Here is a 47,350-nt window from a genome sequence, read left to right on the forward strand (position 1 = left end):
ACTTTTAGTTTTATTTATTAGTTTGTCTAATCTATTATAAATTATAAAATAATAGACTGGCTCAATCGATCACTTGTTTAGATTTCAAAGATTGACTAATAGTTTAACAATTGTAAGTTAAAAGAACTTTCTGCTCTGCGTTTTGCAAAACAGAAAGTGAAGTATATAGAAGTGATGCTTAAATGCAGATAAAAATCAGGCTAATTTTTAAAAACCCATAAAGAAATTTTGAAGTCCAACTTTTCCATTAAATATAATATCTTTTTTGTTTGGATCATATTTAAATTCGCTTATTACTTTTTTGTCCTCTTCTTTAAAATATCCAGCAGATACCAAAGTAGGCTCAACAAAAGCTACTTCTGGCACTAATGTATCAAAAAAATTCGCCAGACTTTCATCGACACTTATTTTTCCACTAAGAGATAATTTATCAAAAATTTCTGACTGATTTGTTCCCTTTTTAAAGCCATTTACTGCTGCATCCAAATTTAGCTTTAAAGTCTTATCTCCTTTTTTAAAGCTTAATGTATCTATTTTTATACTTGGATTCTTTTCTAAGATTTGATCTATTGTCTCATCAAAATTTAATCCAGCTAAAACATTATAATTTTCTTCATTATTTAAATTATTAAGCTTGTCCAATACATTATTTAACGCAGGTACATTGATATTTGCGATTTTGCTATCAAAGACAAAATCTGTATATTTTACTTTATCAACTGCTACGATACCTATTTTTATAACATCGTCTGATCTTCCAAGATCATTTGAGATTTCAAATTTTGAGTCATACTTAAAGTCATCTATCAAAATATTACTTACATCATTAGATGCGAAAGACACCCTTTTAAATTTAACTTTTGCTAAATAAGGTACAAGCTGGCTTTCTAAAATTTTTGAAATCTTAACTGGCTCTTTATAACTTGAGTCAATATAAAACCCTTCGATATTTAGATCAACTTTGTTGTACTCACTAAAATCTTTCAAAACAATTTTCTCTGCTTCAACCTTTAAGCTGTTTATACTATCTTTTGAATCAAGCGTCATACCAATCTTTATATCTTTTGTATTAACGGCGGTTTTTTGCTTATCATTAAATTCAATATTGCTAAATTTAATATCCACATCTTTATCGCCAGTTAGGCTGACTTTTGTTTTAGTTGTTGCAATGACATTTGAACCCATGAATGTTGCGATAATGTTTTTAATCATATCGTTTTGGATAGAAATTTTTGAGTCTATTTCAAAGCCATCTATAAAAGCAAGCACTGTATGAGAAATTTCATTTTCTACTTTAAAAACCAAATCCTCATTTGCATTTTTACCAAATATATTTTCCAAAAGATCTTTTGAAACACTAAAATCAAATGATCCTTTTGAGCCAAAAAAACCTTTTTTGTAATTGTTATTAGAAATTTTAAAGCCCTTAATATTGTTTAGATCATTCACTATCCTTTGATAGTTTTTCTCTACCTCATTTGAAGCAAAATAAACCGCTCCAATGGCTACCACGATAACTACGATTAAAGCAGATATCACCTTTTTCATGCTTTTCTCCTTTTTGTAATATGTTGTAAAAAAAACCAAATTCCAAGCAACAAACAAACCATAGCAAGAGGCATAATATATCCATGCTCGCCAAGATAGTCGCTTGCACCTACAAAATAATCACCCGCTTTAAAGCTGGCAAATCCGATAATGGCCGCCCAAAGCACTGACGAGATCAAATTTATAATGCTAAATTTATAAAATGAATATTTCGTAAGTCCAAGCGCGATAGGAACCAAAGTTTTGACGCCGTAGATAAATTTTTTGATAAATATTATCTTATCGCCGTGTTTTTTGGCCAAAATTCCTGCATAAGCAAGCTTTCTTTTATGATTTTTGATATAAGGCATAAGTGAGTTTTTATTAAATCTTGCGACATAAAAAATTAGCGTGTCACCGATTGTATTTGCTACAGCAGCGACAATTATACTAAGAGTGATATCCATCTTACCGGCAAAACTTAAAATTCCAGCGGCGATTAATGCAACCATGCCGCCACCAAGGCTATAAAAAAACAATACAATATAGCCGTATGTTGAAACTGAGTTTATGATATCTTGCATTAATCTCCTAAAAGTTTAGATGCAGAGGCTATTAGCTGTTCATAGGCATAGCCACTTTGCTTTAAAATTTCTTCTCTTGCACTAATGACAGCTCCGCCAAAACTAGCTCCCGCAAAAAACCCATCATTTGCAGCATATGCGTATATATCACTTGAAAATTTAAAATCGCTTACTTTACTGTAATTGCGTCCAATGTCACCAAAAGCTACTGATAGCTTTGTATCAAGCGTGATCTTGGCATCTTTAATATCATGGATAATGCTATCTTTAAATATAAAAAGCACAAGCGAACTATCTTCATAACCAAGCTGTATACCGATGCTACCGCCACTTATGCTAACTGGTAAAATTTCACTTGGCGAGTTAATGTTACCAACAACCATGATGCCATCTCCACCCATACCACCAACTACAAAACCGACCTTTTTAACACTTGGAAAGATGATCGTTGCTTTTGACTGCTCGATTAGCTCTTTTATAGGAGCGTTTCTAGCACCTCTCATCGTTGTTATAAACGAGTTTGCCGAGTCCAGCACGAGCTCCTCACTGGCAAAGCCAATTGAGAAAAATAATAAAATTGAAAAAAGAAATTTCATATTTTGCCGTTATTTTGCAAAATCAATAGCACGAGTCTCTCTGATGACACTTACTTTTATCTCACCAGGATACTGCACCTTGCTCTCGATCTCTTGAGCTATCTCTTTTGCTACAAGCACGGCCTCGTCGTCGTTTATGAGTTTAGCGTTTGCTATGACGCGAATTTCGCGGCCTGCATTTATCGCATAAGCTTGTTTGATACCATCTTTACTTTTTGCGATGTTTTCGATCTCTTCGACACGCTTTAAGAAGCTCTCAAGCACCTCACGCCTTGCACCTGGACGAGCTGCACTTAGTGCGTCAGCTGCGCAAACAGCCGCACTTTCTATACTTGTTGCCTCTTCGTGGCCGTGGTGAGCGTAGATAGCGTTGATGACTACTGGATGCTCTTTGTAGCGTTTACAAATTTCTGCTCCAAGATCAACGTGGCTGCCCTCATACTCGTGAGTTAGCGCTTTACCGATATCGTGAAGTATGCCAGCTCTTTTTGCAAGTTTCTCATCTCCGCCACACTCAGCTGCAATGATGCCAGCAAGGTGAGCTACTTCAAGGCTATGAGCCAAGGCATTTTGACCGTAGCTCGCTCTAAATTTAAGCTTGCCTATTAGTTTTACGATCTCTGGATGAATTTTATTTAGACCAAGATCCATGACGATATTTTCGCCCTCTTCTTGTATGCTTTGCTCAAATTCTTCAGTCACTTTTTTGTGAAGATCCTCTATCCTTGCTGGCTGGATTCTGCCATCCTCCACTAAAAGCTCAATGACTCTTGTTGCGATTGCACGTCTGTAAAGATTAAAGCTACTTAATATAATTGCATGAGGCGTATCATCGATGATGATATCAACACCAAGCACCATTTCAAGAGTCTTGATGTTACGTCCCTCTTTGCCGATGATCCTACCTTTTAGCTCATCGTTTTTGATATTTACGACATTTATCAGACGCTCAGCCGCAAATTCTCCAGCAAATCTTGACGTAGCCTGCGCCAGGATGTAATTAACCCTCTTTTTAGCTTCTCTTTTTGCTTCTTCTTCGTATTTTCTAACGATGTGAGCAATATCCGCACGAGACTTCTCCTCAACCTTTTTAAGTACGACCTCTTTTGCCTCTTCTTCTGTTAAGCCAGCAGCGTGCTCAAGTACTCTTATCGCCTCTTCTACCTTATTTTGATAAGTAGCCTTTAAATTTAAGCCCTCTTCGTAAGTGATTTTTGCATCTTGCTTATCTTTTTCAAAAAGCTCTTTACTTTCGTTTAAGAGCTCTTGCTCATTTAGCAAAATTTTCTCTTTTTTGGTTAGTTCATCAAATTTACTCGCATACTCTTTTTGAAGCTTTGTCGTCTTGTCATCGTATCTTTTTTTGGCCTCAAATTCAGCTTCTTGTACTGAAATTTTAGAATTTTTAAGCGTTAGCTCGGCTTCGTACTCGATAGCTTTTGCCTTTGCTTTTGCTTGTTCTAAGAAGATGTTGTAGTTTGCATCATTTATCTTTTTAGCGTATAGATACCCTGCTCCAACGCCCGCCACACCGGCTCCTAAGCCTATTAAAACCTCTATCATTTATTCCTCTTTTTATATAATTTTTATTTGGGGTTATATAAAAGTCTGCTACCGCGTCTTGTGCATTTGAAAGCACATCTTTGGTATAAAAGTCTTTTATCTCAAGAAAAACTATCCGTTTTGGCTTAATAGGCAAAGAGTCAAAAAATCTATCATAAAATCCTTTTCCATGCCCTATCCTAGCCATAGCTCCATCAACCCCAATCGCTGGAACTACTGCCATATCAAGTCTAACATTATCCATTTTTTTGCCAGATGGCTGTCTGACGTTAAATTTATAAGTTATAAATGGCAGTCGCAATCTTACCATCTTTAAGCTAAGACCTACCATAAAAGGGGCAAAAATTTCACATTTACGTGATAAATTTCGCCTTATTTTAAGCACATCTACTTCGTAGTTAAGTGGCAAATAAAACAATACTTTCTTAGAATTTGTAAAATTTATCAAATTTAAAAGCGTTTTTGTAGCTTTATAGTGCGAGCATTTGGCCTTAAATTTAGTAAATTTCATCAAATTTGCTCTTGCATTTTTTCTAAATTCATTTTTTTCTAAATTAACGCTCATTTTATGCTCTTTCTTGTATAATCCTGAAATCTTATTCAAAAGGAAATTCATGACATTAAAACAAGGAATTATAACATCACTTTGCCTTTTTGCCTTTTTTGGATGTGGCGACAATAAAGGCCAAAAAGACGAACAAAACTCAAGCAAGCAAGTCCAAAGTAAAAATTTAGACGAAAATAGTAACAAAAGCGAAAATTTAAACAAAGACTCTGTCGCGCCAAAAGCTAGCGAGAGCAGCCAAAACAACGAGATAAAAGACATAACCCTAAAGCTACTAAATGGCAGCACGATGCAAATAACAAAAAGAAGTGATGGTTTTGACGTAAAAGACGGCAAAAAAGCAACGCTTTACGTATTTTTCGCTACATGGTGCCCACCTTGCAAAGCTGAGATACCGCATTTAAACAACCTAAGTGAAAAATTTAAAAATGAACTGAACATTGTTGGCGTACTACTTGAAGACAAGAGCGAAGATGAAGTGAAAGAATTTGCACAAAAATACAAGGTCAAATACGATATAGCTGTTGGCGATGGAAATTTCTTATTCGAAAAGGCGATTGGTGGCATCAAAGGGCTTCCAGCATCTGCACTTTTTAAAGCAAATGGAGACTACGCTCAAGGTTACATCGGTCTTGTGCCTGAAGAAATGCTTGAAAATGATATAAATAGGGCTACAAAATAATGCTTGAATTTTTAAAAAAAGGCTTTGAAAAGACCTTTGGAGCGATCAGCTCAGCTAAAAAATCAAAAAAAATAAATAAAGATAGTTTAGAAGAAATTTTACTAGAAGCTGATGTTGCATACGAGATCGTGGAAGAAATTTTATACTACTTGCCACCACAAGATGAAGTGAGTAGAGCAGATCTAAGACGAGTTATGAGTAGTTATTTTATCTACGAAAACGAGCGTGTGATTGAGCCTGATAAGCCATTTGTCGATCTCATCCTTGGCGTAAACGGTGCTGGCAAGACAACAACGATCGCAAAGCTTGCAAATTTATATAAAAACAATGGTAAAAGCGTCATTTTGGGCGCTTGTGATACATTTAGAGCTGGTGCGATCGAGCAGCTTCGTCAGTGGTCACTTAGGCTAAATGTGCCAATAGTCGCCACCCAGCAAGGTCACGACCCTTCAGCTGTTGCTTACGACACGATCAGCTCGGCTCTTGCAAAAGGTATCGACCGAGTCATCCTTGACACAGCCGGCAGACTTCAAAACCAGACAAATTTAGCAAACGAGTTAGAAAAGATCGTTCGCATTAGCAAAAAGGCTTACGAAAAAGCGCCCCACCGAAAAATTTTGATTCTTGATGGCACGCAAGGTAACGCTGGAGTTGCGCAAGCGAAAGCGTTTAACGATATCGTCTCGCTTGATGGTGTCATCATCACAAAACTTGATGGCACTGCAAAGGGTGGAGCGCTATTTGGCGTGGCAAGAGAGCTTGAGCTACCTATATTTTATATAGGCGTTGGCGAAAGCATGGATGATATCATCAAATTTAACCCAGATGAGTTTTTAGACGAGCTGATGGACGCTATTTTTGAGTAGAGTGAAATTTCTTAGTAAAATTTGCTTTTTCGTTGCTCTTTTGGCGATTGATATTCTTGCATTTACTCCAAAAAGTCCCACGATCATCGAAAATTCGTGGGACAAAGCAAACCATTTTTTAGCCTTTTTCGTCCTTTACATCCTACTCTACCTTGGCTATGAGTTTAAAATTTTTAAAAATTTAGCCCTACTTTTAGCCTTTGGTGTGCAAATAGAGCTCGTTCAAGCATTTTTACCAAACAGGAGCTTTAGCCTACTTGACATCGTGGCTGACATGATCGGAGCGGCTTTTGGACTAACGATAGTTGAAATTTTAAAAAGGATATATTATGGCAAAAGCAAAGCCAGTTTTTGAGTGTCAAGCGTGTGGTAATCAACAGGCAAAGTGGCTAGGTAAATGCCCGCAATGTGGGGCTTGGGATAGCTTTGTCGAGCTTAGCCAGCAAGAGATAAAGATAAGTAAAGAGATAGCAAAAAGCACTAGCGCATCTAGCAAAGCCATAAGCATAGACGAAGTTGAAATTCAAAATTTTACGAGATTTAGCACCAAAGATAGTGAGCTAGACCTCGTTCTTGGTGGTGGCGTTGTCGAAGGCTCACTCGTTTTAATAGGTGGCAGCCCGGGCATCGGTAAATCAACATTGCTTCTAAAAATTGGCTCAAATTTAGCAAAAGACGGCAAAAAAACGCTCTATGTAAGCGGCGAAGAGAGCCAAAGCCAGATAAAAATGAGAGCTGACAGACTAAATGCGGTGGATAAAAATTTATACCTATTAACTGAAATTTGCCTAGAAGATATCCTGCTAGAGGTGCAAAAGAGCGACTACAAGGTGCTAGTCATTGACTCCATACAAACGCTTTATAGCCAAAATATAACCTCCGCGCCAGGCTCGATCACGCAGGTTCGTGAGATCACGTTTGAGCTAATGAGGCTTGCAAAGAGCCAAAACATCTGCGTTTTCATCATCGGTCACATAACCAAAGAGGGCTCGATCGCAGGGCCTAGAGTGCTTGAGCACATGGTCGACGTGGTGCTTTATTTCGAGGGCGATGCTAGTAGAGAGCTGAGAATTTTGCGTGGGTTTAAAAACCGCTTTGGCTCGACGAGCGAGGTTGGTATATTTGAGATGAGCCAGCACGGACTAGTGAGCGCAAATGAGGTCTCGAGTAAATTTTTCACACGTGGCGGAGCGATGAGTGGTAGTGCAATAACTATCATAATGGAGGGCTCAAGGGCGCTTAGCATAGAAATTCAGGCACTTGTTTGCGAAAGTGCCTATCCAAAACGAAGCTCGACTGGCTTTGAGAGAAACCGCCTAGATATGCTGCTGGCCCTACTTGAGCGAAAGCTAGAAATTCCACTTGGACACTACGACGTCTTCATAAATGTTTCAGGTGGCGTTAAGATAAGCGAAACTGCGGCCGATCTAGCCGTCATCGCAGCGATAATCAGCAGCTTCAAAAACCGCCCTATCAGCAAGGATAGCGTCTTCATCGGCGAGCTAAGCCTAAACGGCGAGATAAGAGAAATTTTCAACCTCGATCAACGACTAAAGGAGGCAAAAACGCAGAAATTTAAAAACGCCATCATCCCAAACAAACCGCTTGACACGCAAGGTCTAAAGTGCTTTTACGCCAAAGATATCACGCAAGTGCTTGAGTGGATGTAAATTTATCTTGCCAGCGATTTAACATCAATACTTTGCTGGCTAGGCCATGTTTTTTGGAATTTATCTTTTGTATAAGTCTGAGAGCATCTATGCTTTTTTCTTTGAAATTTAAATTATAAGAATTCCATTCTTTGCTTATAAAATACCTATGCCCTCTTATCCACTTTAAGCTTTGCCACTTTTTCTAAAATTTCAAACATACTCTTACCACTATCAAATTCACTCTTTATAAATTTATAAAGCTCTTTAAATCTCTCATCAGCTTCAAACTTATAGGTTTGAGATTTTTTAGTAACTTGTATAGGTGTAAATTTTTTCTCTTTGGCGTTGTCTTCTTTTTCAAGATTATTTATATTCTGAACACCTTTTTCGTTTAACTCTTTTAATATATTAACAGCATTTTTAGCATCTTCGCCAGATAGAGTTAGATCAAATCGCTCTTTTAATACATATTTAGCCCACTCCTCTTTAAACTCATCAACGCTCATATCGCTATCAAGCAGATCAATAGTCCTTGAGTTTTTAGTAAATAGCAAATCTTGATTGCCACGATATTCATTTAAAAACTCATTTACAGTGTATGGGGTCTCTCTTAAAAGTTTCGGCTTAGTGTTATCTGGTTTTGCTTGCTGACCTTGTATATACTCTACAAATAAACCCTTGCTTTCATTTATGAAATTTTTAAGATCTGATAGCTGCTCGCTTGTAAAGTTAGGATCATAGCCTCTAAGCTTTCCTATGATAGTGACTTTTGCTTCATCGCCCTTTGTAAAGCCAGATAGTGGATATATATGTCTATCATAAGCCTCAGCTTGAGCTTTTCTATCAAGCCTTGCGTATTTAGGAAAGCTCATACCATATCCCATATCGTTACTAAGTATCTCGTTTATATCGTTAAATTTAAATCCCATCTCTCTTGCCATGTTCTCTCTTGAGAGATAGTTAGTAGTTGAGAGGTTATTAGAAATTTGCATTTTACTATCCTTAGTTTCTTTAGCTCCATTAAATCTTAATCTAAGATATCGTCTTTTCTTTAAAAAATTTTATAAAAATACGTTTTTTAAATTTATCAGAAGTAGTTAAAAGATATTAAAAAGCTTTGTAAAAATATATAAATTTTAGACAATCATCACTGCAGCTACGGCAAATCCGCCGTCGTGAGTTATGCTAAGGCTTGCTTCTTTGATATTAAAATTTGTATAAATTTTTGGGCTAAATTTTATCTTTGGTGCGTTTTTTGCGTCTTTGCTGAGCATAATGTCTAAAAAGCCACACTCTTTGCTGATACCCACACCAAGAGCTTTGCTAGCTGCTTCTTTGGCCGCCCAAAATCCAGCCAAAGTCGCATCGTTTTTTGCTAGCGTGATCTCGTCATCACTAAGAAATTTTTTTAAAAAAAGCTCGCCGTAACGAGCTTTAAGTCTAGAAATTCTATCTATCTTAACGATATCGATGCCTATCATTGCACCACAAAATCAGTAAAAAATATATTTTTGATGTAGCCATCATTTAGCACTTCATTTAGCTTGCCGACGATCTCGTCTTTTAGCCTATCCTTGCCCTTTGCAGTGCTTACTTCTTCGTAAGTTTTTGATGAAAGTGTTCTAATGATAATATCTCTTAAAAGTGCTTTTTTCTTATCAAGCTCAGGAGTTAGCAACTCATCGCTTTGCTCCATATCGATCTTTGTTTTAAGAAATCTTGAGCCATTTTCGCTAAGTAAATTTACAATGAACTGATCAAGCGGATATATCGGCCCCATATTTGAATAGTCGTTGCTACCATGCTTTGCCTTATTTTGAGCTGGCATGGACTGCGTTTGAGTCTGAGCTGGTGTTTGCGCCATATTTGCCTCTTTTGGCTCGTCAGAACTAAGCATCAAAAACGCGACTAGCCCTCCAATAACTAGCAGCAAAACAAATATCGCAATGATAATTATCATTAATGCACCATTGCCACCTTTTTTTGCCTTTTTTTCTTCAACTTCTTCAGCCATCTTTCCTCCTTTAAGTTTTGGCTATAATTATACAAAAAATTCGCAAAAATGAGAAAAAATGATACATAAAACAAATGCGGCTAGGGCTTTAGATAAGCTAAAAATTAATTATGAAATTTTAGAGTATGAGGTCGACTTAAACGATCTTTCAGCCATTCACGTAGCAGCTAGCACCAAGCAAGATATAAAGCAAATTTATAAAACTATTGTTTGTGAGTGTGAGCCTAAAAATTTCGTTGTTGCATGCTTGCAGGGCGATTTGGAGCTTGATCTAAAAGCACTTTCCCATGCGTGCGGAGCTAAACGCTGCGAACTTATAAATTTAAAAGATCTAGAAAAAATAACTGGCTATATTAGAGGTGGCTGCTCGCCACTTGCTATGAAGAAGCATTTTGCGACTTTTATAGACGAGCGCGCTATGGAGCGAGAATATGTCCTTGTAAGTGCTGGAGTGAGAGGCAAACAGATAAAAATAGCTCCAAATGATCTTTTAAAGGCTTGCGAAGCAAGTTTTGCCAATATCGCTAGGCTAGCTCTTTAAAAACTCTATAAATTTAAACTTCTCGCCTAAAAACTCAGGCGAAAGTAGAAATTTTGCTTGTTTAGCTGCATTTTCATAGGCTTGCTTGCTACCTTTTTCAAGCACTAAAGATAAAATTTCATCCACACCAAGATCGCAAACTAAAGCTTCGTTTTGTTTTTTAAATTTAAGCATCTTAAAGCCAGCCTCACTAAAAGCCTCTTTTACTTGCTTAAAGCAAAGGCTATATGTTAGATCCGATCTTTTAAAATATGGCTCAAGATCTGAAATTTCAAATAAAGAAAATACTTGATGGTCTTTAAAAATCCTTAGGCTAAACTCATTTTTTGGCTCAAATTCGCCATAGTCAAAGCTTAAAAATCTGACCTTTTTTGCCGTACTTGCAAGTTGAAGCGCAAATTTAGCGTAGCTAGTTGATATCTCGCCCTTTTTTATGCCAAATTTCTTTGCAAGAGCTAGCAAATTTTGATCTGCCTTTTGCCAGTGAAATTTTAGGTCTTCCTCCACAAAAAGCATATTTTGCCCATCTATCACCTCACAGCTAAATGCGTCAAGTAGCTCATTTGAGATAACGAAAATTTCTTCAAACGAGCACTCGTCTAAATTTTCATAATGTTTTATTTTGACATCATCGCCAAAGCGTTTTGCAAAAGTTTCAAGCTGTTTTTTACGTAAAATTTCATGAGGTTCGATGATTATAAACTCCAAATTTGGCAAAATTTCTGGCTTAAGCGTAAAAATTCCTTGCGCAAAATCAGCTAGCATATCGCCAGAGTTCGCACCGATCTCCACGACCTTGCAAGAGCTAGAAATTTCGCCATTTTTAAGCAGCTTTAAAAAGTAGTTCGCAAGGCAAGCGCCAAAGAGATAGCCAACGCTTACATTTGTGTAAAAATCGCCTTTTTTGCCGATATCTACGCCAAATTTATAGTAGTTTTCATTGACCCAGATATCAAAAAACTCGCTAAATTTCATAGATCAGGCAGCTTCCAGCCTCTATAAAACGCAAACATCCTAACTGTAATGCCAGCAGCAAGCAAGAGCATAGTAAAAAATATATTGGTTAGGCCTAGATGATATAGCACAAAATAAGCAAGCCCCACACCAAGGCTTATCGTGCCGTAAAGTCCAGTGCGTAAAAACCATGGAATTTCGTTTAGCAAAATATCTCTTAAGATACCTCCACCAACGCCGTTAAAAAAGGCGATCATCATCACACCAAAGATATTGTAGTTGTACTCAATGGCAACCATTGCCCCCACGATGGAAAAACAGATAACATCGATCGCATCGGCGAAGATAAATACAAATTTTCGCTCCAAACCTTCTCTTTTTATGTGTAAATTTGCCACTCTTGAAACAACCAACATAAAAATAACAACGCTTACTGGCATGTAGTGTGTAAATGAATAAACTGCCCTGCCAACGAGCATATCACGCATGATACCGCCACCAAGTGCGGTCAAAAATGCAGATAAAAAGACTCCAAGCCAGTCGCACTCCTTTTTTACTGCAAATAAAAACCCACTAAGTGCAGCTGATGCGATACCGACGTATTCGACAAAAAGTATTAAACTCATATTTTTCCCTTAAAAGGTCGCATTTTATAATGAACTCTCATAAAAAATCATTAATAATATTTTTACCATTAGTTTATTTTAGGCTATAATAACGAAAAATTTAAGGAAGGAATTTTAATGAAAAAACTATTAATCATATTTCTTGCTGGTTTATTTTTCACGCCATGCTTAAATGCTGATGTGATCCAAAATCAAAAGCTAAAAAATGCAATAAATATTTTAAATGCTTTTGGTACAAGAAATTTAAAGCCAAACACTAAATTTGAAGGCATAAAAGCGATCGCCATAATCCCTGATGTGACAAAAGCAGGCGCTGTTGTAACTGGCTCAACAGGCAAAGGCGTATTTATCGCTAAAAACGATGATGGTGAATGGTCAAGCCCATTTTTTGTAAATTACACATCTGGAAGCATAGGCTTGCAGCTTGGTTACAGCTCAGCTGACATGATCATCTTATTTAAAAATTCAGAAGCTTATGCAAATTTATTTAATGCAAAAGATACGATCAGCCTAAAAGCAGAAGCAACTGGTGGCGTTGGTAATGAAGTAGCGATCACAAGTGATTTGCCTGAAATTTCAGCATTTGCTGAGGAGCGTGGCAAGACAAGTGGTGCTTTTGTAGGCGTTAGCCTAGATGTGGCAAGGCTTAAAATAAATATACAAGATACAAATGATTACTATGAGCGAATGTATGATTTTGAAAATATCTACAACAATAGCCCAAAAGCTAGTAAATACACACTAAAATTTAAAGAAATAATCTCAAAATACTTCTTATAACTCAAATTTCTTGGCTCATTAATTGGGTCAAGAGCTCTTTTTATTTTTACTTTTATGATTAATTTTATAGAAGTTATGGCTTAGCTTTTTGCTAAACCATAAATAGTGAAACAAAGCGTTTTTTAGGGATTGGAGAAAATTGAGTCATATACTCAAACGCTTCTTCGTAATCGCCATCCGTATATTGTGCAACTTGTTCAATAAGCTCGTAAAGCTCCTCATCGTCCATAGAATCAAAACTGCCTCTATTTTCTAAAACCTCTAACAAAACGGCGTCTAATTCAAGCTCGTCGTAAGTCATTTTATTCCTTAATTTTGATTTAAAAAATGCGACACTATACCAAAACAATCTTATAAAATACTTTACTTGAAATTCGTAAGAAATTTTATGCTTTTTTTATAAGTAAAGTTGTAAAATCCTTATATTCATTATCATTTTAGTTAGGTTTTTGTGGATAATTTTGAACTATTTTATAAGCATTTTAAAGAGTTTTTGGAAGCCTTTGGGCAAAAAAGCTCAGAGTTAAAAGAACAAATTTTGCATGTACTTTTCATTAGCAACTCTCATCTAAGTGCTCAAGAAATTTCTTCAGAAATTTATAAAATCCACAAGAATGAAATTTCAATGACATCAATTTACTCGTTTTTAAATTTTCTCGAAATGCATCATCTTGCAAACTGCTTTGAAGAAAATGGAGTAAAGAAATTTGAGTTAAATTTAAAATCCTCGCACGATCATTTGATATGTGAAATTTGTGAGAAGATAGTTGATTTTGAAGATGAGATGATAGAGCAAAGGCAAGAGCAAATTTGCAAAGAAAAAAATTTTAGTGAGCAGTCGCATACGATGATACTTTATGGTATTTGTAGTGATTGCCAAGAGAAAAATGGAAATTAAATTTTATCATTTCATTTTACTTTTTGATAATGAAAAACAAAAAAATTTCAGGTTTATTTAAGCTATGAAATAGATAATACGCAATTAAAAAAAGGATGAAAATGGATATAAAAACACAAACTTTAGCACAAGTTGCAAGCTATTTTTCAATGATAGCTCACACAAACGGTAGACTAAGAGTAAGAGTTAGTCCAAAGATAAAAGAGCTAAGTAGTAGCGTAAATTTAGCTAGCCTAGATGATGTAATAGCTCAGATAAATGGTATAAAAAATGTAAAATTTAACAAGCTAATCGGCTCTGTAACGATCGAATACGATCATGAAATTTTTCCAAAAAACCTTTGGGAAGATCTTTTAAAAGGGCAAAATTTGGAAGAGATTTCAACTAGAGTAAATGAAGTTGCAAAAGAAGTGAAATATGCTTAATGAACTTTTAAATGCATCATACACAAGCGAAAAGAACGCACTTAGCTTATATGAAAATTTAGCTTTATTTGGCGATGTTTTTAACGAGATCGCAAATATCAGAAAAAATGCAATCATCTTGATAGAAAAATTTGCGAGCACACATGATTATGAGCTTGCTTGCGAAAATGAAGCTATATTTTTGCCGGCAAAAAATAAAGAAGATGCGCTGATACAAGCTTTAAACTATGAGTTAGAGCTAAATAAAATGTATGAAAAATTTTGTGAAAGCTTAGATGACGAGGAGCTAAAAGATCTATTTTTTAGACTTTGGGCTACTTCAAATAACGAATACGTCGCCTCTTTAAAACAACGCTTAAAAGAAATTTATAGTGGCTGTGAAATAAAAAATGAGCTAAATTTAAATGAAATTTCACAAAATTTTGAGCAAAATGGCATAACAAATATTTTAGAAAACTATCAAAATGACTTTAATGAGATAACTAAAAGCTTGCAAAATATCGCAAGTGGCAAGGCTGATAAAAGCGAGTTAGCAAAGATAACTAATAATCCAAATTTCTCGTTTTTTAGCGGACTTGCGCTTGGGGCATTAGGCATTTCAGTAGTTAGCAAAAATTTTAATAAGGATGAAGAAAATGAATAATTTACAAAATCAAACAAAGAAAGGATTTAAAATGGCATTACCATTTTTAGCAGGTTTAGCAGTAGGCGGTTTAGCAATAGCTGCTTGGAATAAAAGAGATAAGATCAAAGAGTACGCCCAAGATGGCTTTGATAAAGGCAAAGAGGCCGCAAAAGATCTTTACAAAAAAGGTAAAAGTGTTGCAAAAGATGCAAAAGACTTTATAGTAAAAGAAGAGAAAAAAGCAAAACGTGGTGCTAAAAAAGTAGAAAAAGAGGCTGAAAAAGTGGTAAAGAAAACAAGAAAACCACGTGCTAAAAAGCCAGCCGCTCCAAAAGCTATCACACCAAACGATATAGCTTAAGGATAGAGAATGCAAGAAAATAGTCTTTTTACACTTTCAAGCACAAGGCTTCCATTTGATCACTTCATCAGCGGTGCTTTAATCGCTGGCATGGGTGCAGCTGCACTTGGCTTTAGCGACTATCTAAATAATAGAGCGACTAAAAAAGATGTCGCTAAAAAAATAGCGAAATACGCTGTAACAGGTGGTTTTGTAGGTGCTGTTGGTATTCATGCTTCAAATTTAATAGCACAAAAAAAATATCTAAATGCAGCAGCTTTTACAGCAGCTGGCATCGGCGGTCTTTTGATAGCAGAAAAACTAATAAAATTGGAGAGCAAATAATGAATAACCCTTACATCAATGAAGAAAATGTAGCAAGTGAGACTGCAGCTAACAATGCAGCAGCTACTCAGCCAAGCGCAATCGATAATGCAATAAACAATGCAGCTCAAAATTTGCCATTTGTACCTGAAAATTTTAATGCTGCTGGCTTTGTAAAAGGTCTAGTTTTAGGTGGTATCGCAGCTTATGTACTGACTAATCCAAAAGCACAAGAGTGCGTATTTAAAGCGATTATCAAAGGTGGCGAGCTTATAAATGCTGGCATAGAAGAACTAAAAGAGCGTTTTGAAGATGTCAAAGCAGAACTTGACTCACAAAAATAAGATCACTCTAGCTCACAAGAGTAAAAATAGAGCGAGGTTTATTTGCGAGAGCCTAAACGCTAGAAGCGATGTCAGTGCTATCGAGGCTGCGATCTCAGAGCGAACTGATGCACTAAGTGTTCGTGTAAATAAATACGCAAAAAGCATTATTGTTGAATACGATAAAAACTACGATAAAATTTTAAACTTTATAAAGAGCTATGAATTTCCAACAAAGGCAAAAGATCCAAATTTACCAAGCAAGGCAAATATCTATAAGGCTGCTGCCGCACTTGGCATAACGCCTTTTATGAGCAATAAAACTCTAAAATCAGCCGTGACTCTTTATGCCACAGCACCAAATTTAATAGAAGGTGCAAAAGAGCTAAGGCATGAGGGCATCACTTCAAAAGTGCTTGAGGCAACTGCCATTGGCACTAGCCTAGCAATGGGCGATCATTTAGCAGCAAATAGCACAAATTTGATGATAAATATCGGTGAATATATGGAAGAAAGTGCTAGCCACAGAAGTGATGATCTCATCAAAGAGCTAGCAAAACCAAATATCGAAGAAGTCTGGGTCGAGAGAAATTTAAATGGTGAAAAGACGCTTGAAAAAGTAAAAACCGAAAATTTAAAAAAGGGTGACATCGTAGTAGTCGGAGCTGGTGAGACGATAGGTGTTGATGGTTATATCGTTGAAGGTAACGCCGATGTAAATCAAGTCTCAATGACCGGAGAGGCTGAGCCTATACCAAAAGCTAGAGGCGATCGTGTTATAAGTGGCACCGTGGTCGATGAAGGTAGGATAAAAATTTGGGCTGAAAATGTAGGTAGCGACACAGCGACAGCTAGGATCAAAGAGTACATACAAACTTCGCTCAATGAAAAATCAGCCATTGGTGTAAAAGCGTTAAAACTAGCTGATAAACTTGTACCTGTTACGCTCTCGCTTGCTGGACTTTCATACATTATAAATAAAAATATGAATAGTGTTGCTAGCGTACTTCAAGCGGACTACTCTTGCGCATTAAAGCTTGCCACACCAGTTGCTTTTAAATCAAGTATCTCAAAAGCTGGTAGAAATGGCATTCTTGTAAAAGGCGCAAAAGCGATTGAAGCTCTAAGCTCAGTTGATACTTTTGTATTTGACAAGACCGGCACTCTTACACACGGACGCCTAAGTGTAGTTGAAATTTACTCGTTTAAAGAAGGCTTTTCTCAAAATGATATATTAAATTTAACTGCAAGTGCCGAGGAACACTACTTTCATCCAGTAGCTGAAGCAATAGTTGAAGCTGCAAATAAGCGTGGTTTCCACCATATTCATCACGATGAAGTTGAATTTATCGTAGCTCATGGCGTAAAAACTGCGATGCACGGCAAAGAGGTAGTTATCGGCAGCAGGCACTTTTTAGAAGATGATGAGATGATAAGTTTTAAAGCTCATGAAGCTTTAATAAGCAAAGCATTAAATAGCGGACTAACCTTACTCTATGTAGGATATGATAAAGAGCTAGTCGGCGTCATCGCTATGAAAGATGATATGAGAGAAAACGCAAAAGACATGGTTAAAAAGCTAAGAAGCCTTGGCGTAAAAGAGGTCGTCATGCTAAGCGGCGACATCAAAAGCAAGGCTGAAGAGGTAGCACGTGAGCTTGGACTTGATAGGGTCTATGCGGAGTGCTTACCAACAGATAAAGCAGCTATCATCGAAGAGCTAAAGAGTGAGGGCAAAAAAGTAGCCTTTGTGGGAGATGGCATAAATGATGCTCCAAGCCTAACTAAAGCAAATGTGGGTATAAGTATGCACAAAGGTGCTGATATAGCCAAAGCGACGGCTGATATAAGCCTTTTAAAAGACGACATCATGAGTGTAGCTCTCGTAAAAGAGCTTGCAAATAAAACAATGGATTTAATTAGCTCAAATTTCCGCGCAACCGTTGGCGTAAACACAGCTATACTAAGTGCTGCGACACTTGGCATGTTAAATCCAATAGCAACTGCCATGCTTCATAATGGCACAACGATTTGGCTTTTATTAAACTCAATGAAGGGCATAAAATTCAAATCAAAATAAATTTGAAAGGGTAGATGGTGCTTGATAGTTTCTTAAATTTTTTAAACGGCAAAATGGACGTAGCCAACGACTTTTTATATGGATATTTTTTAGTCATTATTCTTGTGGCTACGGGAATTTATTTTAGTTATTTGACTCGTTTTGTGCAGTTTAGGATGTTTTTTGAAGCTTGCAGAGTCTTAGTAGAAAAAAAGGACAAGTACAATAAGCACCATTTAACGCCGTTTCAAGCACTTATGATCTCGACTGCTTCGCGCGTTGGTATAGGCAATATCGCTGGAATTTCAGCTGCTATCGTCGCGGGCGGTCCGGGTGCTCTTTTTTGGATGTGCTTGATGGCCTTTTTGGGATCAGCTTCAGCTTTTATAGAGAGTACGTTAGCGCAAATTTATAAGACAAAAGATGTTTTTGGGTTTAAAGGCGGTCCAGCTTATTACATCAAAAATGGCCTTGGCATAAAGTGGTTGGCTTCACTTTTTGCAGTGATCCTCATCATCACCTACGCATACGGCTTTAACGGCCTTCAAAGCTATACCATGACATCAGCCTTTGAAATTTACTACGACAAAGCTGGTAGCAATGTGAGTTTTGTACAAAGCGGTCTGCCTGTTGGCATTGGTCTTATTCTTACGGCGTTTGCGGCGGTAATGTTTTTTAGCAAAAGCCACATCATCGGTAAGGTAAGCTCATACATCGTGCCTTTCATGGCACTTGCCTACATCTCGCTAGCACTTATTGCTATCGTTTTAAATTTCAAAGAAATTCCTGATGTTGTTAAGATGATTTTAGAAAATGCCTTTGATTTTAAAGCGATATTTGGTGGATTTGCCGGCAGCGTGATCGTAATAGGCATCAAAAGAGGCCTTTTCTCAAACGAAGCTGGCATGGGTTCAGCTCCAAACGCAGCAGCTGCAGCACATACTAGCCACCCAGTAAAACAAGGCCTAGTTCAAGCAATGGCAGTCTTTATAGATATGACTATATGTATCGCTTCTGGTATGATCGTGCTATTTTCACAGGCCTATCTTACGAAGCAAACTGGCTCAAGTGGTGAGGTGCTAACCGCCCTTCCTCTCGTTCAAGCTGCAATGAAAGAGTATTTTGGTGAATTTGGAGTTCATTTTACCACTCTTGCAGTCGTACTTTTTGCCATCACTTCGCTTATTGGCAACTACTACTACGCTCAGGCAAATATGAAATTTTTAACCAAAAACCACAAGCTTACGTTGCTATTTAAGATAACGGCTGTCGTTATGATATTTATTGGTGCTCAAATGAATTTAAAGCTCGCTTGGAATATCGCTGATATCACAATGGCCGCAATGGCAACTATTAACATCATCGCTATATTCTTACTTTCAAAAGTAGTGATAATAGCAGTCAAAGACTACGAAGCTCAAAGAGGTGCTGGACAAAATCCAGAATTTGACCCAGAAAGTCTTGGCATAAAAAATACAAGTTGCTGGAATAAAAACTAAATGGAGAAGAATTTGAAAAACGAAACAAAAATAAGTGGCAAACTACTTGATATAAACACTCATAGACAAGTATCAAAAGTCGGTATGGGCATCACTTTAGCCTCAGTTTGCTTAAGCGCCCTTTTTATGAAAAGAAATAAAAGCATTAAGAAATTTCACGTTGCTTCAGGCATTGCATTTACCTGCTTTGCTCTTTATCATGCTGGGCTTTATGATAATGGAATCTTCAAAAAAATGATAATAAAAGCAAAAAATGAGGTAAAAAAGGCATAAAATGACACTTAGCGACGCAGAAATTCTAAGCTATATAAATGAAGATGTACCTTACTTTGATCTTACTACGTCGCTTCAAAATATCGATAAAAATGCCTCACTTGAAATTTATTCACGTGATGAAATTTGTGTTAGCTGCGTTGATGTGGCCGCAAGTGTTGCAAGGCTACTTGGGTGTGAGAGTGAAATTTTTGTGCAAAATTCTCAAATTTGCAAGGCTGGCGATGTAATTATAAAAATTTATGGTGATTATGAAAGCGCACACAAGGTCTGGAAACTAGCTCAAGTCGCACTAGAATATGCCAGTGCCATCGCAACTTATACAAATAAAATGGTAAATGCCACAAAGTACGTCAATGAAAAATGTGAAGTGTTGGCAACTAGAAAGAGTTTTCCGTTTGCTAAGAAATTTTGCGTAAAAGCCGTACTTGAAGGCGGTGGTGGCATCCATAGGCTTGGGCTTAGCGATAGTATTTTATTTTTTAAAAACCACATGAAAGCCTACGGTAGCTTTGATAAATTTTTATCGCATTTGCCAGAGTTTAAAGCAAAAATGGCTGAGCGAAAAGTATGCATTGAAGCTGAAAATTTAGACGAAGTAAGCAAGCTTTTAAAAGCAAATTGCGACGTCGTGCAGTGCGATAAATTTAGTCCGGAGCTTATCAAAAATGTACTCTCTTTAAGAGATGAGATTTCGCCAAACACCATTATCCTAGCAGCTGGTGGTATAAATTTATCAAATGCAAAAGATTACGCAAATGCTGATGCGATAGTAACGTCAGCGATGTATTCAAAAGGCGTTGCTGATATCAGCACCAGACTTGAGATTTTGTAAATTTTTACAACGACCGATACAGCAAAACATCTATCAAAGTTAAAATTTGCAGAAAATGTATTTTGGCTCTAGAATTTGGACGATATGCAACAAAAAATTAGCATTTTTTTTATTTTAAATTTATCTCATAGATACAAGCAAAACATAAACTAAGAAAGTTAAATTTTCTAATTTGTTTTCTCTAAAAAATAAGGACACTTATATCTCGCTTTACACCATGTGCATAAAACTCAATCAAATTTTAAAATTTATAAGCAAGCAAATCACGATTTTAAATTCAGTAACAAACGATAACGAGTGAGTAGGATTTATAATTTGCCTAGAAATTTTCAAATTCCACGCAAATTTAAGTCAAGCCTACCTTCTAACGACATGCAAAAACTGCATATGTTTGCGGTATTGCTCGATTACGTCGTTTATCAGCGTGGCCTCGCTCCAACCAAGCACGTCGTAGTCTTGACCGCCCTCTTTTAGATATACCTCGGCTCTGTAATAAAGATCGTCGCCCTCAAGCTCTCTAGTGTAGTCCGGGCTCTGGCTTTTGGTGAGATATACGCCGTATCTAAAGTCCATCTCGTCGCCAAGTCCGACGTTTAAATTTACGAAATTTTCAGCTTTTGTTACATTTGCTTCAAGGCCGTTTTTGGCAAATTCCTCTTTTAGCTCGTTAAAGGCTTTTAGCACGACTTCGTTTAGAAATTTACTGCCGTCTTTTTTGCTAGGTAGCGTGATGATCGCGCTTAGTCGCTCTTGCCAAGGCTTTGAAAGATCGCTAAGAGGCATATTATTAAAGTTATTTGTCTCTTTTTTGGTCACATCGACGCGCAAGGCTTTAAATAGCCCAAAAATCGCACCCAAAAGCACCACCGAAAATGGCAGTGCCGTGGTGATCGTGAGAGCTTGAAGCGAGCCAAGACCGCCGGCTAGCATCAAAAATGCCGCCACGACGCCCACCGTAACGCCCCAAAAGACCTTTTGCCAAACTGGTGTATCGTCCTTGCCGTTTGAGCAAAGCATGTTCATAACGATCGCCGCAGAGTCGGCAGAAGTGATGAAAAATATGACAATCATAAAGACTGCGATCGTGCTTAGCACGCCTGAGAAGCTAAATTTCTCCAAAAACATAAAAAGTGCTGAGGCTGAGTCAGAATTTACCGTGGTCGCTAGCTCGCTAAAGCCACTTTGCACAAGCGCGATCGCTGAGTTGCCAAAAAAGCTCATCCAAGCAAAGGTAAAGCCAGTTGGCACGAGAAGCACGCCGATCACAAATTCTCTTATCGTCCTACCTTTTGAAATTTTAGCGATAAATAGCCCCACAAACGGCGACCAAGATAGCCACCAAGCCCAGTATAGCAGCGTCCAGCCACCAAGCCAGCTCTCGTTTTGCCTCTCGTAGGCGTAGAGGTTAAAGGTATTTGAAATGAGCGTAGAGACGTAGTCGCCGCTATTTTGCACAAACGACTTTAAAAGCTGCGTCGTATCGCCCAAAAATAGTATCAAAAACATAAAACATATAGCTAGCACGATGTTTGCGTTTGATAAGATCTTGATGCCCTTATCCACGCCACTTGCCGCTGAGATGGTTGCAGCTAGGCAAAGCACTATTAAAAGCGTGATATGCATGGTCGGCAGCCCAAAAACGTGTGTAAGTCCCGCATTTACCTGAAGTACGCCGTATCCCAGCGATGTCGCCACGCCAAATAGCGTCGCCACGACGGCAAATGTGTCGATGGCGCTACCTATCTTACCGTAAATTTTATCTCCGATTATCGGATAAAATGCCGATCTAAGCGTGAGCGGCAAGCCGTGTCTATATGAGAAAAAAGCAAGAATTAGCGCCACGATAGCATAAACTGACCAAGCGCCCATGCCCCAGTGAAAGAATGTGATATTCATCGCAAGCTTTTGCGCTGCGATAGTTTGCGCGTCGCCAACTGGTGGGTTTAGATAGTGCATGAGCGGCTCGGCCACACCAAAAAACACAAGTCCTATGCCCATACCAGCGGCAAAAAGCATAGAAAACCACGAGATATTTTTGTGCTCTGGCTTTACGTGATCGGCTCCAAGCTTGATCTCACCAAGCTTGCTAAAACCAAGGATGATGACGCTAAGAAGTATGACGGCGACAACTAGGATGTAAAACCAGCCAAATTTCGCTGCGATGTAGTTTTGCATACCTTTAAAAAACTCATTTGAGAAATTTGGAAATATCGCTGCAAATGCTGTTATTAAAACTATGACGACAAGCGAAGGGATAAATACCGAACTATTAAATTTTGACCTTTGAAATTTGAACATTTTTCTCCTTTTTGTAAATTTCAGCTTCCTTTCAAACTAACAAAAAAGAGTAAATAGGTCAAATTTTCTCTTTAAATTTTTTATGAAATTTTAAGCTTTAGCCACCAAAAATAGCCACTTTGAAATTTATCTCAAGTCGCTTTTATCTCTCTTTGGTTTTGCAAGAGTTGTTAGCACTATGACGAAAAAAGCGATGCCAAATGTGACATACAAGATGATCTTTGGCGAGTCAAACTCTACCCTCGACCTTGCGACCTCTTCGCCGCTTGCCTCCATTAGCTCGCCGCGCTTTATCATCTCGCTGATATCTTTTGTGCTAAGCTCTTTAGACGGCCTTGTTAAAATTTCTATGACGCTAAGATCTGCCACCTCATAAACGCTATGTCTAATGCCATAAAATGGCTTTATACTGCTAAAAAAATAGACCTTATCGCCGTTTGCATAGACTGCGCCATACTCGCCATCTTTTACCAACTCTATCTTGCGCCATGATGAGCTTGGGGCAAATTTATATAAAGAGACAGTTTGTGCCACTAAGTGTCTGCCGTGCTTTGAGCGCTGCCACTCTTCGCCTTGCTGTAAAAAATACGCTGAGCTCTCATCTACAAAAACGTCAGCATAGAGCCTTTTTAGCTCGCCTTTTAGCTGGTAGTCTGAAATTTTAGCTTGTTCGTTTTTACTGCCATCCCAAAAGTAAATTCCATCTTTACCGGCAAAAATAGGCCAAAACGAATGCACGTTATCCACACTATAAATGGCGCTATAAGGCATATTTTGGGCGCTAAATTTACGCTCATTTGCAAACGCCGCCCCACTTTTTGGTTCAAAAAGATATTCTATGTCATGCTTTGGGTCATAGCATATCTGGCGCGTCCCATCTGAGTAGCTTGCATCAAGCCTATAAAAGCCCATAAACAAGCTTTTGCTGTCTGTGTAATATCCGCTAGCAGCGCCATTTTCTGTCGTGATGTATCTTAGCTCGCTAGGCTGCGCGTCAAGCTTTTCGCCCTTGTAGTAAAGCGTGCCGCCATCTCTTGCAAAGCCAGCGTCAAAGATAGGCTCTAAATTTGTGCTTTCAACCCTTTTTGTCCTATAAAAATATGAGCTATCATCGTAGCTTTTTATAAAGACGTGAGCAAGGTTTTTCATAATGGCACTAAATTCGCTAAATCCCGCCTCTTTCTCGCTTCTAGTGCCACAATAATAGCTTATCTTGCCATCACTTATATAGCCATTGCCAAGTACTTTGGCACTTTTTGGATCAAGACCAGGCAAAATTTCTCTAGCGCAATAGACACTATTTTTATCAGCCGCTACGTTTGAATAATCATACGCGTGTTTTAGCTTTAAGACCCTAAAACTAGCTTCATCAACGCCTTTTAGCTCATACTTGCCACTGCCTGAAATTTGAACGTAAATTTTACCCTCAGGCGAGCGGTAAAACTCACTATTATCAATGTTTGCAAAGCTTCTTTGATACTCGCCCTCATGCCATAGATAAAGCATCGCCAAAACAAAAAATAGCGCCAAGATGACTAAAAAATAAATAAACCTAATAGTAATTTTTCTCATAATCTATAGTCATCCACCCTTTTTTTAAGCTCGTTTTTTTGCTTTTTGTTTTTAAAAATAGCGCCAACCACCGAGACTATAAATGCGATGGCTAAAAATATCCAGTAAGCATATTTTTGCGAGTAATCATCAAAGTCGCTTATCGCATCGATCACCACCTCGCCCTCAGCTGGCACCATAGCGCCTTGATCTACCATTTTTACTATCTCATCTAGTTTTAAATTCTTAACATTTGAGCCATAAGGACGAGTGAGAATTTCAACCACACCAAGGTCGTTTATATCATAAACGCTGCTGTTAAAATGCCAGCCGTAGCCGACGTTATCAAAATAATAGGTCTTATCGCCGTTTGCATAGACCGCTCCGTAGCTATCGTTTCTTACAAAGCCGATCTTTCGCCACTGCTCTTTTGTATCAAGCATTACGATGCAAGTGTGGCGTGAGCTTAGGCTGTGGTTATTTTTTGTGTTATGCCAAATTTCATAGGTTTTTAAAAAATATGTCTTGCCATCACTTATTACTACGTCGCCATATAGCGGCGTTATCTCGCCTTTAAATGGATCATCTCCGTCCCTTACAAACTCGCCCTCATCTATACTGTTATACCACTGCCACTTTCGCTCCCAGTGATAGATACCGCCTTTACCGCGAAAAAGAGCGTGATAGGAGTGCTCATCTTTTAGGTTAAAAAGTGGCTCGTATGGGGCAAATTTGGGGTCAAATTCATGGTCATTTGCATAGACCATGCCAGAATTTGGCTCATAAAGATAGTGAATGCGCCATATCTCGCCAATATCACGCATTTGCGGGCTAAATTTGATCCCAAGTTTTGTGCTGTCATAATAGACATTTTCCCCATCAGTCGTAAAATGCACGCTCTTTCTGCCAGATACCTGCTCGATATAACGCATCTTGCTGGCATTTGCGCCATCTAGCTCTTTGCCCTCATGATAGACCTTCACACCATCACTTGCGTAGCCAAAGCCCAAGATCGCTGCTAAATTTGCGTTATCAACCTCTCTAAATTTATAGATATGAGTTTGCGCTTTTGGGGTGTTAAACATTTTGTGTGAGAAGATATCCCAAAACTCTTTAAGTGCAGATATTTCAAGGTTTGTCTCGCTTACGCTATCGCAAAAGTATGTGATCTTGCCATCGCCAAAGTAGCCATTGCCAAGCGCTCTAACGCCATTTGGATCAAGCCCGCTCATCACGAGATTGCCACAATATACCGCCTCATCGCTAGCGCCAACGTTTCTGTTGTCGTATTTTCCGGTGTCAATGTATCTAAATTTGCTGGCCCTTACGCCTATTAGCTCAAATTTACCGCCGCTTGGCACCATGGCATAGACCTTGTCATCTTTGACGTAAAAAAAGCTATTATTTAACTCTTTACTATCGCCAATGTCGTCATCTAAAATAGTAGCTAACCCAAAGATAAAAAAATAGACAGCAAAAAATATCACAACTATGGCAAGTAATGTGGTGATTAGCGGATGTTTTTTTAGCATTTTAGCTCCATTTCAAACAAATTTAGCGACCTCATCATGGCGCAAAAACCTTTCATAAATTTAAATTTTAAAGTACCTATCCAAATATAAAATATCTAAAAATTAAAAACCTAAAATATGCGGATTTACCCATCCAAAATAGAAAACAAGCGGCTGCTAACATAACAAAAAGCCTATAAATGCTAAATTCCAATGTGATCCCATAATAGATAACTCCCAAAGCAAGAAAACAAAGATACAAGGCAACAAGCAAATAAAATAAATTTTCGATCCTTGCAGAAAGCCCTGACTCTTAGCTGTTTTTTGCGACGAGCCAAATGCTCTCTATCTTATTTAAAAATCCAACCCTCTTATATTTTATCTCGACTAGAACGCCTACTTCATATTTTTCTATCTCTGGTGAAAACACCCCGCTAAATCTCTCTTTACCTATCAAAAGGCTCATGCTTGTGGCTAAATTTTGACTAGCAACTCTTCTATTTAGCGCGCTTATCCTGCCGATCTTTTTCAAGCTACTCCAGCCCCTCGGCGATCTCAAGTACTTCAAAATAGTCATTTTCAAGCTCTTCGAGCTCGGCTTTTGCTGCTTCTAGCTCGTTATAAAGCGTGGTAAGACCTAGTTCTTGATAAATTTTAGGGTCGCTTAGAGCCTCGTTTAGCTCGGTTATTCTTATTTCAAGTGCTGAAATTTTATCTGGATATGTGTTTAAAATTTGTGTTTGTTTGTAGCTTAGCTTTGCGCCTGTTTTGCTCTTTTGCTTGGCTTCATTTTGACTATTTGAGAGCTCTTTTTCAAACTTATCAAGCTCTTTTAGCTCATCTTCAAGCTCCAAATATACGCTGTACTCTTCGTGCAGAACGTTTATCCTCTCGCCTTCAAACGCCCAAAGCTTACTCGCCATCTTATCAACAAAGTATCTATCATGGCTAACGAGCAGGATCGCTCCCTCAAAGCTTTGCAAGTAGTCCTCTAAAATATTAATAGTTGCGATATCAAGGTCGTTTGTCGGCTCGTCAAGTACCAGCACGTCGTAGGTTTTTGTAAAAAGAAGTGCAAGTGCCACGCGGTTTTTCTCGCCGCCACTTAAAACGCCTATCTTTTTATCTAAAAATTCTTTTGAAAAAAGGAAATTTTTAAGATAGCCATAAACATGTATATTTCGCCCACGAACCAGCACGTGATCACCACCATTTGGACAAAATGTCTCAATAAGACTCTTGTCATCATCAAGGACATTTCTAGCTTGGTCAAAGTAGCCGATACTCACCTCGCCTCTTTTTATTTCGCCACTACTTGGCTTTTCAAGTCCTAACAAAATTTTAAGTAGCGTACTTTTGCCGCTGCCATTTCGTCCGACTATGGCGATCCTCTCGCCCTGCAAGACCCTTGCGTCAAATTTTTCAAAAAGCACCTTACCATCTATGCTTTTGCTTAAATTTTTAAACTCAAAGAGCATTTTTTTGCGGTTTTGGCTCTGCGTTTGGTTGAAATTTTTACTCGCACGCTCAAGTTCTAGCCTCACGCGCCTTATCACACCTGGATTTTTCTTAGCCTCCTCGCGCATAGCGAGCACCCGCTCTTTTCTACCCTCGTTTCGCTTTAGCCTAGCTTTCACGCCTCTTCTTAGCCACTCCTCTTCAGCCTTTAGCTGTTTTAGTAGCGTCTCATGCGACTTTGCAAGGCTTGCTAAAATTTCCTCTTTTTTGGTTAGATAGTTTGCATATCCACCCTCGAAATTTTTTAAGCTTGCATCCTCAACCTCAACACACCTGGTTGCCAGTGCATCGATAAAATACCTATCGTGGCTTATAAAAACTATGCTTTGATTTGAGCTCTTTAGTATATCTTCAAGAAATTTGACCATGTAAACATCAAGGTGGTTTGTCGGCTCGTCAAGTAGCAGCACATCTGGCTTTTTAAGGATGAGCGCACCCAGTGCCACGCGTCTGATCTCGCCGCCACTAAGCGAGCAAATGGGCCTATTTTCATACTCTTTTAGCTTAAATTCTTGCAAAATTCGCTCGATCTTATGCTCGATATTCCAGCCATCCTTTGCCTCTATAAATTTTAAAAGTCTCTCTTGCTCTTTTAAAATTTCTTTGTTCTCTGGGTCATTTGCTAGTAAAACACCGCTCTTTTCATATTCGCTTATCGCATCAAATATCTCTTTTAGCTCGTTATTTAGCGCCTGCCTTACGGTAAAAGTTGCGTTAAAATTTGGAGTTTGAGCTAGCATCTCGACGCTTATTAGGCTTTGCACTATGCGTCTGCCACTATCAGCTGCCACCTCGCCAGAGATGATCTTCATAAGCGTGCTTTTACCGCTGCCATTTTTGCCAATGATCGCTATCTTTTCATTTTCATTTACACTAAAATTTACAGCGTTTAAAATCTCATTTGCGCCAAATTTTTTACTTACGTCTATCAGGTCGATTAATGCCATTTTTCTCTCATTTTTTAAATTTCTTGCGATTATATCAAAAGGGAGCTAAAACCTAATTTTGGCTATAATCGCCAAAATTTTAAAATAATTAAGGAAAATTTAATGAACTTATCTATGAGAAAACTCGTAGTTCCGATATTTTTGGATATGTTTTTACACTTCATTACGCTCATCATCAACACCTACATGGTGACAAAAGTGAGTGTGCATCTAGTTGGTGCCATGGGTGCTGGCAATCAAGTGATGGATCTTTTTATGACCATTTTTAACTTTCTAAGCATTGGCTGTTCGGTAGTAGTAGCCCAAGCGCTGGGAGCTAAAAAGAACGATCTTGCTTCAAACGTCATACACGCAAGTATCACGTCAAATACGCTCTTTGGTATCTTCTCGGCTATCGTCATCTACGTCTTTGGCTACAACATCTTAAATTTACTAAACGTGCCAAAAGAGCTTATAAATGATAGCTTCTCATATCTTCACATCCTTGGCTTTGCCCTACTTTTTGATGGTATCGGCATGGTGCTAGCTGCGGTGCTTCGCGTATATAATCTAGCAACTGCTGTTATGCTAACTTCGGTTTTAATGAACGTAATTACGATTTTAGGCAATGCTATCTCCCTTTTTGGCTGGTTTAATCTGCCAAATTTAGGCCTACAAGGAGTCGCTATCTCGACACTTGTTGGCAGACTAGTAGGCATTTTTGTGCTAGCTTATATGCTAAGTCAAAAGGCAAAAGTTAAAATTTACTTTAAAAAGCTACTTGTCGTGCCATTTGAAATTTTAAAGAAAATCCTCTCAATCGGCCTTCCAAGCGCAGGCGAAAATTTACTCTGGATGGCGCAATACATGGTCGCTTTTGGCTTTGTGGCAAGCATGGGCGAGGCTAGCCTTAGCGTGCAGACCATTTACTTTCAGATCACGCTTCTTATCTTGCTTTGTGGAGCAAGCATTAGCGTGGCAAACGAGGTCATTGTAGGACATTTAGTTGGAGCAAGTGAGTTTAACGAGGCCTATACAAGGACATTTAAGGCGCTAAGACTCGGCGTTTTTATAACGCTCGTAGTCGTACTTATAGCTTATGCGCTAAAGCATCAAATCATGGACGCACTAAATTTAAACGAAAATTTACGTGCGATCATGCTACCGCTTTTTACACTTTCGATATTTCTTGAAGCGGGTAGAACCTTTAACATAGTCATCGTAAATGCCCTTCGTGCAAGCGGTGATGCAAAATTTCCACTAGCAACCGGGCTTATCTTTATGTGGGGGCTTTCGCTGCCACTTGGATATTTTTTAGGCATCTATCTTGGCTGGGGAATTATCGGCGTTTGGATAGGGTTTTGTGCTGATGAATGGCTAAGAGGCCTTGCAAATACGTGGCGTTGGAGAAGCAAAAAATGGCAAGAAAAACGCCTAGTTTAAAGCAAAAGAGCATAAATTTAGACTTTTATGGGCTAAGCGTTTTAATAAATTTTAAAACAAATGTAAAATCCATGCGTTTAAGAGTTGGCAAGGACGCTAAGATCACGCTATCTATGCCATTTTACAGCACACAAAAGATGGCTCTTAGCTTTCTTGAGATGCATAAAATTTGGCTTGAAAATACTTACAAAAAAGCTCTTGTAAATTTGCCAAAAGATGATGAGATGAAATTTCTTGGACAAGTTTATAAGATAAAATTTGATGAAAATTTTAAAGAGCCATTTTTTGATGGCGAGTTTGTCTTTACGCCAAATTTAAAAAGCCTTGAGTGTTTTAAAAAAGTAAGAGCAAAAGAGCTATTTTTAGAGCTTGTAAGCCATTTTCAGCCTTTTATAAATAAGCCAATCAAGCGCATCGTCATACGAAATAGCAAAACTCGCTGGGGCAGCTGCAATCATAAAAAAGGCTATATAAACCTAAGCCTAAGACTCATAGAAAAGCCACTCTCAGCCGTGCACTACGTCGTTCTTCACGAACTAACACACATGCTCTATCCACATCATCAAAAAAGTTTTTACGATTTTATAGAAAAAATCATGCCTGATTATAAAAAACAAGAGCAAATTTTAAAAGCGTAATTATTTTTCATCAAGTAAGTGTAAAAATTAATATGCTAAAATTGCATGTTAATTTACAAAAAAGGGAATTTCAATGAAAAAAATGATTTTTATCTCAATATTAGCTGCTTGTGCTTTTGCAGGTAACTTTGAAGATGGACTAAAGGCATATGGGAGCTCAAATTTTAAAGAAGCTTTGGCTAAATTTGAAGCAGGATGTTTGGCAAATGACGTAAAATCTTGCGTAAAAGTTGGAGCGATTTACCAACTAGGAAAAACAGCTCTACCTAATCCAAGCAAGGCCTTAGAGTACTATAACAAAGCTTGCGAAGCTGGCGAGGTTGAAGGTTGCTCGGCAGCTGGTGGACTTTATCTAAATACTGAGCCACAAAAAGCAAGAGAACTTTTTAACAAAGCTTGTGAGAAGAATGATGGATATTCTTGCGAGATGGTAGGTTCTATCTTGATAGAGGCTAAAGAATTTAAAAAAGCTTATGAATTTTTAGTAAAAGGCTGCGAATTAGGCGATAAGATGTCTTGCGAATTTGCAGGCGATCTAAGGCGCTCAAAACAACTATAATTTTTAGGCTTTCGAGCCTAAAAATTTCTTATTTAATTTATTACACCAATATCCTTAAACAAAAAATCCTAAAAAACACTTATTTTAAATAGAAATTACTCAAAGTATAAAGGTAGCCCTAAAAAATTTATATTAGAAATTTAGGCAAGAGTGCTCTTGCCTAAGATTAGATTATTTTTATTTGATCAAGTGGTTTGTCTTTAATGCCCCATTGAGTCATAAAAACAAATCCATAAAGTACAGCAGCTACGATATAAGCAGTGTATTCGTTTGGTATAAGATTAAATTTCGCACATATATTTGGCACAAGAGCTAGTGGCACAACAGGGATCAAAAGAATACGCTCCCAAATTCTAAGCTTTGTGACATAGTAGCCTTGAAGTAAGCTTGAAAATGCAAACATTCCCACGATCGCCATACCAAAGACAAGTAAAATTTCAAGTGGATTGCTCATCCAGACTATTCCTTTTGAATCAAGCGGGTCACCCTCATTTACGCTTTCTATTAGCATAAGTTTGTTGTTAAAGAAAAATGCAAATGGCAAGATCGCCGTTCTTAGATCATAAAAGAATCCTTGAACGCCAACGGTTATAGGATTTGCTTTCGCGATACCAGCTGCTGCATAAGCTGCGATACCAACTGGTGGCGTGTCATCAGCTAAAATTCCAAAGTAAAATACAAAAAGATGCACAGCAATGGCTGGGATCAAAAAGCCATTTTTGTGCGCTAAAAATAAAATAACAGGTGCCACAAGGCTTGAAACTACGATGTAGTTTGCCGTCGTTGGAAGACCCATTCCTAGTATTAGCGACATCATCGCAGTAAGAAGCAATATCATAACTATATTATCACCAGCAAGTAGCTCAACTAGATCTGAAAGAACTTGACCAAGGCCAGTTAAAGAGATAGAGCCCACGATGATACCTGCAAGTGCGGTTGCAATGGCGATCGTTGTCATACTTTTTGCGGCTGCAACCATCGCCCAAAATATATCTTCAAAGCCTATTAACACATCATTTATTCCAACTTTTTCGCCACTTGCTAGTTTTTTAACTGGCTCTTGAAAGATCATTATTAAAAATAAAAATCCAATCGCATTAAATGCTGCAGCGATGGCTGACTCTTTTGCGATTAATAGCGTATAAAGCAAAATCAAAATCGGAGTTATATAGTGAAGTCCGCTTACAAAAATTTTAAATCTTGAGTGAAACTCGCTTTGATTTATACCTTTTAAGCCAAGCTTCACACTCTCTAAATGAACGATAAAAAATAGTGACAAATAGCAAGCAAAAGCCGGAATTACCGCTGCCATCATGACATTTGTATATGTCATGCCTAAAAACTCAGCGATAATAAAAGCAGCTGCGCCCATGATCGGAGGCATAAGCTGGCCATTTACGCCAGCTGCAACCTCAATGGCTCCAGCTTTTGTGCGTGAAAGACCGGCTTTTTTCATAAGTGGTATGGTAAATGTGCCAACTGTTACAACATTTGCTGTGGAGCTGCCTGAAACCATGCCTGTTAGGCCACTTGCGATGACTGAAGCCTTAGCTGGACCGCCTCTATATTTGCCAAGAAGAGAGAAAGCTAAATTTATGAAATATTGTCCAGCACCTGCCCTCTCAAGCAATGAGCCAAAAAGAACAAAAAGATAGATAAAACTAACGCTAACTCCGATAGGCACACCAAAGATACCCTCAGTTGTCAAAAACATATGTCCTGCGATCTTTTCAAAGCTGGCACCTTGATGAGCGATGATGTCTGGCATGTAAGGACCAAAGTGATCATATATCAAAAATAATATACAAATAATTGGAAGTGCTGGCCCCATTACGCGCCTGCCAGCCTCAAGCAAGACAATGATCGCTAAAAACGATATGACGATATCTTGTGTGATGTAGTCCCCTGTCCTATCAGCTAGCTCATAAAAATAAACCGCCGGATAAAGCACAGCAATAACGCCTACCACGCAAAAGACTAGATCGTAAAATGGCAAACTAGAATGTGCCTTTTTATGAAAAGTGACTGGATAAAGCAAAAATACAAGCCCAACCGCAAAGGCTAAGTGTATTGAGCGCGAAATATTTGTATTAAGCGGAAAATAAGCTATATAAAGCTGAAAAACTGACCAAGAAAAGCATACGATCGCAATGAAATAGTTGTAAAAATTGCTATTTATCTCTCTTGTTTTTACCTCGACAAATTGTTCTTCGTTGTCTTTGACTTCGTTCATCTCTCTCCTTTAAAATTTAAATATATAAATTTAAAAGAAGAAATTTGCATATTTAAATTTTATCCAGAGGCAAAAGCCCCTGGAGATGGATTATTTTAAGATACCAGCCTCTTTAAACGCAGCCTCTGCAGCTGGGTGAAGCGGAGCTGAAAGACCTTGGACGAGATCTTCTTTATTTACTGATTTTAGTGCTGGGTGAAGGGTTTTATACTCATCAAAGTTGTCTAAAATAGCTTTTATCACAGCCTTTACAGCCTCATCTTTTGTGTCTTTATTAGTTACCAAAACAGCTTTTACGCCGATAGTATTTACATCGTGATCTACGCCATCATATGAGCCTTTTGGGATCACACCTTTTGCAAAATATGGCTTCTCTTTAAGAAGATTATCGATCTCGCTACCTTCGATGTTTAGGATATCAATGGGCAAAGATGTCGCAGCATCAGTGATGTTTGCAGTTGGGTGGCCGACGACAAAGCTATATCCGTCTATCTTTTTATCTTTTAGTGCGTGCGGGCATTCGCCAACTGTTAAAACGCCGCGGTAGCCTAGTTTTGAAACGTCAAAGCCTTTTGCTTTAAAGACTTCAAGCGTACTTACTTCATTGCCGCTGCCTGGGTTTCCGACATTGTATTTTTTGCCTGCAAATGAAGCAAGATCGCTTGTTAGACCGCTATCTTTTGCTACAACAAATGCAAGAAGCTCTGGATAGATAGCAACTACTGAGCGTAAATTTTCATCTTTTGCTCCGTCAAATTTGCCAGTGCCATTAAATTTATCATAGACAACGTCACTTTGAACAAAGCCAAATGTAAGCTCTTTTTTCAAAACGTTATTCACGTTATAGACTGAGCCACCAGTTGATTGGACCGAGCATTTTACATTAGTATTTTTGTTTGCTAAACGGCAAATCGCTCCACCTATCGGATAATAAGTACCTGTCATGCCGCCAGTACCGATACTGATAAATTCTTTTGCTGAAAGAGTTGTTGCTAAAAGCAAGCCAGCAAGTGCCAAAGAAGTAGTTTTCATCTAAGATCCTTTCAAGAAATTTAAGGCTATTTTATTCTATAAATTTAGCTTTTTACCTTATTTAATATGATATTTTCATGCCGTTTTGGTAAAGTTGCAACCATTCTACACAATCAAGACTTAAAAAAATATTTTCTTAAGATTAAATTTATATTTCTTTATCAGCCAAAATAAATTTGATAAACCGGCTATTTAAATATCATTTTTTATTGTATAATCCACCGCAGTTCTAAGTTTTAGAAAAACTGTTGCAAATTTACAACTAATCAATAGCTTTTACAAATGTTAATAACAATCAAAAATTTATTTATGGAGGAATTCATGAAAAAATCACTTATGTTGGCCGCTTCAATGCTGCTTTTGTCTTTAAATTTTGCTTCTGGTGCGGACGAAAAAACGCAAGTTAGCTTTAGTGGCTCATCTACTCTAGCTCCAGTCATCGCTAAAATTTCAACCGATTTTATCGAAAAATACGAGACTTGGGACAAAGTAGATAGCACTTTACCAAACAAAAATATCACCATTTTTGTCTCAGCTGGCGGCTCTGGTGCTGGCGTGAAAGCCGTGCTTGATCATGTCGCTGACTTTGGCATGCTAGCTCGCGACGTAAAAGATAGTGAAAAAGCAAAAATAAAGGATATGAAAGCCTACACGCTTGGCATAGACGCACTTTGCGTGGCTGTAAACCCAGAAAATGAGGTGATAAAACTAAAAGGTGGAAATTTAAGTAAAGATGAGATCGTCAAAATTTTCTCAGGCGAGTACAAAAAGTGGAGTGACCTTGACAAGTCTCTACCAAATGACGAAATAGTCGTAGTTACAAGAGATCTTGGCGGCGGTGCTCACGAGGTATTTCAAAAAAAGATCATGAAAGATGTCAAAGTTAGTAAAAACGTCATCCAATCACCTTCGATGGGCGCGCTTGTCTCAAAGATCATCGAAAATAAAAATGCTATTGGCTACGCATCTTTTGGCATCACAAACCAAAACAAAGGCAAGCTAATACCACTAAACGTTGACGGCGTGGAGCCAACTGTGAAAAATATAGTTGATGGCAAATACTACATCTCTCGTCCGCTTATCATCGTAAAAAGTGGCGATCTAAGCAAGAGCGAGCAAATTTTTGTAGACGTTCTAAATTCAGCCGAAGGTCAAAAGACTATCGAAAAAATGGGATTTATACCAGTAAAATAGTCTAATGACAGGGCAAATTTTTAAAGGCGGGGTATATGCTTTCACACTTTTATCCGCCATGCTTTTGCTTTTACTCGTGGGGTTTTTACTGCTAAATTCCACGAGTTTTTTTGCAGAAGTAAGCCTTTTTGACTTTTTGCTAAATGGCGACTGGGACGTTAGCACAGAGCCTTTTAGCTTTGGACTATTTAATATCCTAGTCGCAAATTTCGCAGTTGCATTTCTAGCTTGCATATTTTCATTTTTCATCTCGCTTGGCGTTACTATATTTATATGCTTTTTTGCGAGCGCCTGGCTTAGGCACGTGCTAGACTGGATGATACGAATACTAGCTGGCATACCCTCTATCATCTATGGATTTTTCGCGCTTTACACGGTTGTAAAAATTTTAGAGTCAGGACTAAAAATGTCTGCTGGCGAGTCGGTCTTGGCAGCTAGTCTCATCCTTAGCGTCATGATACTGCCATTTTTTACCTCACATTTGCTCCAAAGTGTAGATCTGCTAAAGCAAAATTTCAAAACAAACTCAGATGCGCTTGGCGTAAGCACAGGATATTTTATAAGAAAAGTCATTTTTAGAAAATCTATAAAAGCTAGCGTTTCAGGCTTTATACTCGCATTTTCAAGAGCAGCTGGCGAGACGATGGCCGTGATGATGGTCATAGGCAACACCCCACTTTTTCCACACCTGCTCTCAAAAGCTCAGACCATACCATCTCTAATAGCCCTTGAAATGGGCATGAGCGAGGCTGGCAGCCTGCACTATCACGCTCTTATTGCAAGCGGATTTGTCCTGCTTGTTTTTATTTTTATGCTAAATATTTTTATCTTTAAATTTGAGAAAAACAATGAATGCTTTTAAAGATTTTATAGTCAAATTTTACGCTTATCTTTGCGTATTTATAGTGGTTGCGGTGATATTTTGGATATTTTATTTCATCTTTGCAAATGGCATCTCTCAGATAAATTTAGACTTTCTTACCAAAAACCCACAAGGTTTAAATTTAGGTGAGAGTGGTGGCATAAGAGACGCTATCATAGGCTCATTTTTGCTGATGATACTATCTATGATATTTTCTGCACTTCTTGGCGTTAGCTGCGCCATTTATAGGCAAATTTACTGCACTTCTAGCACGATCAAGCTTGGGCTTAAATTTATCATCCAAACGATGGCCTCCATACCCTCTATCTTGCTTGGGATGTTTGTTTATGGGCTTTTTATCGTTAGTCTTGATATCCCAAAGAGCCTACTAACAGCTAGTATTACGCTTGCTTTGATGGTCTTTCCATTTGTTGAAGTTAGCACAGAAAAGGTGATCTCGCAGATCGATGAGAAGATGTTAAGAGATAGCTTCGCGCTTGGCGTTGATAAAAATTTCATGGCTAGAAAGCTGGTTTTGCCAGCTATTAGAAAAAATATCATATCTATTTTAATACTAGCTGGCAGCTACGCCATAGGGGCAACTGCGCCACTACTTTTAACTGGTGTCGTCTTCATGGCAAAAGTAGAGGGGCTGCTCTCGCCAGTTATGGCGCTGCCTTTTCACCTGCATATGCTCTTAAGTCAGTCAGTCGCAACGCAAAATGCCTACGCCACGGCGCTTGTGCTCATTTTTATACTTATCATTTTGCACCTGCTTTCAGCCGTAGTTTTATTTGATATAGGAGAGAAAATTGCCAGATATTTTAAACATAAAAGAGCTTAGTATCTTTTACCAAGAGAATGAAATTTTAAAAGATCTAAATTTAGACGTCACACAAAATGAGATCATCTGCCTAATGGGCAGCTCAGGATGTGGCAAATCGACATTTCTTTCAGCACTAAATGGCTTTTTAGAGCAAAAAGGCGGCAGATATAGCGGAGAAATTTTATTTAAAGGCGAAAATATCAAAGGCAAGGACGAAATTTGGCTAAGACGAAAGCTAGCTATACTCTTTCAAGACGCCACGCTCTTTCCTTTTAGTGTCGAGAGAAATTTGACCTATGCGATGGAATTTTATGAGGGCAGTATAAAAGATAAGCAAAAAAGAGTAGAAGAGCTACTAAAAAGCGTAAATTTACTTGATGAGATAAAGGGCCTTGATATGCCAGCTAGCAAACTCTCAGGCGGTCAAAAGCAAAGACTTTGCATCGCAAGGATGCTAACTACAAAGCCTGAAGTGCTTATGCTTGACGAGCCTTGCTCGTCACTTGATATGAAAAATGTCTTGATCGTAGAGGAGCTTTTAAAAAGCCTATCGAAAAAATATACGATCATCATCACCACGCACAACGAAGAGCAGGCAAAAAGGCTTGGCGGCAAGATAGTCCACATAGTGGATAAGAAATTTACATTTTAAAAGAGCTAGAAATTCTAGCTCTAATTTTAGTCGATAAATCTTTTTGTGATATTTGAGTAGGCATCGATCCTGCGGTCTCTTAAAAATGGCCAAATTCTGCGCACTTCTTCGCTTCTTTTCATATCAATTTCTACGATCTTACATAGCTCATCTGTGCTATTTGCACGGAAAAGCTCCTCGCCTTGTGGCCCAAAAACAAAACTATTTCCCCAAAATTTGATCCCATCCATCACGCCGCTATCATCTTTTTCAAAGCCCACACGATTTACTGCGACCACTGGCAGGCCATTTGCCACGCTGTGGCCTCTTTGCACTGCCACCCACGCTTCAAGCTGTCTTGACTTTTCATCCTCGCTATCGCCCTCAAACCAGCCAATAGCCGTTGGATAGATAAGAATTTTTGCCCCTTTTAGCGCCATCAGCCTAGCTGCCTCTGGGTACCACTGATCCCAGCAGACCAAAACGCCAAGCTTGCCAAGGCTAGTTTCAATAGGCTCAAAACCGATATCACCAGGCGTGAAATAAAATTTCTCGTAAAATCCAGGATCATCAGGGATGTGCATTTTTCGGTATTTGCCAGCTACGCTGCCGTCACGCTCGAAGACAAAGGCGGTGTTATGATAAAGTCCGTCAGCCCTCTTTTCAAAGAGCGAAGTGACTAAAACTACGCCGTTTTCCTTAGCCACCTTGCCCCAAAAAGCGACGTCATCTTGCCAGTCATTTGCGTGATCAAAGAAATTTGTATCCTCGCTTTGGCAAAAGTACTGCGTCTGGTGCAGCTCTTGGCAGACGACTAGATCGGCACCATCTTTTTTTGCCTCAGATATTAGCTCAAGCGTCTTTGCGATGGTTGCCTCTTTTGTCCCTTTAAATTCTTGTTGAAGTAGTGCTACTTTCATCTCATTTCCCTTCTTTGTCGTTATATGGGTCTAAATGTGTGGTTATCTGCCACGAATAATCCCTAAATTTCTCTCTTATCTCAGCTTCAAGCGAGTCGGCCACCTCGTGTGCGTCGTAAAGCGAGATATCTTTGTCAAAAACTAAATGCAACGTTAAAAATATTGTATTTGCGCTCTGTCTTGTGTTTAAGTAGTGAAAGTCTGAAATTCTCTGCTTTGCCTTTATCATCTTGATGATCTCATCTGTGACTTCAGGGCTTGCTGCGTGATCTAGCAAGATGCCAAAGGCGTCTTTACCTAAATTTATAGCGCTTTGAGCGATGTAGCCGCTTATCACGATGCCAAAGATCGCATCTATCATCACAAATCCACTAAATTTAATGACAAGAAGCGAAATAATGACAGCAAGGTTGCTAAAAAGGTCGATCTTATAGTGCAGCGCGTCTGCTTTTATGATAAGGTTGCCACTTTTTTTAGAAATTTGGTTTAAAAATAGCACCAAACATAGCGTCACCACAACCGAAAATATCATCACGCCGAGGCTTAAGCCAAGATCTATCTCTAAATTTGGCTCGCTAAATTTCTTAACACTCTCATAAAATATAAAGCCTGCCGCTAGCACGATGATGATGCACTCAAATAGCGCTGCTAACGCCTCTAGCTTTGTGTAGCCAAAGTTAAATCTCTCATCGGCTTGCTTTCTTGACTTTCTAAGTGCAAATAAATTTAAAAGCGAAACGATAAAATCAAGCATCGAGTCAATCGCCGAGCCAAGCACGGCGACCGAGCCGCTAAAAAGCCCAGCTGTAAATTTCACAAGTGCGAGCAAAAAGGCGCAAGCTCCAGCTGCGATAACTGCCTTATTTTCGCCCTGCGTGCACTCCTGCTTATTTATACTGTTAAACTCATAATCAAACGGACTTGACAAGGCTAAGCCCTTTTATATCTATTTTGGCTTGAGCAGTGAAGCGAGCCATTTTGACGGACAAAAACTAACGAATTTACACCGATGATCTTTCTATCTGGCAGTGCCTTGGCTAGTAAATTTAGCACCTTTTCATCGTTTTCGTCATTATATGTTGGCACGATTAGCGCACCATTTATAAAGATAAAGTTTGCATAGGTGCAGCCAAGCCTTTTGCCATCATAAAATTTAGGTTTTGGTAGCGGCAGAGCAAGCAGCTTAAAGCCAGTTTTTTTAAGCTCAACCTCCATCCTTTTTAGCTCTTCAAAGTGCTCATCACTCTCATCTTCGCAAGCTGCGTAAGTTATCGTATCAGTCGTGATAAAGCGCGCTAAAGTGTCGATGTGACTATCTGTGTCATCGCCTTTTATAAAGCCATTTTCAAGCCAGATGATACGCTTTAGACCAAATAAATTTTTTAGCTTTTCTTCGATCTGCTCTTTGCTAAGCGCTTTGTTTCTATTTTCATTTAGCAGACATTTTGAGGTGGTTAAAAGCACGCCATCTCCATTAAACTCGACACTTCCGCCCTCTAGTATCATATCAACCGGCTCAAGCTTAGTCTTGTAAATTTTAGCTAGCTCTAAATTTATCGCATCATCTTTTGAGCTCTTAAATTTACCGCCCCAAGCATTAAATTTAAAGTCATAGCTCTTTACGCCGTCCTTGGTACAAACGTCGATCATGCCGTAGTCTCTGATCCAAGTATCGTCAGTCTCAAGCTTTACAAACTCAACATTTTTAAATTTCTTAAATCTAGTAAAATTTGTCTCATCAGGGCAGATGAGTACCACCTTTTCATAGGGCGTAACAGCAGCCACAAGCTCCTCATAGCCCGCCAAAATCTCCTCTAAATAAGGCTCCCAGTCGCTCTTACTATGTGGCAGCGATAAAAACAAAAGCTCCTGCTCCTCCCACTCTGCATACGCTCTCACACTCTCTCCTTATAAATTTTATAAATTCCATAAATCGTAATGATTATCCAAAAGACCTCTATCAAAAATGAGCCGAGGTTAAAGTGTACAAAAAGCGAGATTATAAGCAGCACCGCACCTGCTAAATTTATTATCTGATAGGCTATATCGTGGCTATTTAGGCGGCCAATCTGAAGTAAAAAGTAGCCCATCACGATGCAAATCATCCCTAAAAAACCGATGATCTGAAAAAGATCGATCAAATTTTATCCTTTTTGTAAGCTTAAATTTAAAGCGTGATCATATCTAATTAGTTTTAAATTTATGATTATGGGATAAAATAACTCCATTTTTCAGATTGGATTAAAGTTTATGGATTTTGAGTTTATTGAGAAATTTTACCCCCTTTTTATAAAGGCTGGGATTCTCACCTGCCAGATCGCCTTTTTGGGGATCGTTTTTTCTATTTTGATAGGCATTTTTTGCATGGCTGTGAAATTTTACAAGCTAAAATTTCTCTCAAAGCTCGTTGATTGTTACGTTGAGCTTTCAAGAAACACACCACTTCTTATCCAGCTCTTCTTTTTATACTACGGCTTGCCAAAGCTTGGAGTGTCGATGAGTGGCTTTACCTGTGCGGTCGCGGGGCTTAGCTTTCTTGGTGGCAGCTATATGAGCGAGAGCTTTAGGCTTGGCTTTGAGGCGGTTAGAAAGTCGCAGATCGAAGCGGGACTAAGCATCGCACTTAGCAAAAATCAGCTCTTAAGATATGTTATCTTGCCTCAAGCATTTAGCGTAGCAGTGCCAAGCATTAGTGCAAATATTATCTTTTTGCTAAAAGAGACAAGCATCGTTAGTATCGTGGCACTTGCCGATTTAGTCTACGTTGCAAAGGATCTCATTGGGCTTTATTACAAAACAGACGAAGCGCTTTTTATGCTGGTTATTAGCTATCTCATCATCATCTTGCCAGTCTCGCTAGTGCTTAGCTACGTTGAAAAAAGGGTGAGAAATGCAAGGAGTTAGTATTTTATTTGATACGCAAAATTTACTAAGGCTCTTTGAAGGTCTAGTTGTTAGCACAGAAATTTCATTTATCTCTATCTTTATCTCTATAATCGGTGGCTTAGTGCTTGGCGTGCTTATGAGCATGAAAAACAAATTTATCTATTTTATTTTAAAAATTTGCCTAGAAATCGTTCGCATAATGCCTCAGATCGTTTGGCTATTTTTATTTTATTTTGGTGTCAGTAAGGCGTTTGATATCCATATTTCAGCATTTACAGCCTCACTCATCGTCTTTAGCTTGTGGGGAATTTTTGAAATGATGGACATCGTGCGTGGCGCAATAACATCAATACCAAAACATCAATTTGAATCAGCCGCCTCACTTGGGCTTAGTAAATTTCAAATTTACTCTCACGTTATCATCCCACTTGCCACAAGAAGGCTAGTGCCTGGGGCTGTAAATTTACTAAGCCGTATGATAAAAACGACCTCTATCGTCGTGCTAATAGGCGTTGTAGAGGTAGTCAAGGTCGGCCAGCAGATCATCGAGCGAAATGTATTTACAAATCCTATGGCACCATTTTGGATATACACGCTCATATTCTTTTTATATTTTGTGATCTGCTATCCAGTCTCAAAACTATCAAAAAAACTAGAAGAAAAATGGAGTTAAAATGAGCGAAAACATATTAGAACTTAAAAAAATAAATAAATTTTATGGAGAGCTTCACGCCTTAAAGGATATCAATTTAGAGGTAAAAAGCGGTGAAGTGGTCGTGCTTCTTGGACCATCTGGCTGTGGCAAGAGCACAACTCTTAGATGTATAAACGGACTTGAGAGCATCGCAAGCGGTGAGATAATAATCGATGGTGAAGTGATTGATGCTAAATTTAATGATTGGCAAAGGATCCGCCAAAAAGTCGGCATGGTCTTTCAAAGCTACGAGCTCTTTGATCATATGAATGTCATAGACAACGTCCTTCTTGGGCCTTTAAAGGTGCAAAAAAGAGATAGAGCCGAGGCTGAAAAAACAGCTGATATGTGGTTAAGCAAGGTTGGGCTGCTTGATAAGAAATTTGCCTATCCAAAGGAGCTAAGTGGCGGCCAAAAGCAGCGTATAGCAATCGTTAGAAGCCTTTGCTTAAACCCTGAAATTATGCTATTTGACGAGGTTACGGCTGCACTTGATCCAGAGATCGTTAGAGAAGTGCTTGATGTGATACTAAATTTAGCTAAAGATGGCATGACGATGCTAATAGTCACACACGAGATGAGCTTTGCAAGAGCAGTTGCAAACAAGATCGTATTTATGGACGCTGGAGCGATCGTGGAGATCAGCGAGCCAGAAGAATTTTTTACCAGCCCAAAGAGTGATCGCGCGAAGAAATTTCTAAATTTATTCTCGTTTTAGAAAAAATAAGAGATAATTTGCCGTTTTTTCAAAATGCGTTTAGGGCGAAAATTTAACGCTCTTATTTATTTAACTTTTTTACAAGGAGAAAGAGTGAGAAAATTTAAATTTTTCTTATTAGCATTAATCGCTACCGTCTTTCTAACGGGTTGTGGTAATGACAAAGGTGCCGACACGGCAAAAGCTGCTTCAAACGAAGCTGATACGATCGCAAAGATCAAAGAGCGTGGATATGTAAGAATTGGCGTTTTCAGCGACAAACCACCATTTGGCTATGTCGATAAAGATGGCAAAAACCAAGGCTATGATATTTACTTTGCAAAACGTATCGCAAAAGACCTACTAGGCGATGAGAGCAAGGTAAAATTTGAGCTAGTTGAGGCTGCTGGTAGAGTTGAAGTTTTAGTAGCTGATAAAGTAGATATCACGCTTGCAAATTTTACAAAAACACCTGAGCGTGCACAAGTTGTTGATTTTGCGCTTCCATACATGAAGGTTTCACTTGGCATCGTAAGCCCTGAAGGTGCAGTGATAAAGAGCATCGATGAGCTAAAAGACAAAACCCTAATCGTAAATAAGGGCACAACCGCAGACGCATTTTTTACAAAAAATTATCCAGATATTAAGCTTGCAAAATACGACCAAAATACTGAAACATTTGCAGCTTTGGTTGATAAAAGAGGTGCTGCACTAGCGCATGATAACGCCCTACTTTTTGCCTGGGCGAAAGAGACTCCAGGCTTTGTTGTAGGCATTGAAGCACTTGGTGATGTTGATGTGATAGCACCAGCTGTTAAAAAAGGTAACAAAGTTTTACTTGACTGGCTAAACAATGAGATCATTGAGCTTGGAAAAGAAAATTTCTTCCACAAAGACTATAATGCTACACTAAAACCGATCTACGGCGATAGCGTCAATCCAGAATCTCTAGTCGTCGAAGGCGGCAAACTATAAATAATGAGGTGTTGCAGCACCTCATCTCAAACTTTATTTACATAGCACCATACCTAAGGAATACTACTTTAAATGTTTTTATAATTATTACAATATCCATCCAAATATTCCAGTTCTTTATATACCATATGTCCATTTGGGCTCGTGTAGCAAAATCCACATTGCTTCGACCACTAACCTGCCAAAGTCCAGTAAGCCCGGGCTTACAAGATAAAACAAGCGGTAGGTATTCTCCAAAATCTTCCATTTCATTCGGAAGACATGGCCTTGGACCAACCAGACTCATCTCCCCTTTTAGAACATTTACTAGCTGCGGCAATTCGTCAAGTGACGTTTTTCTTAAAAAGCTGCCGATTTTAGTTACTCGGGGATCATTTCTATATTTTTTATACTTTTTATAATATACTACTTCTTCCGAATTTTTATCCAACCATTCTTGCATAAAACTTTGGTCAGTATGCATTGAACGAAATTTATAGCATTTGAATATTTTTCCATCCAAACCTATTCTGTACTGGCCAAAAAAAATATCGCCGGTTGGTTCTTTTACCTTTATGATTAAGATAACTACGCCAAACATGATTATCAAAAAGGGTAAAGCAAGCAATAATATTGATAAATCTAACAATCTTTTCAAAATTAAATTAAATTTGCTTTGAAGGGAATTTTGAATAGCAAATAGATTCGTGCGGGAGTTAAAAATATTATAAACACAGGCCCTTGAAAAGTCATAACTATTAAGTATTGGAGTAAATAAGATTTCTTTGTTATCCTTTATGTTCTGTTCTATAATAGTATTTAGAGTTTTAGGCTTAATATTGTTATATCCTATCAAAAGAGCATCATAGCTTTTTCCAACGGCTTTTACATAACCCAAATAATGGTTATTAAATATTGCGTATTCAAGCTCTTCGCTATTTTCTACACATAAAATTCTAGCCTTTTTTTGCCAGATGCCTACATAAAAAAGTATACGTTTGAATATAAATTTAAATCCGGGTAAAAGTATAATCATAGATAAAAAACTAAATAATAGGGTTACTTTTGAAAACAAACTATTTTCTATCGCAAGCACAAGACAAAGTAAAAAGCCTAATATGCAACTTTTTATTATAATTTTGCTTTCATGCCAAAAATCAAATCTCCTAATATAAATACCCTGATAAGCAAATAAAGATATTATAGTAATATAAACGTAGATGTACTCTCGATATGTAAATATATCAAAAAATAATGGGCTTCCATAAATAAGATTTTTGACAAAAATGCCTAAAAATATAGAGCCAAAAATAACAAAAATATCAGCTAGCAACAGCAATAAAAATGATAAAATTTGCCTCATTTTAATGCCTTAAATTCATTAAATTTATGCTCTATGTAAGTTTTTATCTCCTCCTCAAATCTTTTACGAGAAAATCTAAGTGAGTTTCTGCGAATAAAAGATGGATCAAATTTATCCACATTATGTTCAAATCTATCCAGTGCTCCAAGTAGGCTCTCAACGCTTTGCTCATAAAAATAAACACCACTGACGTTATCTATCACCGTCTCACGTACTCCGCCATTGCCGTAGCATATAACGGGCGTGCCGCACGCCTGAGCCTCTACTGGAGCGATACCGAAATCTTCCTTGGCTGCGAATATAAAAGCTTTCGCATTTTGCATCATATGCTTTATTGTTTCGTTGCTTTGATATCCTAAAATTTCTATATTTTTTTTAGCCTTACTTTTTATTTTGTCCATATCTGGACCATCGCCGATAAGCACAAGCTTTCTATTAATTTGTGAAAAAGCCTCCACTATAACATCTACTTTTTTATATGGCACAAGCCTTGAAACAGTCAAATAAAACTCATCTTTATTTTCCTTGGCCTCAAATTTATCGGTATCTACTGGGGGATATATTACATCGCTCGCCCTACCATAAATTTTTTTTATACGACTGGCAATATAGCGACTGTTTGCAATAAAATAATCCACACGATTTGTGGAAATCAAATCCCAAATACGAATTTTATGTAGAAAATATTTCGCAAAAAAACCCTTTAATCCACTATTCAGCCCGCTATTTTTCAAATACTCAAAATATAAATCCCATGCATAACGAATTGGCGTATGAACATAACTAATATGAAGCTGATCCGAATGAGTCAATACCCCCTTTGCAACCGCGTGAGAACTGGATAAGATTAAATCATACTCGCTTAGATTAAAATTCTCAATAGCATATGGAAAAAGCGGTAAATAATCACGATACCTACTTTTAGCGAATGGCAAATTTTGAATAAAGCTCGTATGGGCATACTTATTTTTTAATATTCCATACCTATCTGTATCATTCAAAAAATCGATCAAACTATAAATTTCAAAGTCAGCCCAAATATTTGTGAAACTCTCCACACATCTTTCTGCACCAGCGTAAACATTGAGCCAATCGCATATTAAAGCTTTTTTTATCATCATTAATACAAACTATAAACTCTCAAAGGTAAAATTACAAATTTTTTCTTTATTGCTTATTAAGATATAATCTCCACCACCCCTTAGAACCAATAACTTAGTTGCATGCTTTTTTACAAAATTTATATCATGAGTTATAAATATAATTGTTTTTTTGTTAACCAGTAAATTATCAAAAAAATCAAAGCATTTTTTCTGAAATTTCTCATCGCCAACTGCTAAAATTTCATCAAATATATATATATCACCATTGGCACATCGCGCTATTGAAAATGCCAATCTCATTTTCATTCCAGACGAATAGTATTTCAATGGAGTATCCACAAACCTCTCAATTTCAGCAAATGAAAATATCTCTTGCATATTATCCTTTATAAAGCATATATCCATTCCTAATAATACGCCATTTAAAAAAGCATTGTCACGACCACTTAATTCATCACTAAAAGCAACACCCAGCTCTAAAAATGGTATAACTTTACCATCTACAACAATATCACCTTTCGTAGGAGTTGATGTCTTTGCTATAAGCTTGGCTAAAGTAGATTTTCCAACACCATTTCTACCAACTATACATAATATATCCCCATTGTCAACACTCATCGACATATTATTTAGAACATCAATAGTAGGTATGCTATTTATGTTTCGAAAATAATTCTTGTAATTTATAGCGAAACTTTTCAACGAATTTGTATGAACCCCATATGATTTATATGACTTACTAACACTTTTAAATACTATCATAGAAAATCCGAAATTTTTGATTTTAATTTATTTTCAATAACTAATGATACTACAAACAATAATACAATTACAGCACTATGCAATACCCAAAGCCAAATATCATATATTAGAATAGGCGTATATCCATTAAAGAAACAATATTTAATATTTTCTAATGGAAAGGATAATAAATTGGTGCAATAATATAAAGTTTCATAT

The 47,350-nt window shown here is 37.9% G+C and carries 53 protein-coding genes; 27 read left to right on the plus strand and 26 right to left on the minus strand.

What is annotated here, in order from left to right; all coding sequences use genetic code 11:
* Positions 1-207: 207 nt before the first annotated feature.
* Genes CYP28_RS08375 through CYP28_RS08395 form a run of 5 tightly spaced genes read right to left on the minus strand, consistent with a single transcriptional unit; the run spans position 208 to position 4,835 of the window.
* Positions 208-1,548 carry a DUF945 family protein gene (locus CYP28_RS08375; protein WP_103593840.1) on the minus strand — a complete coding sequence of 447 codons (1,341 nt, stop codon included), beginning with the start codon at positions 1,546-1,548 and terminating at the stop codon, positions 208-210.
* Positions 1,545-2,111: a DedA family protein gene (locus CYP28_RS08380; protein WP_103593841.1), complete on the minus strand. Its 567-nt coding sequence runs from the start codon at positions 2,109-2,111 to the stop codon at positions 1,545-1,547. Before CYP28_RS08380 ends, CYP28_RS08375 begins: the two co-directional genes overlap by 4 nt.
* Complete coding sequence (locus tag CYP28_RS08385; protein ID WP_103559257.1) at positions 2,111-2,707, minus strand: lipid-binding SYLF domain-containing protein; 597 nt, start codon at positions 2,705-2,707, stop codon at positions 2,111-2,113. Before CYP28_RS08385 ends, CYP28_RS08380 begins: the two co-directional genes overlap by 1 nt.
* 9 nt (positions 2,708-2,716) lie before the next feature.
* Positions 2,717-4,270, minus strand: coding sequence for a ribonuclease Y (rny, locus tag CYP28_RS08390; RefSeq protein ID WP_103593842.1), 1,554 nt, complete (start codon positions 4,268-4,270; stop codon positions 2,717-2,719).
* Positions 4,203-4,835 (minus strand): 5-formyltetrahydrofolate cyclo-ligase, encoded by a 633-nt coding sequence (locus tag CYP28_RS08395; protein ID WP_103593843.1) that lies wholly within the window; start codon positions 4,833-4,835, stop codon positions 4,203-4,205. The genes rny and CYP28_RS08395 overlap by 68 nt, the downstream gene beginning before the upstream one ends.
* A gap of 49 nt (positions 4,836-4,884) precedes the next feature.
* Here CYP28_RS08395 and CYP28_RS08400 point away from each other — a divergent pair, with 49 nt between their 5' ends.
* From CYP28_RS08400 to radA, 4 genes are read left to right on the plus strand one after another with little or no spacing between them, the layout of a single operon-like run.
* Entirely contained in the window at positions 4,885-5,517 is a 633-nt protein-coding gene (locus CYP28_RS08400; RefSeq protein WP_103593844.1) for a TlpA family protein disulfide reductase, read from the plus strand.
* Entirely contained in the window at positions 5,517-6,383 is an 867-nt protein-coding gene (gene ftsY, locus CYP28_RS08405) for a signal recognition particle-docking protein FtsY (RefSeq protein WP_103593845.1), read from the plus strand. The genes CYP28_RS08400 and ftsY overlap by 1 nt, the downstream gene beginning before the upstream one ends.
* Positions 6,376-6,738: a VanZ family protein gene (locus CYP28_RS08410; protein ID WP_103593846.1), complete on the plus strand. Its 363-nt coding sequence runs from the start codon at positions 6,376-6,378 to the stop codon at positions 6,736-6,738. Before ftsY ends, CYP28_RS08410 begins: the two co-directional genes overlap by 8 nt.
* Complete coding sequence (gene radA / locus CYP28_RS08415; RefSeq protein ID WP_103593847.1) at positions 6,713-8,053, plus strand: DNA repair protein RadA; 1,341 nt, start codon at positions 6,713-6,715, stop codon at positions 8,051-8,053. Before CYP28_RS08410 ends, radA begins: the two co-directional genes overlap by 26 nt.
* Before the next feature lie 146 nt (positions 8,054-8,199).
* Here the strand turns inward: radA and CYP28_RS10695 are convergent, their stop codons facing one another.
* From CYP28_RS10695 to fliL, 3 genes are all read right to left on the minus strand, one after another.
* Positions 8,200-9,027: a polyribonucleotide nucleotidyltransferase gene (locus CYP28_RS10695; RefSeq protein ID WP_103593848.1), complete on the minus strand. Its 828-nt coding sequence runs from the start codon at positions 9,025-9,027 to the stop codon at positions 8,200-8,202.
* 144 nt (positions 9,028-9,171) lie between these two features.
* On the minus strand, positions 9,172-9,516 hold the full coding sequence (gene acpS / locus CYP28_RS08425) for a holo-ACP synthase (RefSeq protein ID WP_103593849.1): 345 nt from the start codon (positions 9,514-9,516) through the stop codon (positions 9,172-9,174).
* A complete protein-coding gene (gene fliL, locus CYP28_RS08430) occupies positions 9,513-10,049 on the minus strand; it encodes a flagellar basal body-associated protein FliL (RefSeq protein WP_021091240.1) in 537 nt (178 codons plus the stop codon). The genes acpS and fliL overlap by 4 nt, the downstream gene beginning before the upstream one ends.
* A 58-nt stretch (positions 10,050-10,107) precedes the next feature.
* On the opposite strand from fliL, the gene ybaK reads away from it, so the two are divergent.
* Complete coding sequence (gene ybaK, locus CYP28_RS08435; protein ID WP_103593850.1) at positions 10,108-10,590, plus strand: Cys-tRNA(Pro) deacylase; 483 nt, start codon at positions 10,108-10,110, stop codon at positions 10,588-10,590.
* On the opposite strand, the gene CYP28_RS08440 is transcribed toward ybaK, so the two are convergent.
* Both CYP28_RS08440 and CYP28_RS08445 read right to left on the minus strand, forming a co-directional pair.
* Complete coding sequence (locus CYP28_RS08440) at positions 10,579-11,565, minus strand: SAM-dependent methyltransferase (RefSeq protein WP_103593851.1); 987 nt, start codon at positions 11,563-11,565, stop codon at positions 10,579-10,581. The two genes, ybaK and CYP28_RS08440, sit on opposite strands and share 12 nt — an antisense overlap.
* Positions 11,562-12,170, minus strand: coding sequence for a trimeric intracellular cation channel family protein (locus CYP28_RS08445; protein ID WP_103559247.1), 609 nt, complete (start codon positions 12,168-12,170; stop codon positions 11,562-11,564). The genes CYP28_RS08440 and CYP28_RS08445 overlap by 4 nt, the downstream gene beginning before the upstream one ends.
* 117 nt (positions 12,171-12,287) lie before the next feature.
* On the opposite strand from CYP28_RS08445, the gene CYP28_RS08450 reads away from it, so the two are divergent.
* Positions 12,288-12,950 carry a lipid-binding SYLF domain-containing protein gene (locus CYP28_RS08450; protein ID WP_103593852.1) on the plus strand — a complete coding sequence of 221 codons (663 nt, stop codon included), beginning with the start codon at positions 12,288-12,290 and terminating at the stop codon, positions 12,948-12,950.
* A 91-nt stretch (positions 12,951-13,041) separates the two neighbouring features.
* On the opposite strand, the gene CYP28_RS08455 is transcribed toward CYP28_RS08450, so the two are convergent.
* Positions 13,042-13,251 carry a hypothetical protein gene (locus CYP28_RS08455; protein WP_002942234.1) on the minus strand — a complete coding sequence of 70 codons (210 nt, stop codon included), beginning with the start codon at positions 13,249-13,251 and terminating at the stop codon, positions 13,042-13,044.
* Between the two features lie 150 nt (positions 13,252-13,401).
* Here CYP28_RS08455 and CYP28_RS08460 point away from each other — a divergent pair, with 150 nt between their 5' ends.
* The 10 genes from CYP28_RS08460 to modD all read left to right on the plus strand — a co-directional run bounded on the left by CYP28_RS08460 (position 13,402) and on the right by modD (position 20,551).
* The gene (locus tag CYP28_RS08460; protein WP_054196789.1) at positions 13,402-13,848 is read left to right on the plus strand and encodes a Fur family transcriptional regulator; all 447 of its coding nucleotides are present in this window, start codon (positions 13,402-13,404) and stop codon (positions 13,846-13,848) included.
* Positions 13,849-13,949: 101 nt separating this feature from the next.
* The gene (locus CYP28_RS08465; protein WP_021091233.1) at positions 13,950-14,273 is read left to right on the plus strand and encodes an HMA2 domain-containing protein; all 324 of its coding nucleotides are present in this window, start codon (positions 13,950-13,952) and stop codon (positions 14,271-14,273) included.
* Positions 14,266-14,916, plus strand: coding sequence for a ferritin-like domain-containing protein (locus CYP28_RS08470; protein WP_072594357.1), 651 nt, complete (start codon positions 14,266-14,268; stop codon positions 14,914-14,916). The genes CYP28_RS08465 and CYP28_RS08470 overlap by 8 nt, the downstream gene beginning before the upstream one ends.
* A gap of 31 nt (positions 14,917-14,947) precedes the next feature.
* Positions 14,948-15,259 carry a hypothetical protein gene (locus CYP28_RS08475; RefSeq protein ID WP_051288446.1) on the plus strand — a complete coding sequence of 104 codons (312 nt, stop codon included), beginning with the start codon at positions 14,948-14,950 and terminating at the stop codon, positions 15,257-15,259.
* A 9-nt stretch (positions 15,260-15,268) separates the two neighbouring features.
* The gene (locus tag CYP28_RS08480) at positions 15,269-15,583 is read left to right on the plus strand and encodes a hypothetical protein (protein ID WP_021091246.1); all 315 of its coding nucleotides are present in this window, start codon (positions 15,269-15,271) and stop codon (positions 15,581-15,583) included.
* Positions 15,583-15,906 carry an oxidoreductase gene (locus tag CYP28_RS08485; RefSeq protein ID WP_087577962.1) on the plus strand — a complete coding sequence of 108 codons (324 nt, stop codon included), beginning with the start codon at positions 15,583-15,585 and terminating at the stop codon, positions 15,904-15,906. Before CYP28_RS08480 ends, CYP28_RS08485 begins: the two co-directional genes overlap by 1 nt.
* On the plus strand, positions 15,890-17,965 hold the full coding sequence (locus tag CYP28_RS08490; protein ID WP_103593853.1) for a heavy metal translocating P-type ATPase: 2,076 nt from the start codon (positions 15,890-15,892) through the stop codon (positions 17,963-17,965). Before CYP28_RS08485 ends, CYP28_RS08490 begins: the two co-directional genes overlap by 17 nt.
* Before the next feature lie 14 nt (positions 17,966-17,979).
* Positions 17,980-19,443, plus strand: coding sequence for an alanine/glycine:cation symporter family protein (locus CYP28_RS08495; RefSeq protein ID WP_196781199.1), 1,464 nt, complete (start codon positions 17,980-17,982; stop codon positions 19,441-19,443).
* Between the two features lie 12 nt (positions 19,444-19,455).
* Complete coding sequence (locus tag CYP28_RS08500) at positions 19,456-19,716, plus strand: helicase (RefSeq protein ID WP_087585279.1); 261 nt, start codon at positions 19,456-19,458, stop codon at positions 19,714-19,716.
* A 1-nt stretch (position 19,717) separates the two neighbouring features.
* Positions 19,718-20,551 (plus strand): ModD protein, encoded by an 834-nt coding sequence (gene modD, locus CYP28_RS08505; RefSeq protein WP_103593854.1) that lies wholly within the window; start codon positions 19,718-19,720, stop codon positions 20,549-20,551.
* A gap of 357 nt (positions 20,552-20,908) precedes the next feature.
* On the opposite strand, the gene CYP28_RS08510 is transcribed toward modD, so the two are convergent.
* The 5 genes from CYP28_RS08510 to abc-f all read right to left on the minus strand — a co-directional run bounded on the left by CYP28_RS08510 (position 20,909) and on the right by abc-f (position 28,376).
* Positions 20,909-22,849, minus strand: a complete 1,941-nt coding sequence (locus tag CYP28_RS08510; protein WP_103593855.1) for a BCCT family transporter — start codon at positions 22,847-22,849, stop codon at positions 20,909-20,911.
* Between the two features lie 126 nt (positions 22,850-22,975).
* Positions 22,976-24,421 carry a DKNYY domain-containing protein gene (locus CYP28_RS08515; protein WP_103593856.1) on the minus strand — a complete coding sequence of 482 codons (1,446 nt, stop codon included), beginning with the start codon at positions 24,419-24,421 and terminating at the stop codon, positions 22,976-22,978.
* Complete coding sequence (locus CYP28_RS08520; protein WP_103593857.1) at positions 24,418-25,932, minus strand: DKNYY domain-containing protein; 1,515 nt, start codon at positions 25,930-25,932, stop codon at positions 24,418-24,420. Before CYP28_RS08520 ends, CYP28_RS08515 begins: the two co-directional genes overlap by 4 nt.
* Positions 25,933-26,224: 292 nt before the next feature.
* Positions 26,225-26,443, minus strand: a complete 219-nt coding sequence (locus CYP28_RS10425) for a hypothetical protein (RefSeq protein WP_180997942.1) — start codon at positions 26,441-26,443, stop codon at positions 26,225-26,227.
* Between the two features lies 1 nt (position 26,444).
* Positions 26,445-28,376, minus strand: a complete 1,932-nt coding sequence (gene abc-f / locus CYP28_RS08530) for a ribosomal protection-like ABC-F family protein (RefSeq protein WP_103593858.1) — start codon at positions 28,374-28,376, stop codon at positions 26,445-26,447.
* Between the two features lie 102 nt (positions 28,377-28,478).
* Between abc-f and CYP28_RS08535 the strand changes: the two genes are divergently transcribed.
* From CYP28_RS08535 to CYP28_RS08545, 3 genes are all read left to right on the plus strand, one after another.
* Positions 28,479-29,798: an MATE family efflux transporter gene (locus tag CYP28_RS08535; RefSeq protein WP_103593859.1), complete on the plus strand. Its 1,320-nt coding sequence runs from the start codon at positions 28,479-28,481 to the stop codon at positions 29,796-29,798.
* Positions 29,774-30,436 carry a M48 family metallopeptidase gene (locus CYP28_RS08540; RefSeq protein WP_180997943.1) on the plus strand — a complete coding sequence of 221 codons (663 nt, stop codon included), beginning with the start codon at positions 29,774-29,776 and terminating at the stop codon, positions 30,434-30,436. Before CYP28_RS08535 ends, CYP28_RS08540 begins: the two co-directional genes overlap by 25 nt.
* Before the next feature lie 73 nt (positions 30,437-30,509).
* Entirely contained in the window at positions 30,510-30,995 is a 486-nt protein-coding gene (locus CYP28_RS08545) for a tetratricopeptide repeat protein (RefSeq protein WP_054196802.1), read from the plus strand.
* Positions 30,996-31,161: 166 nt separating this feature from the next.
* On the opposite strand, the gene CYP28_RS08550 is transcribed toward CYP28_RS08545, so the two are convergent.
* Complete coding sequence (locus tag CYP28_RS08550; RefSeq protein WP_103593861.1) at positions 31,162-33,228, minus strand: TRAP transporter permease; 2,067 nt, start codon at positions 33,226-33,228, stop codon at positions 31,162-31,164.
* Between the two features lie 90 nt (positions 33,229-33,318).
* The gene (locus tag CYP28_RS08555) at positions 33,319-34,260 is read right to left on the minus strand and encodes a TAXI family TRAP transporter solute-binding subunit (RefSeq protein ID WP_072594373.1); all 942 of its coding nucleotides are present in this window, start codon (positions 34,258-34,260) and stop codon (positions 33,319-33,321) included.
* A gap of 321 nt (positions 34,261-34,581) precedes the next feature.
* Here CYP28_RS08555 and CYP28_RS08560 point away from each other — a divergent pair, with 321 nt between their 5' ends.
* Genes CYP28_RS08560 through CYP28_RS08575 form a run of 4 tightly spaced genes read left to right on the plus strand, consistent with a single transcriptional unit; the run spans position 34,582 to position 37,794 of the window.
* Entirely contained in the window at positions 34,582-35,454 is an 873-nt protein-coding gene (locus tag CYP28_RS08560; RefSeq protein WP_103593862.1) for a phosphate ABC transporter substrate-binding protein, read from the plus strand.
* Positions 35,455-35,458: 4 nt separating this feature from the next.
* A complete protein-coding gene (gene pstC, locus CYP28_RS08565) occupies positions 35,459-36,316 on the plus strand; it encodes a phosphate ABC transporter permease subunit PstC (protein ID WP_103593863.1) in 858 nt (285 codons plus the stop codon).
* Entirely contained in the window at positions 36,303-37,160 is an 858-nt protein-coding gene (locus CYP28_RS08570; RefSeq protein ID WP_103593864.1) for a PstA family ABC transporter permease, read from the plus strand. Before pstC ends, CYP28_RS08570 begins: the two co-directional genes overlap by 14 nt.
* Positions 37,129-37,794: a phosphate ABC transporter ATP-binding protein gene (locus CYP28_RS08575; RefSeq protein ID WP_103593865.1), complete on the plus strand. Its 666-nt coding sequence runs from the start codon at positions 37,129-37,131 to the stop codon at positions 37,792-37,794. The genes CYP28_RS08570 and CYP28_RS08575 overlap by 32 nt, the downstream gene beginning before the upstream one ends.
* Before the next feature lie 26 nt (positions 37,795-37,820).
* Here the strand turns inward: CYP28_RS08575 and CYP28_RS08580 are convergent, their stop codons facing one another.
* From CYP28_RS08580 to CYP28_RS08595, 4 genes are read right to left on the minus strand one after another with little or no spacing between them, the layout of a single operon-like run.
* Entirely contained in the window at positions 37,821-38,693 is an 873-nt protein-coding gene (locus CYP28_RS08580; protein ID WP_103593866.1) for a carbon-nitrogen hydrolase, read from the minus strand.
* Position 38,694: 1 nt separating this feature from the next.
* A complete protein-coding gene (locus CYP28_RS08585; RefSeq protein ID WP_103593867.1) occupies positions 38,695-39,621 on the minus strand; it encodes a cation diffusion facilitator family transporter in 927 nt (308 codons plus the stop codon).
* A 2-nt stretch (positions 39,622-39,623) separates the two neighbouring features.
* Positions 39,624-40,592 (minus strand): agmatine deiminase family protein, encoded by a 969-nt coding sequence (locus CYP28_RS08590; RefSeq protein ID WP_103593868.1) that lies wholly within the window; start codon positions 40,590-40,592, stop codon positions 39,624-39,626.
* Positions 40,589-40,834 (minus strand): CBU_0592 family membrane protein, encoded by a 246-nt coding sequence (locus tag CYP28_RS08595; protein WP_103593869.1) that lies wholly within the window; start codon positions 40,832-40,834, stop codon positions 40,589-40,591. Before CYP28_RS08595 ends, CYP28_RS08590 begins: the two co-directional genes overlap by 4 nt.
* A gap of 109 nt (positions 40,835-40,943) precedes the next feature.
* On the opposite strand from CYP28_RS08595, the gene CYP28_RS08600 reads away from it, so the two are divergent.
* From CYP28_RS08600 to CYP28_RS08615, 4 genes are all read left to right on the plus strand, one after another.
* Entirely contained in the window at positions 40,944-41,597 is a 654-nt protein-coding gene (locus CYP28_RS08600) for an amino acid ABC transporter permease (protein WP_103593870.1), read from the plus strand.
* Positions 41,584-42,252: an amino acid ABC transporter permease gene (locus CYP28_RS08605; protein WP_103593871.1), complete on the plus strand. Its 669-nt coding sequence runs from the start codon at positions 41,584-41,586 to the stop codon at positions 42,250-42,252. Before CYP28_RS08600 ends, CYP28_RS08605 begins: the two co-directional genes overlap by 14 nt.
* A gap of 1 nt (position 42,253) precedes the next feature.
* Positions 42,254-42,991 carry an amino acid ABC transporter ATP-binding protein gene (locus CYP28_RS08610; RefSeq protein ID WP_084110057.1) on the plus strand — a complete coding sequence of 246 codons (738 nt, stop codon included), beginning with the start codon at positions 42,254-42,256 and terminating at the stop codon, positions 42,989-42,991.
* 93 nt (positions 42,992-43,084) lie between these two features.
* The gene (locus tag CYP28_RS08615) at positions 43,085-43,945 is read left to right on the plus strand and encodes a cysteine ABC transporter substrate-binding protein (RefSeq protein WP_103593872.1); all 861 of its coding nucleotides are present in this window, start codon (positions 43,085-43,087) and stop codon (positions 43,943-43,945) included.
* Between the two features lie 37 nt (positions 43,946-43,982).
* On the opposite strand, the gene CYP28_RS08620 is transcribed toward CYP28_RS08615, so the two are convergent.
* From CYP28_RS08620 to CYP28_RS10500, 4 genes are all read right to left on the minus strand, one after another.
* Complete coding sequence (locus CYP28_RS08620; protein WP_103593873.1) at positions 43,983-45,287, minus strand: sugar transferase; 1,305 nt, start codon at positions 45,285-45,287, stop codon at positions 43,983-43,985.
* Positions 45,284-46,402 (minus strand): glycosyltransferase family 4 protein, encoded by a 1,119-nt coding sequence (locus tag CYP28_RS08625; protein WP_103593876.1) that lies wholly within the window; start codon positions 46,400-46,402, stop codon positions 45,284-45,286. The genes CYP28_RS08620 and CYP28_RS08625 overlap by 4 nt, the downstream gene beginning before the upstream one ends.
* Positions 46,403-46,417: 15 nt before the next feature.
* On the minus strand, positions 46,418-47,152 hold the full coding sequence (locus CYP28_RS08630) for an ABC transporter ATP-binding protein (protein ID WP_103593874.1): 735 nt from the start codon (positions 47,150-47,152) through the stop codon (positions 46,418-46,420).
* Positions 47,149-47,350 (minus strand): hypothetical protein (locus tag CYP28_RS10500; protein WP_219811244.1); only part of this gene is annotated, 202 nt, incomplete at its 5' end. The genes CYP28_RS10500 and CYP28_RS08630, both read right to left, overlap by 4 nt.

This window comes from Campylobacter concisus (genome assembly GCF_002914195.1).
GTDB classification, from domain to species: Bacteria; Campylobacterota; Campylobacteria; order Campylobacterales; family Campylobacteraceae; genus Campylobacter_A; species Campylobacter_A concisus_M.

Coding starts and splice junctions, on each gene's coding strand:
- CYP28_RS08375 (WP_103593840.1), bottom strand. CDS start 1,548: ATGAAAAAGGTGATATCTGCTTTAATCGTAGTTATCGTGGTAGCCATT.
- CYP28_RS08380 (WP_103593841.1), bottom strand. CDS start 2,111: ATGCAAGATATCATAAACTCAGTTTCAACATACGGCTATATTGTATTG.
- CYP28_RS08385 (WP_103559257.1), bottom strand. CDS start 2,707: ATGAAATTTCTTTTTTCAATTTTATTATTTTTCTCAATTGGCTTTGCC.
- rny (WP_103593842.1), bottom strand. CDS start 4,270: ATGATAGAGGTTTTAATAGGCTTAGGAGCCGGTGTGGCGGGCGTTGGA.
- CYP28_RS08395 (WP_103593843.1), bottom strand. CDS start 4,835: ATGAGCGTTAATTTAGAAAAAAATGAATTTAGAAAAAATGCAAGAGCA.
- CYP28_RS08400 (WP_103593844.1), top strand. CDS start 4,885: ATGACATTAAAACAAGGAATTATAACATCACTTTGCCTTTTTGCCTTT.
- ftsY (WP_103593845.1), top strand. CDS start 5,517: ATGCTTGAATTTTTAAAAAAAGGCTTTGAAAAGACCTTTGGAGCGATC.
- radA (WP_103593847.1), top strand. CDS start 6,713: ATGGCAAAAGCAAAGCCAGTTTTTGAGTGTCAAGCGTGTGGTAATCAA.
- CYP28_RS10695 (WP_103593848.1), bottom strand. CDS start 9,027: ATGCAAATTTCTAATAACCTCTCAACTACTAACTATCTCTCAAGAGAG.
- acpS (WP_103593849.1), bottom strand. CDS start 9,516: ATGATAGGCATCGATATCGTTAAGATAGATAGAATTTCTAGACTTAAA.
- fliL (WP_021091240.1), bottom strand. CDS start 10,049: ATGGCTGAAGAAGTTGAAGAAAAAAAGGCAAAAAAAGGTGGCAATGGT.
- ybaK (WP_103593850.1), top strand. CDS start 10,108: ATGATACATAAAACAAATGCGGCTAGGGCTTTAGATAAGCTAAAAATT.
- CYP28_RS08440 (WP_103593851.1), bottom strand. CDS start 11,565: ATGAAATTTAGCGAGTTTTTTGATATCTGGGTCAATGAAAACTACTAT.
- CYP28_RS08445 (WP_103559247.1), bottom strand. CDS start 12,170: ATGAGTTTAATACTTTTTGTCGAATACGTCGGTATCGCATCAGCTGCA.
- CYP28_RS08450 (WP_103593852.1), top strand. CDS start 12,288: ATGAAAAAACTATTAATCATATTTCTTGCTGGTTTATTTTTCACGCCA.
- CYP28_RS08455 (WP_002942234.1), bottom strand. CDS start 13,251: ATGACTTACGACGAGCTTGAATTAGACGCCGTTTTGTTAGAGGTTTTA.
- CYP28_RS08465 (WP_021091233.1), top strand. CDS start 13,950: ATGGATATAAAAACACAAACTTTAGCACAAGTTGCAAGCTATTTTTCA.
- CYP28_RS08470 (WP_072594357.1), top strand. CDS start 14,266: ATGCTTAATGAACTTTTAAATGCATCATACACAAGCGAAAAGAACGCA.
- CYP28_RS08475 (WP_051288446.1), top strand. CDS start 14,948: ATGGCATTACCATTTTTAGCAGGTTTAGCAGTAGGCGGTTTAGCAATA.
- CYP28_RS08480 (WP_021091246.1), top strand. CDS start 15,269: ATGCAAGAAAATAGTCTTTTTACACTTTCAAGCACAAGGCTTCCATTT.
- CYP28_RS08485 (WP_087577962.1), top strand. CDS start 15,583: ATGAATAACCCTTACATCAATGAAGAAAATGTAGCAAGTGAGACTGCA.
- CYP28_RS08495 (WP_196781199.1), top strand. CDS start 17,980: ATGGTGCTTGATAGTTTCTTAAATTTTTTAAACGGCAAAATGGACGTA.
- modD (WP_103593854.1), top strand. CDS start 19,718: ATGACACTTAGCGACGCAGAAATTCTAAGCTATATAAATGAAGATGTA.
- CYP28_RS08510 (WP_103593855.1), bottom strand. CDS start 22,849: ATGTTCAAATTTCAAAGGTCAAAATTTAATAGTTCGGTATTTATCCCT.
- CYP28_RS08515 (WP_103593856.1), bottom strand. CDS start 24,421: ATGAGAAAAATTACTATTAGGTTTATTTATTTTTTAGTCATCTTGGCG.
- CYP28_RS08520 (WP_103593857.1), bottom strand. CDS start 25,932: ATGCTAAAAAAACATCCGCTAATCACCACATTACTTGCCATAGTTGTG.
- abc-f (WP_103593858.1), bottom strand. CDS start 28,376: ATGGCATTAATCGACCTGATAGACGTAAGTAAAAAATTTGGCGCAAAT.
- CYP28_RS08535 (WP_103593859.1), top strand. CDS start 28,479: ATGAACTTATCTATGAGAAAACTCGTAGTTCCGATATTTTTGGATATG.
- CYP28_RS08540 (WP_180997943.1), top strand. CDS start 29,774: ATGGCAAGAAAAACGCCTAGTTTAAAGCAAAAGAGCATAAATTTAGAC.
- CYP28_RS08545 (WP_054196802.1), top strand. CDS start 30,510: ATGAAAAAAATGATTTTTATCTCAATATTAGCTGCTTGTGCTTTTGCA.
- CYP28_RS08550 (WP_103593861.1), bottom strand. CDS start 33,228: ATGAACGAAGTCAAAGACAACGAAGAACAATTTGTCGAGGTAAAAACA.
- CYP28_RS08555 (WP_072594373.1), bottom strand. CDS start 34,260: ATGAAAACTACTTCTTTGGCACTTGCTGGCTTGCTTTTAGCAACAACT.
- CYP28_RS08560 (WP_103593862.1), top strand. CDS start 34,582: ATGAAAAAATCACTTATGTTGGCCGCTTCAATGCTGCTTTTGTCTTTA.
- pstC (WP_103593863.1), top strand. CDS start 35,459: ATGACAGGGCAAATTTTTAAAGGCGGGGTATATGCTTTCACACTTTTA.
- CYP28_RS08570 (WP_103593864.1), top strand. CDS start 36,303: ATGAATGCTTTTAAAGATTTTATAGTCAAATTTTACGCTTATCTTTGC.
- CYP28_RS08580 (WP_103593866.1), bottom strand. CDS start 38,693: ATGAAAGTAGCACTACTTCAACAAGAATTTAAAGGGACAAAAGAGGCA.
- CYP28_RS08600 (WP_103593870.1), top strand. CDS start 40,944: ATGGATTTTGAGTTTATTGAGAAATTTTACCCCCTTTTTATAAAGGCT.
- CYP28_RS08605 (WP_103593871.1), top strand. CDS start 41,584: ATGCAAGGAGTTAGTATTTTATTTGATACGCAAAATTTACTAAGGCTC.
- CYP28_RS08610 (WP_084110057.1), top strand. CDS start 42,254: ATGAGCGAAAACATATTAGAACTTAAAAAAATAAATAAATTTTATGGA.
- CYP28_RS08620 (WP_103593873.1), bottom strand. CDS start 45,287: ATGAGGCAAATTTTATCATTTTTATTGCTGTTGCTAGCTGATATTTTT.
- CYP28_RS08630 (WP_103593874.1), bottom strand. CDS start 47,152: ATGATAGTATTTAAAAGTGTTAGTAAGTCATATAAATCATATGGGGTT.